This is a genomic window from Lunatimonas salinarum (genome assembly GCF_017811155.1).
Classification (GTDB): domain Bacteria; phylum Bacteroidota; class Bacteroidia; order Cytophagales; family Cyclobacteriaceae; genus Lunatimonas; species Lunatimonas salinarum.
Genome location: NZ_JACVCV010000019.1, coordinates 1 through 57,671, shown reverse-complemented (window position 1 = coordinate 57,671; position 57,671 = coordinate 1). Strand labels below are relative to the sequence as shown.

46 protein-coding genes are annotated in these 57,671 nt (G+C 46.8%); 17 read left to right on the top strand and 29 right to left on the bottom strand.

Features of this window, described 5'->3' with window-relative positions; all coding sequences use genetic code 11:
• Window positions 1–181 precede the first annotated feature (181 nt).
• Complete coding sequence (locus tag IAQ59_RS18690) at window positions 182–3,217, bottom strand: SbcC/MukB-like Walker B domain-containing protein (protein ID WP_209332370.1); 3,036 nt, start codon at window positions 3,215–3,217, stop codon at window positions 182–184.
• Window positions 3,214–4,443: a metallophosphoesterase family protein gene (locus IAQ59_RS18685; protein WP_209332369.1), complete on the bottom strand. Its 1,230-nt coding sequence runs from the start codon at window positions 4,441–4,443 to the stop codon at window positions 3,214–3,216. The genes IAQ59_RS18690 and IAQ59_RS18685 overlap by 4 nt, the downstream gene beginning before the upstream one ends.
• 106 nt (window positions 4,444–4,549) lie before the next feature.
• Between IAQ59_RS18685 and IAQ59_RS18680 the strand changes: the two genes are divergently transcribed.
• From IAQ59_RS18680 to IAQ59_RS18670, 3 genes are all read left to right on the top strand, one after another.
• On the top strand, window positions 4,550–5,056 hold the full coding sequence (locus tag IAQ59_RS18680) for a septal ring lytic transglycosylase RlpA family protein (protein ID WP_209332368.1): 507 nt from the start codon (window positions 4,550–4,552) through the stop codon (window positions 5,054–5,056).
• 191 nt (window positions 5,057–5,247) lie between these two features.
• On the top strand, window positions 5,248–6,333 hold the full coding sequence (locus tag IAQ59_RS18675; RefSeq protein WP_209332367.1) for an efflux RND transporter periplasmic adaptor subunit: 1,086 nt from the start codon (window positions 5,248–5,250) through the stop codon (window positions 6,331–6,333).
• Window positions 6,333–9,389, top strand: coding sequence for an efflux RND transporter permease subunit (locus IAQ59_RS18670; RefSeq protein ID WP_209332366.1), 3,057 nt, complete (start codon window positions 6,333–6,335; stop codon window positions 9,387–9,389). Before IAQ59_RS18675 ends, IAQ59_RS18670 begins: the two co-directional genes overlap by 1 nt.
• 36 nt (window positions 9,390–9,425) lie before the next feature.
• Here the strand turns inward: IAQ59_RS18670 and murA are convergent, their stop codons facing one another.
• From murA to IAQ59_RS18650, 4 genes are all read right to left on the bottom strand, one after another.
• The gene (gene murA, locus IAQ59_RS18665; protein WP_209332365.1) at window positions 9,426–10,733 is read right to left on the bottom strand and encodes a UDP-N-acetylglucosamine 1-carboxyvinyltransferase; all 1,308 of its coding nucleotides are present in this window, start codon (window positions 10,731–10,733) and stop codon (window positions 9,426–9,428) included.
• The gene (locus IAQ59_RS18660; protein WP_209332364.1) at window positions 10,733–11,410 is read right to left on the bottom strand and encodes a DUF4290 domain-containing protein; all 678 of its coding nucleotides are present in this window, start codon (window positions 11,408–11,410) and stop codon (window positions 10,733–10,735) included. The genes murA and IAQ59_RS18660 overlap by 1 nt, the downstream gene beginning before the upstream one ends.
• A 97-nt stretch (window positions 11,411–11,507) precedes the next feature.
• Window positions 11,508–13,757 carry an ATP-dependent helicase gene (locus IAQ59_RS18655; RefSeq protein ID WP_209332363.1) on the bottom strand — a complete coding sequence of 750 codons (2,250 nt, stop codon included), beginning with the start codon at window positions 13,755–13,757 and terminating at the stop codon, window positions 11,508–11,510.
• A gap of 44 nt (window positions 13,758–13,801) precedes the next feature.
• On the bottom strand, window positions 13,802–14,674 hold the full coding sequence (locus tag IAQ59_RS18650) for a lysophospholipid acyltransferase family protein (protein WP_209332362.1): 873 nt from the start codon (window positions 14,672–14,674) through the stop codon (window positions 13,802–13,804).
• Window positions 14,675–14,799: 125 nt separating this feature from the next.
• Here IAQ59_RS18650 and IAQ59_RS18645 point away from each other — a divergent pair, with 125 nt between their 5' ends.
• From IAQ59_RS18645 to nadD, 4 genes are read left to right on the top strand one after another with little or no spacing between them, the layout of a single operon-like run.
• Window positions 14,800–15,396 (top strand): sigma-70 family RNA polymerase sigma factor, encoded by a 597-nt coding sequence (locus IAQ59_RS18645; RefSeq protein WP_209332361.1) that lies wholly within the window; start codon window positions 14,800–14,802, stop codon window positions 15,394–15,396.
• A 26-nt stretch (window positions 15,397–15,422) separates the two neighbouring features.
• Window positions 15,423–15,692, top strand: a complete 270-nt coding sequence (locus IAQ59_RS18640; protein WP_209332360.1) for an anti-sigma factor — start codon at window positions 15,423–15,425, stop codon at window positions 15,690–15,692.
• 13 nt (window positions 15,693–15,705) lie between these two features.
• The gene (gmk, locus tag IAQ59_RS18635; protein WP_209332359.1) at window positions 15,706–16,281 is read left to right on the top strand and encodes a guanylate kinase; all 576 of its coding nucleotides are present in this window, start codon (window positions 15,706–15,708) and stop codon (window positions 16,279–16,281) included.
• Window positions 16,282–16,283: 2 nt separating this feature from the next.
• Window positions 16,284–16,850 (top strand): nicotinate (nicotinamide) nucleotide adenylyltransferase, encoded by a 567-nt coding sequence (gene nadD, locus IAQ59_RS18630; RefSeq protein ID WP_209332358.1) that lies wholly within the window; start codon window positions 16,284–16,286, stop codon window positions 16,848–16,850.
• On the opposite strand, the gene IAQ59_RS18625 is transcribed toward nadD, so the two are convergent.
• The 5 genes from IAQ59_RS18625 to IAQ59_RS18605 form a co-directional block, all read right to left on the bottom strand.
• Entirely contained in the window at window positions 16,847–18,208 is a 1,362-nt protein-coding gene (locus IAQ59_RS18625) for a vanadium-dependent haloperoxidase (protein WP_245189705.1), read from the bottom strand. The genes nadD and IAQ59_RS18625 overlap by 4 nt on opposite strands.
• Before the next feature lie 46 nt (window positions 18,209–18,254).
• Entirely contained in the window at window positions 18,255–19,670 is a 1,416-nt protein-coding gene (locus tag IAQ59_RS18620; RefSeq protein ID WP_245189704.1) for a vanadium-dependent haloperoxidase, read from the bottom strand.
• Window positions 19,671–19,738: 68 nt separating this feature from the next.
• On the bottom strand, window positions 19,739–23,107 hold the full coding sequence (locus tag IAQ59_RS18615; protein WP_425342621.1) for a VCBS repeat-containing protein: 3,369 nt from the start codon (window positions 23,105–23,107) through the stop codon (window positions 19,739–19,741).
• A 184-nt stretch (window positions 23,108–23,291) separates the two neighbouring features.
• The gene (locus tag IAQ59_RS18610; RefSeq protein ID WP_209332357.1) at window positions 23,292–24,740 is read right to left on the bottom strand and encodes a Gfo/Idh/MocA family protein; all 1,449 of its coding nucleotides are present in this window, start codon (window positions 24,738–24,740) and stop codon (window positions 23,292–23,294) included.
• A 227-nt stretch (window positions 24,741–24,967) separates the two neighbouring features.
• On the bottom strand, window positions 24,968–28,591 hold the full coding sequence (locus IAQ59_RS18605; RefSeq protein WP_209332356.1) for a PAS domain-containing hybrid sensor histidine kinase/response regulator: 3,624 nt from the start codon (window positions 28,589–28,591) through the stop codon (window positions 24,968–24,970).
• Between the two features lie 330 nt (window positions 28,592–28,921).
• On the opposite strand from IAQ59_RS18605, the gene IAQ59_RS18600 reads away from it, so the two are divergent.
• The 3 genes from IAQ59_RS18600 to IAQ59_RS18590 all read left to right on the top strand — a co-directional run bounded on the left by IAQ59_RS18600 (window position 28,922) and on the right by IAQ59_RS18590 (window position 32,323).
• Window positions 28,922–29,734 (top strand): endonuclease/exonuclease/phosphatase family protein, encoded by an 813-nt coding sequence (locus IAQ59_RS18600; protein WP_245189703.1) that lies wholly within the window; start codon window positions 28,922–28,924, stop codon window positions 29,732–29,734.
• Window positions 29,735–29,823: 89 nt separating this feature from the next.
• Window positions 29,824–30,915: a non-hydrolyzing UDP-N-acetylglucosamine 2-epimerase gene (gene wecB / locus IAQ59_RS18595; RefSeq protein ID WP_209332355.1), complete on the top strand. Its 1,092-nt coding sequence runs from the start codon at window positions 29,824–29,826 to the stop codon at window positions 30,913–30,915.
• A gap of 100 nt (window positions 30,916–31,015) precedes the next feature.
• The gene (locus tag IAQ59_RS18590; RefSeq protein WP_209332354.1) at window positions 31,016–32,323 is read left to right on the top strand and encodes a nucleotide sugar dehydrogenase; all 1,308 of its coding nucleotides are present in this window, start codon (window positions 31,016–31,018) and stop codon (window positions 32,321–32,323) included.
• Window positions 32,324–32,378: 55 nt separating this feature from the next.
• On the opposite strand, the gene IAQ59_RS18585 is transcribed toward IAQ59_RS18590, so the two are convergent.
• The gene (locus IAQ59_RS18585) at window positions 32,379–33,140 is read right to left on the bottom strand and encodes a DeoR/GlpR family DNA-binding transcription regulator (protein WP_209332353.1); all 762 of its coding nucleotides are present in this window, start codon (window positions 33,138–33,140) and stop codon (window positions 32,379–32,381) included.
• Between the two features lie 175 nt (window positions 33,141–33,315).
• Here IAQ59_RS18585 and IAQ59_RS18580 point away from each other — a divergent pair, with 175 nt between their 5' ends.
• From IAQ59_RS18580 to IAQ59_RS18565, 4 genes are all read left to right on the top strand, one after another.
• Window positions 33,316–34,884, top strand: coding sequence for a glycerol-3-phosphate dehydrogenase/oxidase (locus tag IAQ59_RS18580; RefSeq protein ID WP_209332352.1), 1,569 nt, complete (start codon window positions 33,316–33,318; stop codon window positions 34,882–34,884).
• 3 nt (window positions 34,885–34,887) lie between these two features.
• A complete protein-coding gene (gene glpK / locus IAQ59_RS18575; protein ID WP_209332351.1) occupies window positions 34,888–36,390 on the top strand; it encodes a glycerol kinase GlpK in 1,503 nt (500 codons plus the stop codon).
• Between the two features lie 3 nt (window positions 36,391–36,393).
• Window positions 36,394–37,140, top strand: a complete 747-nt coding sequence (locus IAQ59_RS18570; protein ID WP_209332350.1) for an MIP/aquaporin family protein — start codon at window positions 36,394–36,396, stop codon at window positions 37,138–37,140.
• A gap of 341 nt (window positions 37,141–37,481) precedes the next feature.
• Window positions 37,482–38,033, top strand: coding sequence for a pyridoxamine 5'-phosphate oxidase family protein (locus IAQ59_RS18565; protein ID WP_209332349.1), 552 nt, complete (start codon window positions 37,482–37,484; stop codon window positions 38,031–38,033).
• An 83-nt stretch (window positions 38,034–38,116) separates the two neighbouring features.
• On the opposite strand, the gene atpC is transcribed toward IAQ59_RS18565, so the two are convergent.
• The 3 genes from atpC to IAQ59_RS18550 all read right to left on the bottom strand — a co-directional run bounded on the left by atpC (window position 38,117) and on the right by IAQ59_RS18550 (window position 40,590).
• A complete protein-coding gene (gene atpC / locus IAQ59_RS18560) occupies window positions 38,117–38,362 on the bottom strand; it encodes an ATP synthase F1 subunit epsilon (protein WP_209332348.1) in 246 nt (81 codons plus the stop codon).
• 53 nt (window positions 38,363–38,415) lie between these two features.
• Window positions 38,416–39,918 (bottom strand): F0F1 ATP synthase subunit beta, encoded by a 1,503-nt coding sequence (atpD, locus tag IAQ59_RS18555; RefSeq protein ID WP_209332347.1) that lies wholly within the window; start codon window positions 39,916–39,918, stop codon window positions 38,416–38,418.
• Between the two features lie 159 nt (window positions 39,919–40,077).
• On the bottom strand, window positions 40,078–40,590 hold the full coding sequence (locus IAQ59_RS18550; RefSeq protein WP_209332346.1) for a C40 family peptidase: 513 nt from the start codon (window positions 40,588–40,590) through the stop codon (window positions 40,078–40,080).
• A gap of 237 nt (window positions 40,591–40,827) precedes the next feature.
• Here IAQ59_RS18550 and IAQ59_RS18545 point away from each other — a divergent pair, with 237 nt between their 5' ends.
• Entirely contained in the window at window positions 40,828–41,076 is a 249-nt protein-coding gene (locus IAQ59_RS18545; RefSeq protein ID WP_209332345.1) for a hypothetical protein, read from the top strand.
• A gap of 5 nt (window positions 41,077–41,081) precedes the next feature.
• On the opposite strand, the gene coaE is transcribed toward IAQ59_RS18545, so the two are convergent.
• The 7 genes from coaE to IAQ59_RS18510 all read right to left on the bottom strand — a co-directional run bounded on the left by coaE (window position 41,082) and on the right by IAQ59_RS18510 (window position 46,290).
• Window positions 41,082–41,690, bottom strand: a complete 609-nt coding sequence (coaE, locus tag IAQ59_RS18540; protein ID WP_209332344.1) for a dephospho-CoA kinase — start codon at window positions 41,688–41,690, stop codon at window positions 41,082–41,084.
• Window positions 41,683–42,648, bottom strand: a complete 966-nt coding sequence (locus IAQ59_RS18535) for a YbbR-like domain-containing protein (RefSeq protein ID WP_209332343.1) — start codon at window positions 42,646–42,648, stop codon at window positions 41,683–41,685. The genes coaE and IAQ59_RS18535 overlap by 8 nt, the downstream gene beginning before the upstream one ends.
• Window positions 42,649–42,658: 10 nt before the next feature.
• A complete protein-coding gene (yajC, locus tag IAQ59_RS18530; RefSeq protein ID WP_209332342.1) occupies window positions 42,659–42,976 on the bottom strand; it encodes a preprotein translocase subunit YajC in 318 nt (105 codons plus the stop codon).
• Between the two features lie 2 nt (window positions 42,977–42,978).
• On the bottom strand, window positions 42,979–43,524 hold the full coding sequence (locus IAQ59_RS18525) for a DUF1573 domain-containing protein (protein WP_209332341.1): 546 nt from the start codon (window positions 43,522–43,524) through the stop codon (window positions 42,979–42,981).
• Window positions 43,525–43,531: 7 nt separating this feature from the next.
• Window positions 43,532–43,837, bottom strand: a complete 306-nt coding sequence (locus IAQ59_RS18520; protein WP_209332340.1) for a YtxH domain-containing protein — start codon at window positions 43,835–43,837, stop codon at window positions 43,532–43,534.
• Window positions 43,838–43,844: 7 nt separating this feature from the next.
• Window positions 43,845–45,032 carry a transcription antitermination factor NusB gene (gene nusB, locus IAQ59_RS18515; RefSeq protein ID WP_209332339.1) on the bottom strand — a complete coding sequence of 396 codons (1,188 nt, stop codon included), beginning with the start codon at window positions 45,030–45,032 and terminating at the stop codon, window positions 43,845–43,847.
• 157 nt (window positions 45,033–45,189) lie between these two features.
• Window positions 45,190–46,290 (bottom strand): Glu/Leu/Phe/Val dehydrogenase dimerization domain-containing protein, encoded by a 1,101-nt coding sequence (locus IAQ59_RS18510; RefSeq protein ID WP_209332338.1) that lies wholly within the window; start codon window positions 46,288–46,290, stop codon window positions 45,190–45,192.
• 144 nt (window positions 46,291–46,434) lie between these two features.
• On the opposite strand from IAQ59_RS18510, the gene IAQ59_RS18505 reads away from it, so the two are divergent.
• Window positions 46,435–48,231 (top strand): ABC transporter ATP-binding protein, encoded by a 1,797-nt coding sequence (locus IAQ59_RS18505; protein ID WP_209332337.1) that lies wholly within the window; start codon window positions 46,435–46,437, stop codon window positions 48,229–48,231.
• 70 nt (window positions 48,232–48,301) lie between these two features.
• On the opposite strand, the gene IAQ59_RS18500 is transcribed toward IAQ59_RS18505, so the two are convergent.
• The 3 genes from IAQ59_RS18500 to IAQ59_RS18490 are packed head-to-tail and all read right to left on the bottom strand — an operon-like array spanning window position 48,302 to window position 54,267.
• Window positions 48,302–49,597 carry a PepSY-associated TM helix domain-containing protein gene (locus IAQ59_RS18500; RefSeq protein WP_209332336.1) on the bottom strand — a complete coding sequence of 432 codons (1,296 nt, stop codon included), beginning with the start codon at window positions 49,595–49,597 and terminating at the stop codon, window positions 48,302–48,304.
• Between the two features lie 59 nt (window positions 49,598–49,656).
• On the bottom strand, window positions 49,657–51,177 hold the full coding sequence (locus IAQ59_RS18495) for a SusD/RagB family nutrient-binding outer membrane lipoprotein (protein WP_209332335.1): 1,521 nt from the start codon (window positions 51,175–51,177) through the stop codon (window positions 49,657–49,659).
• 12 nt (window positions 51,178–51,189) lie between these two features.
• On the bottom strand, window positions 51,190–54,267 hold the full coding sequence (locus tag IAQ59_RS18490) for a SusC/RagA family TonB-linked outer membrane protein (protein WP_245189702.1): 3,078 nt from the start codon (window positions 54,265–54,267) through the stop codon (window positions 51,190–51,192).
• A gap of 175 nt (window positions 54,268–54,442) precedes the next feature.
• Here IAQ59_RS18490 and IAQ59_RS18485 point away from each other — a divergent pair, with 175 nt between their 5' ends.
• Window positions 54,443–55,369 (top strand): helix-turn-helix transcriptional regulator, encoded by a 927-nt coding sequence (locus tag IAQ59_RS18485; protein ID WP_209332334.1) that lies wholly within the window; start codon window positions 54,443–54,445, stop codon window positions 55,367–55,369.
• Between the two features lie 9 nt (window positions 55,370–55,378).
• Here IAQ59_RS18485 and IAQ59_RS18480 read toward each other — a convergent pair whose 3' ends face one another.
• The 4 genes from IAQ59_RS18480 to IAQ59_RS18465 all read right to left on the bottom strand — a co-directional run bounded on the left by IAQ59_RS18480 (window position 55,379) and on the right by IAQ59_RS18465 (window position 57,546).
• Window positions 55,379–55,663 (bottom strand): hypothetical protein, encoded by a 285-nt coding sequence (locus tag IAQ59_RS18480; RefSeq protein ID WP_209332333.1) that lies wholly within the window; start codon window positions 55,661–55,663, stop codon window positions 55,379–55,381.
• A 304-nt stretch (window positions 55,664–55,967) separates the two neighbouring features.
• Complete coding sequence (locus tag IAQ59_RS18475) at window positions 55,968–56,228, bottom strand: hypothetical protein (protein ID WP_209332332.1); 261 nt, start codon at window positions 56,226–56,228, stop codon at window positions 55,968–55,970.
• A 75-nt stretch (window positions 56,229–56,303) separates the two neighbouring features.
• A complete protein-coding gene (locus IAQ59_RS18470; protein ID WP_209332331.1) occupies window positions 56,304–56,966 on the bottom strand; it encodes a hypothetical protein in 663 nt (220 codons plus the stop codon).
• Between the two features lie 61 nt (window positions 56,967–57,027).
• Complete coding sequence (locus tag IAQ59_RS18465) at window positions 57,028–57,546, bottom strand: hypothetical protein (protein ID WP_209332330.1); 519 nt, start codon at window positions 57,544–57,546, stop codon at window positions 57,028–57,030.
• Window positions 57,547–57,671 lie beyond the last annotated feature (125 nt).

Sequence of the window (57,671 nt, the reverse complement as noted above, 5' to 3'; positions counted from 1 at the left end):
TTAAGAATATTTATACTTTCGGAATACCATGGAAACCGAAATTTTTCTCAGACCTCTCTTTTTCTCTAGTAAATATTTTCCAAGAGACACCTGCGTCCCAAGGAATATATAAAAGGTAAATAGTACCGACTATAGTGGAAAAATTGAATTCATCCAAAAAACCGCGAATCAGAAATTTTACCTAGCCATACGAATATGTCACCTGACTTCCATGTTCCTGGTCAAGGGTAATTTGTGCATACACCTCAATTTCCTGCTGAAGCTCTTCTACATGGCTGATAATGCCAACGATACGGTTCTCCAACCGAAGGGACTTGAGGGTTTCAAATACAATCCGAAGGGAGGTCTTGTCTAGTGCTCCAAATCCCTCGTCCAAGAAGAAGAAACTCTGATCGGCCCGATTGAGCGATTTTACTTTTTCGGCCAGTGCCAGGGCAAGGCAAAGGGAAGCCTGAAAAGTCTGCCCACCTGAAAGGGTCTTGAGAAGACGTTTTTTCCCCCCGTTCAGGTAGTCAATGACCCAAAACGTATTGGTTTCATCTATTTCAAGACTAAGACTGTTTTTGGTAAGTTTCCGAAAACGTAGATTGGCGGTATTACATAATTCTTTTAGGTAAATACTGCTTACGTATTTTACAAAGCCACTTCCCTTAAAGAGACTTTCAAGTTGCCTTAAATTACCTTCCCGTTTTTCCAAAGACATTAGTGACATGTCCAGTGTTTTTTTTGTCTCCATGTCACGTAGGCCGGAAGCCAGCTGCTGCTCCAAGATGGTGACCCGTTGCTGTAAACGGTCGGTTTTTGCCTTTGTGTAGACTACCTGCTCTCCCATCTTTTGGTAGGTTTCCGGCAAAAAGTCCAGGATGCCGGGGCGGGATTCGAGCTGCTCGATCCGGTCTTCTATGCGGATGAATTTATCATCAAAGCGTTGTATTTCAGCATCCAACGCATCTAGGTCCAATGACTTGCGAAAAAGATCAACCACCGTGTCGTGATCTGAGAATCCCTGCGCCTTCATTTCTGCGAGGTATTTTTCTTCGAGTTCAGCCAGCTTTTTGGTCGTTTCGGCCAGCTGTTCAGAAAATTGGGATAGACTGGCCTGGTTACGGGCTGCCTTTTCTTTCAGTTCCTGAAGATGTTTCCGCTTGCTGTCGTATCGATTTGCGGTTTCTTCTATATCTCTTTTTACCTTTTCAATGGCAGCCAATATCAAGCCACGGTCTTTTTCAAAATATGGTGCACAAAACGCGGGATCACTGATCTCGTCCCGTTTGCTCTCCAAGGCACTGCTGAGCGTAAGTGTCTTCTCATGGACAACATCCCGTTTTGCCTTCTTGGACTCCACCACTTCACGCAATTGCTCCAACTCATTCCTTTTGTCTCTTATCCTGCTATGGACTGTCTGCCACTCTTTATGTTGTTTGGAAGCTCGTTCGATTTTTTCAGCCAATTGGATAGCAGAAGATATGGCGTCAGGGATAAAGATTTGTTTCAGCGAGGCAAGTTGATCAACGGTGTTGTCCAGTGATTCTTCGGATTTCCCAACCTGTGCCTGAAGCTGCTCGCATTTGAAGAGCTCCTGCTGGTAGCGGTTTTCCAGCAGCCGTATTTCCTCCAGCCTTTCTTTTTCTTGGGTAATTTGGGTTGCAATGGTTAATAGATTTTTGCTTAGGTCGGATGGTTCCAACGGGTCGGGATGGTCGGCAGATCCACAAAGCGGACAGGGTTTGCCACCTTCCAGTAGGTGCACATGGACTGCCAAGCCGGATTTGTACTGAAACTCCTCCCGTTCCTTCTCCAGATGGAGGATACGATCTGCCTGCGAATTAAACCAATTGCTGACGTTATCGACGGACGAAGGCATTCGACCTATCAACTGGTCTAAGGATGCTTTGGTCTCCCGCCAGGCCTTTTTCAGGGATTCCAGTTCGTTACGATACTTGATTTCTTCCTTTTCCAACCGAAGCCACTCAGTGTGGCAAGTCTTCCACTGGGCCAATTGTCCGGGATCAACCAAGGGAATGGCCTCCTGACGTTTCTGCAAGCTTTCTACTTCCAAGAGGGCATTTTTTTTATCCGATTCGGCGGTTTCTATTTCGGGACGGAGTTGGTTGAGTTCATCCTGTGCCTTGTTTAAGGAGGTGTTCAGCTCCCGCAGCTGCAGCACTTTTTGGAGATCTCGGATTTTGGCCTCCCTATCGGATCGTTGGTCGGCGCGGGTCCTTAGCTCATCAACCTCCTTTCCGTACTCATCGATCTCCTGCTTATACTCTATTTCGTGTTTTTCGCAGCTAATGACCGAAACCCGGTATTTTTCTTTATCCAATTTTAGGGACTCGACGCCGTCTACAAGGGGCTTCAAGTACGTTTTTGCACGCCGGTATTCTTTTATCGAATGGCGTTTCTGGTCTATTTCAACTTTGGCTTGCTTAAGGTGAGTCAGTTCTTTTTTTAACGCCTTCAAGTCGTCAAAATCTTTGCTCAGTGCCTGCTGCTGCTGATAGATGGCCTCGAGCTGCTTTAGTTCATTTATTTCTTGCCTTAGAAGGCTCTTGGAATCGGCCAGGTCTTTTTTCAGAGCTTCCAGGGATGCCTCTGTCAGGTCTTGGAAAGTGCCAAGCTGGGTTTCGACACGAATCTTTTCTTCACGAACTGTTTTCAACAGGCTGCCGGTTCGGGGAGCCAGATCAAACCGCTCCAACCCAAATAGTTCTTTCATCATGTCAGCCCTTGGGCTGGGTGTAAGATCTATAAACTCGCGGAATTTTCCCTGGGGAATGATAACGGCTTGCTTGAAGTGTTCTTTTTTCATTCCAACCAAGGCCTCTGCCCGTAGTTCGGTGGGTGTGAGCTGATCACCGGACTTTTCATAAAATGTGTGTTCCGCGGGGCGTATCTCCTGAAAGTTTTTGCTGTTGCGTTTTACCGAGTACCGGGCCACATACGTATTGTCGTTTTTTGGGCCGGCCCTGAATTCAAAAACAATCAACAGTCCATCGCTTTGAAGGTTGACCATACTGTTTTTTTCTCCTCGGTCGGCAAGGCGATCTGTACTCCCGTAAAGTGCCAACAGCATGCCTTCCAGAATGGAGGATTTTCCACTGCCTACTGCACCGAATATGCCGAAAATTCCCGCTGCGGTGAGCGTCCGGAAGTCTACGGTTTGTTTTTCCTTGTAGGAATAAAGACCCTGTATCTCCAGTAAAATAGGTATCATGTTTCCGTGTTTTGACCGATAATTTCCTTGAATAGCCCCAGGGTTTCTGCGTTGGGCTCCTGACCTTTTTCACTGTGGTAGTACATATTAAACAGCGTCACCATGTCCTTTTCCAAATCTTCTACCTGTAATCCGGTGTTTTGGCCTTCACCGGCCGAACGGATCAAGGGTATTAGATTGACGATTCCATCGTGGGCACCTAGCAGCCCTTTGCGGGTAGCCGCGTCGATAGCGTAATCCGTTGCGTAGGTCAATTCCACAAAGGCATACGGATGGGCTTGTAGCCAAGCGACGGCTTTTTCCAGGTTTTCGAAGGTTTTGCGATGAAGCGGTCTTCCTTTCGTGAGGGGTATGGGTTGGTAAGAAACTGGCCTACCGGCGGCAGCTTCGATGATTACCACCTGCTTTTGTTGGTCGGCTTCGCTGAAGGAATAGGAAAGCGGTGAACTGGCATACACTACCGGGCAGGGAGTCTGAGACACTGCATGGAACCGGTGCAGGTGCCCAAGTGCAGCATACTGAATCTGTGGTGGCAACAGATGGGTGAAAAGTGCTTGTGTACCACCCACATGCAGAATGGGACGCTCACTTTCTGGCTCCGGTTCCGGTTTTGTTCCTTCGTTCATAAAGAAAAAGTGGCCTAAGAATAGATTGATCCCATTAGGATCGCAATAGGTATCCGCAAGATTCTTCCATTTTGCTGCCATCAGGTCCCGAAAAGAGGCTTCTCGTTCTCCTTCTCCCAAATAGGTTTTCAGCAGTACTTCATTGGCGTAGGGGGCTAAAATAATCCGTATGGGATTTGAAAAGCGGCCTCCGCTGATTTCGATAAACCCGGATTCAGAACGGGATATAAAAAGGCTTTCAGTCAATTCACCGGTAGGTATGACCGAATCGTGTTTGCTGTAAAAAAGGATGCCCAATTGTCGGGCAAGGGGATCCGGTGCTTCGATGAATTGGGTGCTATCGTGGTTGCCTGAGATTACAACAACTGGACGGGTACCGCTTTTTGAAAGCTTTCGGAGTGTCTTGTAAAAAAGATCCACGGCTTCATGGGTCGGGTTATAGGTGTCATAGACGTCCCCGGCCAACAAAACCATGTCCACATTTTCACGATCGGCGATTTCCACTATCTCCTCCAATACGTCTTTTTGCTCATCTATGCGAGAAAACTCCTGCAATCTTTTTCCAAGGTGCCAATCGGCAGTATGTAGGATTCTTGTCATAGGGGGATTATTCGGATAAATGACTAAATTTAGCCGGTTAATATGTGTCCTGCAAGGGTGAAGGTTAATTAATGATGTTGGCATTCGATTTGCTAAGACGGGAATTATGCGTTATTTATTGATTATAGGAATGCTCGTTTTCTCCGGACTAGTTCAGGTTCGGGGTCAATCGCCGTTTACGGCCCCTGACTCCCTGCTTACGATCCAACGGGGTGAAGCGAGTTTTTATGGTAGGTATTTCCATAAGCGGCCCACGGCGAGTGGTGAAATTTACGATATGTGGGACTACACCGCAGCTCATAAGCACTTACCGTTTGGTACCCTCCTAAAGGTGACTAATCTAAACAACGGGTATCAGGCGATTGTAAGGATCAACGATCGACTGCCAGCGTCTTCTAAGCGCGTGATTGACCTTTCCAGAAAGGTTGCTGAGCAATTAGGGATGGTTCAGGATGGGGTGGTACAGGTAGACCTTCAGGTACTCAGCCACCAATCCATTGCGGCACTCCGTGCCCATTACGACGGTAACCCGACCGACCTGCGTTTGCGATTATACTATGAGCCGGTTTTTTTGGCTAGAAATGACGAAGTCATTCTTCAATTAAAATTTTAATTAAAAAAATTGTTTTGGCCAAGTTGCCGATCGTTTGGGCGTATCTGAGTGGTCTTCTATTGGATAATTGTTAATTTTTATAAAAAAATGCACGTATTAGTTGGTGTGCATTTAAATTTTTAGTTACTTATAGGATCGAAGTCGAGAAGAGCGATTCTGAGTATGCACCTTCTCCTTAAACTGAATCCGTTATGCGAACACAACATGTTTTTTATTTACTCATTTTCCTGTCTGGTTTTTTGATTGCTTGTGCGGAGGAAAAGGAGAAGGGAGAGGAAATTCCTATGGAAACGTTCAGGGAAGAGGTACAGCCTACTTCTGTGCAAACAAGCCGTTCCCAGCGCAAGTCCTTTGATTACCTCATCAACGCTACCGGCAAGATCGAAGCGAGCAGTCAAGTAATGGTGATCGTTGAGCGACAGGGGTACTTGGTGGACTTGACGGTGTCCGAAGGCGACAGGGTGCAGGAAGGCCATGTACTGGCCATGCTTGATAATAGCGATAGCAAGTTTGCACTTGAAAAGGCCCAGGTGGAATTACGTTCGCGAATGGCGGCTTTTGAAAATGAAAAGTTGGGCTATCCGACGATTTACGATAACCCTGCGGTCACGGTGGAGACATTGGCCGAGTGGGACAGTCGTTTGAAAGCCTCCAGTGGTGTACTAACTGCAGAAATTTCCCTGCGCGAAGCTGAGATGGAGATAGAAAAGTCTACCATAAAGGCCCCCATCAGTGGGACAGTAGCTGATGTGCAGGTGAAAACGGGCAGTTTGGTAAATGCGGGGGATGAGGTATGCGAGATTATAAGCTTGGGCCAATTGGAAATGCGGGTTAAGGTGCTGGAGTCCGATATCAACTTTATCAGTAATGGTCAAACGGCTGAGATCTACCCGGTATCAGGTGGAGAGGAGGGTCTTCGCGGGCAAGTGATCGCGATCAATCCCAAAGTAGATGAAAACGGTCTGGTGCAGGTTACTATAAAGCTTCAGAATCAGGGTAAACTGCTTCCCGGGATGAATGCCAGGGCGATCATCCGTGCCCCTCAGAACGATAGTTTGGTGGTGCCTAAGCAAGCGGTGGTTTACCGATCGGGTAGACCGGTGGTATTTACCATCGAAAACAATCAAGCCATTTGGAATTATGTGGAGGTAGGGAAGGATAACGGCAAGGAGATGGAAATTCTGGATGGCCTTACGGCTGATGTAGAAGTTATTGTTAGCAACAACGTTCAATTGGCCCATCAGGCGCCCATACAAATTCTTAACGAAGCCATGTGATGGTTAGATTTTTACTAGCAAGACCCATAGCTGTAGGGATGACCTTTTTGGCACTGATGGTATTCAGTGTGATTGTGTTTCGTACGCTTCCCATCTCGCTGCTGCCACCCATAGATGTACCACAGATCGTGGTCAAAGTGAATTATCCAAATGCTTCACCTCAGGCCATCGAACAAAATATCCTCAGCAATATCCGTGAGGGGCTGATGACCCTCAATGGGCTGGAGCACATGGAAAGCAAGTCTGGTAGCGAAGTAGGCAATATCCGCCTAACCTTTGACTACAAAACGAAAATGGAGCTGGCCTATATTGATGTCAATGAGAAGATTGACCGCCTTATTAGTGGTCTCCCAGAGGATTTGCCCCGTCCGCAAGTGATTCGGATCAATACCAACGATATTCCCGTGGTAAGGGTACAGGTGCTTCCCAAAGAAGGAATCGACTACGCAGCGGTTTCATTGCTGGTGGAAAACGTGCTGAAGAAGCGCTTGGAGCAATTAGATGGCATTGCCTTGGTGGATATCAACGGCAAACAAGAACGTGTAATCACGGTGGAGCCTAACAGGGCAGCCTTGGCTAGTCTGGGTATGACGGAACAGCATGTGATCGATGCGATCAAAGCCGGAAACAGCGAGCTACCCGGAATCAGCGTGGAGGATGGGCAGTTTCGCTATTACCTTAGGCTCGCTACTCGGATAGACACGCCGGAAGATATCATGAGGCTGCCCGTGCGAAACGACGGCAGGTCTTCGGTTACACTCGGCAAAGTCGCGTCTGTGAGATATGAAATTGCGAAGCCGTTGGGTTTTCATGTATATAATGGTAGGGAGGGATTGGTAATCACGGTACACAAGCAGGCAGTCGCCAAGATGAACGAGCTTATGCCGCTCGTGCGGGACGCAGTGGACCAATTTAGGCTGGATTACCCGCAGGTGGAATTTGAGCTTACCCAAGATCAGTCTATGCTGCTAAATGCCGGAATTGATAATCTGCAGACGAGCCTTTTGTTTGGAGGCATCTTTGCGTTTGCGGTATTGTTTTTTTTCATGGGCAATTACCGGATGCCCATCATTATTGGGGTGAGTTTGCCCTCTTCATTGATAATCAGTTTTTTGGTTTTTTACTTTTTTGATATTTCCATTAACGTCATCTCATTAAGTGGTCTTGCGTTGGGACTAGGTATGCTGATAGACAATTCCATCATTGTGCTGGATAATATCAGCCGAAAGCGGCAGGATGGTTTGCCTCTTTTTGAGGCATGTGTCGTCGGGGTGAATGAGGTAATGTCTGCGTTGGTCAGTTCTGTTTTGACCACGCTTGCAGTGTTTGTACCCCTTGTGTTTTTGAGTGGGATTTCAGGTGCCCTGTTTTATGATCAAGCGGTATCGGTTGCCGCGATTTTGTCCGTGTCTCTTTTGGTGGCCTTTGTACTTCTTCCATTGATGTATAAGCTGCTTTTCTCGAAGCAACAGGGCAAGATGGTTTTGGAGGATAGCCGCCTATTTACGGGGATTCTTCGAGGATATAAGCGGCTTTACCGGGTGATTTTTGCGCATCGGGCAGTAAGCTTAGTCATATTGTTGGCACTTATTCCTGCACTGCTTTTTTTGGGGAGACTGCTTCCTGTCCAAGGTCTTCCGCCTATCGAGAAGTATGATGCCTTGCTGGAGGTGGATTGGAATGAACCTATAAATGCCAGTCAGAATCGTGATCGAATTGCCCAGGTAGTCGAAGCGTTGGAAGGAGCTTATATCCATGCCGAAAGCGAAGTAGGCCTTCGGCAGTTTTTACTGTTTGAGGGCGAAAGCTCTATTCAGCAGGCTTCTCTCTATTTGATGTTTCCGGATCAGAACCAGAAGGAACGGCAGGAAGTCTTTCTTTCCAGGTATTTTAAACAGCATTATCCTTTGGCCACAGTAGCCATTCAGGATGCGCCCAATGCTTTCGATCAGCTCTTTAATTCCGACCTGGCATACTATGAAGTCCGCTGGAAGGACCTGGCAAGCAAACGCCCGGTGGAGGAGCGGCAAATGGACCAATGGTTGGAGGAGTTGCCCCTACAGGCGTGGGAACTAGGGCCGGGCCTGCAGAAGGAGTCTGCCGTAATATTCCGTGTAAATCAGGAAAGACTGGCTTTGTATGGAATAGGTGTAGATCAATTGTTGCAGCAAATCCAAAAGCTGTTCGGCAATTACTTGATCACCGATATTAAGCGGTTTGGAGAGGTGACGCCCATTCGGCTGAAAGAAAATCCGGTAGACTTTCAGCAGGTTTTGCGCACACAGTATATACGAGGCCAAGACGACACGCCTTATTTGTTGGATAATTTTATAAAGGCCGATTACGATAGCCACTACAAGTTTGTGACCGCAGATCGAAATGGAATCTATCAATCGGTGTTGCTAACCGGTGAGGATCCTTCTCAGCAGGAAGCGACAATACGGCAATGGGGAATCGAGCGGGATTTGTCTGTAGATTTTGTAGGTCAGTATTTTCAGGACAGGGAAACACTGACACAATTGATAGGCATTCTATTGATTTCTGTACTGCTGCTATATTTTATCTTGGCTGCGCAGTTTGAAAGTTTTCTACAGCCATTGATCGTGATTTTGACGTTGCCGCTAGGAGTTGGTGGGGCCTTTTTTGTGCTATGGATCACTGGCACTTCCCTGAATGTCATGTCGGCGATTGGCTTGGTGGTGATGCTAGGGATCATGGTAAACGATGCAATCCTAAAGATTGATACGATCAATCGGCTCCGGGCACCATTTGTTGGGTTGCCTGAAAGCAGCACCAAGGAGGGTCTGGAGAAGGCACTTTACCAGGCAGGAGAAATCCGCCTTAAGCCTATTCTAATGACCTCTATTACCACTATTCTCGCACTCGTTCCTGTAGTCTTCAGTTCGGGTTTGGGCGCCGACTTACAGCGGCCGCTGGTATTCAGTGTGATTGGCGGCCTGACAATCGGAACCTTTACTGCCCTCTATTTCGTACCGTTGATGTATTGGTTTCTGATGGCTAATAAGCGCCCTGTACCGGTAGAAAGTTTGCAATAAGGAATTGGCTTTTATGGCACCTACTAGGTGTAACGATCAATCAATGCGCTGTATACTCGCACCTAAGGCGTTTAATCGCTGATCGATATATTGATACCCCCTGTCGATTTGTTCCACGTTATCGATGACGGAAGTGCCTTCTGCGGATAGTGCGGCAATCAGCAGGGCCACACCTGCCCGGATGTCTGGAGATGTCATTCGGATGCCCCGAAGCGGATATTTCCTGTCCAAGCCGATCACAGTGGCCCGGTGGGGATCACAAAGGATAATCTGGGCACCCATGTCAATCAGTTTGTCCACAAAGAAGAGACGGCTTTCAAACATCTTTTGATGAACCAAGACCGTGCCCTTAGATTGGGTAGCGGTTACCAGTACAATGCTGAGCAGATCCGGCGTGAATCCCGGCCAAATGGCATCTGCGATGGTCAGAATAGAACCGTCTATAAAGGTTTCAATTTCGTAGTGTTTCTGGGCGGGGATATGGATATCGTCTCCCTTGATCTCCAATTTGATTCCCATGCGTCGGAATATCTCTGGAATAATACCGAGCCGATCTACCTGCACATCTTTGATGGTGATTTCTGACTGAGTCATGGCGGCTAATCCGATAAACGAGCCGATCTCGATCATGTCTGGCAGCAGCGTGTGGGTAGTGCCTTTCAAAGTAGCTACCCCTTCTATTTCCAAGAGATTGGAACCCACTCCACTGATTTTGGCACCCATGCGGTTTAGCATGGCACACAATTGCTGTATGTAGGGTTCACAGGCTGCATTGTAGATGGTGGTCTTGCCCTTGGCCATTACCGCAGCCATCACTAGGTTAGCGGTTCCGGTAACCGATGCTTCATCTAAGAGCATGTAGCATCCTTGGAGTTCGCTGCCGTCTATGTGGTAAATTTCTTTCTTCTTGTCATAGTGGAAGGTGGCTCCAAGTTTTTGGAATCCGGTAAAATGGGTATCCATTCTCCTTCTTCCGATCTTGTCTCCTCCCGGCTTGGATATTTTGCCTTTCCCAAATCTGGCCAATAAGGGGCCCAATATCATCACCGATCCGCGAAGTGCAGACGCTTTATCCAAAAAGTCGGAAGTTTCTAGGTACTCCAGGTTAATGTTGGCGGCATTGAAGGTATAGGATTCCGGGCCATTTTTGGTGATTTTTACCCCCATGTCACCCAGCAGTTCAATCAACTTGTTGACATCCCGGATATTGGGTATTTTTTCGATGGTGATATCCTCGGGACTCAGCAACACGGCGCACAATACCTGTAAGGCTTCGTTTTTTGCTCCCTGCGGTATGATTTCTCCCCTAAGTTTTTGTCCCCCCTTTACGCGGAATGAAGCCATTAATTTCGTCTCTTTTTAGGGTTAGGGATGTTGTTTCGTCTTTTATTGTTGCCAGGGTACGTTTTTCGGCCTGGCACATTATTGTTGTCGCTGTCATTTACCGAAGGTACCTTGAAGTCCCGGCGTGTAGATGTTTCAAAAAGACCGTTCTCTTTTACCTTTTCAAGGTCAATGTGTAACTTTCCTTTAGACAGTACCTTGATATCATCAATGATGATCCCGTCATCAAAATTCTCTCGATTCCAAGTAGAATGAAAACTTCTCATCAGCTTGCCTATATAGATGATGGCTGCCTCCTGTTCTTCGTCGTCTTCGATTTGGATGGCGTTTTCGATCAGTTTTTCAATGTTCCGCCCGTAATGCTTGAATTTCACCTCACCTTCCGGATAGCCGACTATTTGTGGGCGCTTGCCCAGTAGCTCTTTAGGCGGCATGGGAAAAGGCGCATCAATGTCCAGTTCAAAATCCGACATGATATACAAGTCGTCCCAAAGCTTCTGATCGCTTTCTGATTTTAGTTGTGGATTGAGTTGCTTCATCAATTCCACTAACGCGTACGAATACTCCGTACGTTTCTCTTTGCTGGAAATGGTTTTGATAAATTCTACCAGCTTTTGGATATTTTTTCCGTATTCTTTCAAAATAACTGTGTTTTGCGTATTGTCCGAAAGTTGCATGGCTTTCCCGGTTTTGAATTCCTGAGGGAATTAAATTACTAAAAATTTTCTGTTTCAGGAAACCGGAGCTACTGCCACTCAAAATCTTACCCGAATGCTATTCTACTATCCGGAGCTTTGCAAAGCTAAGTAATAAAGTTTTATCACCAAAATTATCGAAATGGATTGAAGCTTTTCGGTTGGCCCCTTCGGTTTCTATTTTTAGTACTTTTCCAAAGCCAAACTTTGGGTGTTCCACTTTCATGCCTTCTCCCAAATTGTGGGTGTTTGAAGGTTTGAAATCGGGGCTTGGCGTATGTACTTTGGCAGTCACACCATCGCGTATTGCTGGGCGTTTCAGTCCGACAAAGCCATTGCTACCTTCCCTACCGGGAAATTGAAAACTCGCCGCCGAGCTGCCCAATTTTTTGTTCACCCTTATATAGGTGGGATCCAGTTCTTCCAAAAAGCGGCTTGGTTCGCAGCTAAGGAGCCTGCCATAGCGGTATCTCGTCATGGCGTGGCTAAGGTATAGCCGATCCATGGCCCTGGTGGTGGCGACATAAAACAGGCGCCTTTCTTCTTCCAAGTCCTCCCTGCTTTGCATCATCATCTGAGAGGGAAACAAGTCCTCCTCCAGACCCACCACAAAGACATACTTGAATTCCAAGCCTTTGGAAGCGTGTATGGTCATCAGGGTAACTACGTCCTGATTATTTTTATTTTGGTCTTCGTCTGTAAGCAGGGCGATTTCTTGAAGGAAGGCGCCGAGGCTTTTGTTTTCATTCTCCGGGCTGTCTACATATTCTTTGATCGCATTGAGTAGTTCCTGGACGTTTTCGTACCGGTTTAACCCTTCAATGGTCTTGTCTTCGTAAAGTTCCCGCAGGATACCGGACTGTTTCGCCACAGTGGAAGCCACCTCATAGGCGTCCTTACGCTCCATTTCCATGGCAAAACTTCGGATCATCACCGAAAAGTCGTCCAATGAGGAAGCAGATCTGCCGGTCAAGAAGCTGGAAGCATGGGTAATTACCTCCCAGATGGGGATATCGTGTTCGTAGGCAGCCACCAGGATTTTTTCTACCGAAGTGTCTCCAATACCGCGTTTCGGGTAATTCACGATCCGTTTGAAGGCCTCTTCATCTGAAGGGTTGACCACAAATCGTAGGTAAGCCATCAAGTCTTTGATCTCTTTACGCTGGTAAAACGAAAGCCCCCCAATGATTCGGTAGGCGATGTTCATTTTCCGTAGCGCCTCCTCCAGCGCCCTCGATTGGGAGTTGGTGCGGTAAAGAATGGCAAAGTCACTGTTTGAGAGCTGTAGTTTGTTTTTTTCCTCAAAAATGGTGGTCGCCACCAGCCTTCCTTCTTCGTTGTCTGAAGTGGCCTTGATGAGTTCTATTGGTGCTCCGGGATCGTTTGCGGTCCAAATATTTTTCTTTAGCTGCGCTTTATTTTTTGCAATGATGGAATTGGCCGTGTGGACGATGTTTTTGGTGGAGCGGTAGTTCTGTTCCAGCTTGACGGTTCGGAGGTCCGGGTAGTCTTTTTCGAAATTTAGGATGTTCTGAATGTCTGCCCCCCGAAAGGCATAAATACTCTGTGCATCATCGCCTACCACGCAGATGTTTTGGTGTACCGCGGCAAGTTTTTTGGTGATCAGGTATTGGGACAGGTTGGTGTCTTGAAATTCGTCTACCATGACATACCGAAAGCGCTGTTGATACTTGTTCAAAACATCCGGATGGTCGCGAAAAAGGACATTGGTGTTAAATAGCAGGTCATCAAAGTCCATGGCAGATGACTTGAAGAGCCTTTCTTGGTAGGTTTTGTAGATTTCCCCCATTTTGGGTTTGAGTGCCGCCTCGTCATCGGCCCTTACATAAGGGTCGTTTAGGTAGGATTGCCAGGATATCAAGCGGTTTTTGGCACCAGATATTCGGGATAAAACCGTGTTGGGTTTGTACACTTTGTCATCCAGTCTTTTTTCCTTCACGATGGTGCGGATGAGCGACTTGCTGTCCTCGGTGTCGTATATGGTAAAGTCGGAAGGGTAGCCCAGTTTGCCTGCTTCTACCCGCAGAATTTTTGCAAATACCGAGTGAAAGGTACCCATCCATGTGTTGCGGGCTTCTAGGCCGATCAGCTTTTCAATGCGCTGCTTCATTTCATTGGCAGCTTTATTGGTAAATGTCAGGGAGAGAATCTGAAAAGGATCTACCCCCATTTTATGAATAAGGTGCGCAATGCGGATAGTCAGTACGCGGGTTTTGCCTGAACCTGCACCCGCGATGATCATCAAGGGGCCTTCGGTACATTCCACGGCCTCCCGCTGCTGGGGGTTAAGACTAGACAAATAATCCATAGTTTTCTTCGTTTGCTCTTTCCGACACGATGGTCGGCCTATTCCTATTTCGGTTCAAAGGTACTATTTCCGCTGGACTTTTTCTCTTTCCACCGGTTGTGGGACCACAAGTAGAGGGCGGGTTCCTTTCGGATGTTGTCTTCAACGGCGGCTACATAGGCATCTGTGATACTGTGGGGAGGGTGATCGTCATAAGGGGGAGTAGCCAGTACCCTATACGAATAGGTGTAGTGGCCCCTTTTGGTTTTTCGGATTTCTCCGTAGATAACGGGCAGGTTGAATTTTTTCGCCATTTTTTCTCCCCCCTCAAAGAAGGCCGCTTCCCGGTTCATAAAGGTGGTCCAATAGCGGATTTCCGAAAACTGCGGTCTTTGGTCAGCAGCAAGTCCAATCATTCGAGGCAGGTTTTTATGGGCTATCAAGTGCTTCACAAAGGAGTTTCTTTCTACCAATGTGCCGCCATACCTGCTTCGGATAGTCCGCATAAGCTGTTCAAAAAGGGGACTGTTAACCTTGAGGTATACCGTTTCGCAGGCACTTTTCATCACACGGCTAAACGCAACCACGTGCCCTTCCCAATTGAAGAAATGAGCCTGCATCCCGATGACAACCTGCTGATTGTGTACCCGATCCACGACGATTTCGGGGTTGATGAGGCGGTACCTTTTGATGACCTCGCTGTCTGATATACGCAATAACTTGATGGTTTCGGCGAAAGAATCGGTCAGGTTTCTAAAAAAAATCTTTTCTATTTCCTTTCTTTGTGTTTCGGATTTTTCCGGAAATGCAAAGGCCAGGTTTTCGCGAACAACCTTCTTTCGGTATCCCACCACATAGTAGGCAATCAGAAAAAAGAAGTCGCTGATGAGGTATAAGACGCCAATGGGCAGAAGAGAGAGGGCTTTGAAAAAGAGCATGGGTGTTTATGAACGCTTAGAGGGACAGTTTTTTGATCCCTCCTAGTCAGCAAAATAACGAAAATCGCCCGACTTTCTTCCCAAATATTAGTTATAAATTACGTCAATTCGTAATTTTAATCCCTATGTCAGAGGTACAACGAAAAAAATATTCCGATAAAGATAAGAACAGCATTTTTGACAGGGAGTTTATGCCGCACATAGACTCTATGTACAATTTTGCCTACAGGTTAACCTTTGATGAGGACGATGCTAAGGATTTGGTGCAGGACACCTACCTGAAAGCCTACCGGTTCATCAATTCCTTTGAGCGGGGAACCAACGCAAAAGCATGGCTGTTCCGAATTCTCAAAAATAGTTTTATCAACGAATACCGGAAGAAAAGTAAACAGCCTGCCAAGGTAGATTATCAGGAAGTTGAAACTTATTATAACTCGGATAACGTTGATTACAATATGACATCCGACTTACGGGTGGATGCGGTAAAGGACATGCTTGGAGATGAGATTTCCAACGCACTTAACAGTCTGGCGGTCGATTTCAGGACGGTTATCATCTTGTGTGACCTGGAAGGGTTTACCTATGAGGAGATGGCCAAGATCCTTGATATACCGATCGGAACCGTACGATCCAGGCTACACCGGGCTAGAAATCTGCTCAAAGATAAGCTTAGAGATTACGCACAGCATATGGGCTATGACACGGAAGGAGAGGAAGAATAATAGATGTAAAGAACCTAAATTTACCAATGGATAATTTTACCCCGTCTAATCAACGTAAACTGAATTGCAGTGATGCGAGCAAGTGCTTTAAGCTTTTGGAGAGTATTTTGGATGGTGAAGCAGCGCTGGAAGACAAGCATGTCCTGGATGAGAAGTTGGCAAAATGCCAGCCTTGTTTCGAACACTTTCACTTGGAAAAGGCCATCAGGGACGTTTTAAAAACCAAATGCACCAAACACGCGGTACCTACGGAACTTGTCGATAGCATTCGCCAAAAAATCCAAGAGATAAAATAATTGTAAGCGATGTATGTCAACAGGTAAGGCCATCATTTTCTCAGCTCCTTCAGGGTCTGGCAAGACCACTATTGTAAGACACCTCATTAAAAAATTCCCTAATTTAGGTTTTTCCATCTCTGCATGCACCCGAGACAAACGGGGCCGGTCAGAGCAAAACGGCAAGGATTATTACTTTTTGACACCTGAGGCCTTCAAACAAAAAATTGATCAGGATGAATTTATCGAATGGGAGGAAGTGTATGAAGGCAATTTCTATGGTACGCTAAAAGAAGAAATACAGCGAATTTGGGATGCTGGTAAGCACGTGATTTTTGACGTGGACGTGAAGGGTGGGCTCAATCTAAAAAAATACTTTGGCGATCGGGGTCTTGCCATTTTTGTAAAAGTCCCAAACATCGAAGATTTGGCCAATAGACTACGGGACAGGGGCACCGAAACGGAAGAAAGTCTATCCAGGCGTATATACAAGGCCAAGTTTGAAATGGGGTTTCAGGACAAGTTTGACATTATTCTGGTAAACGAAGAGTTGGACCGCTCCTTTGCCGAAGCCGAGAAGTTAGTAGGTGATTTTATCAACCAAAAGTAGTTTTGAAAATAGGATTGTTTTTTGGCTCCTTTAATCCCATTCATATTGGGCACCTGATCATCGCCGATATCATGCAAGATCAGACTGATTTGGAAGAAGTGTGGTTTGTGGTGAGCCCCCAAAATCCGATGAAATCAAGCAAGTCGCTGCTTCATGAATTCGACCGCCTTCGGATGGTGGAATTGGCGACGGCGGATAATTTTAGATTCAAAGTGCTGGATGTGGAGTTTCATATGCCAAAGCCCAGCTACACCATCGATACCCTAGCGGTACTGTCTGACAAATACCCCCAACATGAGTTTAAGCTGGTCGTAGGAAGTGATAACTTAACCCATTTTCACAAATGGAAAAACAGCGAACAGCTATTGGAATACTACGGGCTTTATGTTTACCCCAGGCCGGGTAAAATGAAAACCCTCGATCACCCCCATATTCAGTTTATTGATTCACCATTAATTGATATTTCGGCCACTTTCATTCGGGACACCTTACGCAAAGGAGGCAGCGTGCGTTACTTGCTCCATCCCCATGTTTCGGATTATATACGGGACAAAAAGCTGTACTACTAATCCGTCAAACGGCTGTTTGCCACTTGGCGGGTACTGATTTTTTGCGAAAGATATTCGGCAATCCTCTCTCCTTGTTTGACCCCTTCCTCAATAGCAGGTATGTAGTGAATACCACCGTAAAACCTACTTATGGCCGCTTCATCTGCTGCTTGGTTGAAGGATTGAAACGCCCTTGTGCCTAGCCCATAATTGACCTCGGTGGTGTCAATGAATGCAAAAGGCTCGCCAAGTAACCCCGTCAATGCCCTGGAGGCTGCTGTCGAAATGACACTGTGTCCACTCGTGTACTCGGGGAAGGGAGGAGTCTGTAACAGGGGAACCCAGTCTTCGTCCATATACCGGTTGATATAGGTTTCCGGCCTTATCAATACACTACGGTACTTTTCGTCCCAACAGGATATAAACCCATCAAATACATATATGGAGGTCAGCGCAAGTACTTCTGCCGTATCTTTCCAGTCTAATTTGGCGTTTTTGGCCGCTATACCGGCTATGCCGATCCAATGTCCTCCCGGAGTAATTTTTTTTTCGGCATACATCACGTGTCCTTTCACGTTCATCTTATAAGGGTTGCAATCCCAAAAATAGGCAATTTCACGTTGTTCAGGGGTGAGGGAGTTGCCCGCTTCCATAACCTCTTTGGCCTCTTTGAAGAACTGGCTGTCAGGGGTATGGCCAAATGCCGTCGCTTTGCGTGGGATAAACTGGTCAGCCGAATCCAACACAAAAGGGCGTATTTTATTCCAATTTGGCTCTATCCCTTCGATATATGCGGGTGGGGTTGGCTTCCAGGAGTAGTCGTCATCTCGAACGGTATATTTCTCAAATGAACGGCTTTGGTGGTAGTTATCCTTAGAAGCATAATCCAACACGTGGTTGGCCATAGATTCTCCCAAAGTGACAGATTCCTGTATGATTGACTGGGAGGCGCCCAGCTTTCTTACCTCCTCCAGCAGCCGGTCTTTTTCGGTGGAAATCAAGTGTTCTGAAAATACCAGCTTGGAGGCCACTTGGTAATAGGCGATCAGCGCGGCAAGGGGCAGATAGGCATTTTCAGATACCTCAAATTTTTTTGGTTCAAAGCCGTTTAGTTGACCCATCAGGGACCTGTGGGTGCTGCTATCGGCTAGCACGGCGATCTCGAAAGCCGCAATCGACGGATAGGCATAAATTCTGCTCGCCACCGGGGGAGAAAATATGTCGTGTACCATTGCGTCGGTCAGGGTACCTCCTGCCTCGATGAGTCTTTGGTTGGTGGTTAAAAAGCCCCTGTATTCCTGCTTCTGCTCACAGCCTACAAAGATCATAGCAGACAGAAACGTTACCCATATTCCAATGTTAATTCTTCCTAATTGCATGATAAATCTAAGTATGCTCGTTTGGCTCGGAGGGTTTTTTTAAACATCATTTGGAAAGGGGGTTAGCGATACCATTTTCGGTCATTTGGGCGATGATCCATTCACCGACTTTTTTCCCCTGTTCCTGCCCTACTTCAATGGCATCTATATAATGGATGCCTCCGTAAAGCCTGGAGATGCTGGCCTCATTGGCAGCTTCATAGAAAGAGTTGAAATCCCTCCTTCCCAAGTGATACTTTTCTTCCACCGTGTCGGTATAGGCAAATCCATCTCCAAAAAAGTGCGTGAGAATCTCTGCGGAGGTGGTGGAAATGGTAGAATGCCCACTCAAATATTCCGGAAAGGGAGGTGTTTGCAGAAGTGGCGTATAGGTAGGGTCTAAGTATTTTCGAATAGCTGTTTCCGGCCGTATCCGGTTGCTTCGGTACTTTTCATCCCAGCAACTCAAAAATCCATCCATCAGGCCAACGGACACTACGGCGGTGATTTCCATGGCTTTGTTGAAGCCAACTCCTGCCTGCCTACAGGCAATGTCGGTAATCCCTATCCAATGTCCACCGGGAGAAATTTGCTTTAATCCGACCATCAAATGTCCGGTTTCTTCCAGCGCAAAAGGGTTGCAGTCCCAAAAGGCTGCGATCGTTCGAGCCTCTGTAGTTAAGTCCACCTCATACACCTGCCGCATCAATCGAAAAAAATCGGAATGGGGATTTTCCGAAAAGCTAACTGGCGGTATGGGTTTGAATTGATCTGCTTTCACTAAAGAAAATGGTCTGATCGTATTAAAATAAGGTTCTACCGGAGCAAAATATCCTGGGGGGGTGGGGTACCACGAACCAGGCACCTCGCTGGGTGTGTACCTCGGGTAGTTGCTGATCTCCGCATAGCGATCAGACTTGGCATATGCTAGGATATGCTGGGCGATGCGTTTCGCGTAGGCCTCTGAATCGGATAAGGCGCTTTTTTCAATTCCCAATGCGCTACAGGAATCCAGAAAAGACTGCTTTAATTTCAGCAATTCAGACCCCGACGGTTGCATCGCCGATGCGACCTCAATCATGGCTAGCGCTGCACTTACCTGCGTATGTTGGTTAGGCAGGTCGTTTTGCGCAGGGATGTCCGGGTAATCGTTCAACACCTTTGCCATGGATTGGAAAAGGGTATCTTCTTGGCTGACCACTTCGTAGCCGGCCAAGGCGGCATAGGCATAAAACCTCGCTGCAAGTGGCGGGTTGGTAATGTCGTTGACCATTAAGTCGGTCATTGATTCAGTGATCCACCCGATCATCCCGGCAGGTAGCGAAATGGTCGGTTTTTCCCTTTGCCCGGTGCATGCGAAGGCAAGTAAGAGTATGCAGACACCCAATAGGATGGGTTGCCGCCCAAAAGGTGAACGAGCAGACGGTTTAACCAGAGCAGGTCTATAAGAATGAATTGAGACAGGACTGGAAAGGCGTTTCATAAGTTAGTCTAAGGTTCTATTGATTTGTCACGTCTGTCTGAGTTGAGGGCGGGTAGCGCACAGGCACGTCATTCATTCCCGGATTTAATGGTTGGAGGTGTAGCCATTTCGTACGCGATGATTCCTTTTTGATTAATGCCAAAAAGGACCAAATCGTTCACCATAAGCATACTTCTGATATCGCCTATGATCCGAAGCCCACTACTTAGCTGTGGAAGATACCTGAAATTGCCGGTTCCATCTCCTTTAAGCAAGGTTCCATAGTTGGCATCGTATTTTCCGAACCGCAACCTGGCCTTTTCGATATTACCGCCTAATAGGATATCCGGGTGGCCATCCCTATCGAAGTCGCTGACCAAGATTGAAAAAACCGGTGAAAATTGTGCTTCAATGGGTAATGGCTGCATTTTCAGCGTGCCGTCGGGCTGGGATAAAAAGAGCGAGGTTTTGAGGTTGGTGGCTTTTGCATAGCCTGCATCTTTTAGTTCATCTTTTGTAAAAATATCCGTTAATGTGGCGTCCGCATAGGCAGCGTAGTTGGTAAATCGTGTCCGCATCATGGATAGCTGATCGAGAAGTTCATCACGGGTGAGGTAGGGATAGCTTTTGCCTTGGATGTAAAAGGAAAGAATGGGGTCTACTGCACCATTATTATCAAAATCCTTGTAATGAAGCTCTGCGGGTTCTTCCAAAGATGCCCGCGCCTGACTATTTAGGCCTTGATTTCCAACAAGTATGTCTGGTTTTCCATCTCCGTTGAGATCTCCTACCCAAAGGGTGTTCCACCATCCCTCATGGGGGTATTCCATCCATGCTTCTCCGGTTTCGACCAATGCATTCCCGGACTTGCCAAATATACGAATGGGCATCCATTCTCCTACCACGATAAGCTCTTCGGCTCCATCACCATTCAAGTCCGCCCATGCAGCATCGCTCACCAGTCCGGCTTTTTTTAGGTCAGGAGACCATTGGTCTGTTTGTACCGAATACTTGCCTGTGCCGTCATTGATCAATAGGTAGGACTCCGGAATTTCAGGGTACCTACCGGGAATCACCCTGCCACCCACAAAGAGGTCCGGTAGCCCGTTCCCAGTCAGATCTGTTGCCGCAACGGTTCCCGTACTAGTAAACATTTCTGGGAGTAGATCTCCGCCTATATTGAAGTTGCCTTTTCCATCGTTCAAGTAGATTCGGTCCTGTAGCTTTGGGTCTTTGGGCATGAAATTACCATATCCGCCACTTCCCACATATAAATCGATGAAGCCGTCTCCATTCACGTCCGCAAAGAGGGCTTGCGAATCGGTATGATCCATATCTTCAGCGAATGCTGTGATATTGCCTTCTCGGAAGGTTCCCTGAGGGGACTGCAGATAGAGCTTTGAAGCAAAACCCGCATCGGCACCTACAAAAACGTCCTCAAGTCCATCTCCGTTTACGTCTGCTTTTGCCATCACCGGCCCTACAAACGACAAAGGATTTACCAAGAGTGGCTGACGCTTAAAATCGTTGAGCGTATACCTTGGTTGGATGTTGTCGAAGGGCACTTTGCTGGGTTTAAGGATAGGTTTGGGAATTGTACGTGAGATAGACAGTTGCTTCCCTTCTGATTCCCGCAGGGTCAAGGTTTGATCTGCAGTTAGTTGGGGGAGTGTTTGTGCCTTTCCGCTGGGCCAATAGATATGGACCGAGTCCACCTTGGTTACCCTGCCTAAACCTATATGCAAAATGGGAGACACGCTTGACTGGTATCCCCGGGTGGGCATTTGCTCCAGCAACAGCTTCGTACCGTTATGATAGACAGTGACTTTGGCTCCCACTCCCTGGGTATTTTTGTTTTCCCCTTCCAACATGAGTTTTAGGTAGTGGTTTGATCGCTGCGTGTCGGTTTCATTTCTATAGACAAATGCCGGAAGGGACACATTGTTCACGATGAGATCTAAGTCGCCGTCGTTGTCAAGATCTGCATAGGCGGCCCCGTTGCTATTGGCTACTTGGGCCAGTCCCCAAGAAGAGGTCTGGTTTTCAAACGTTAGCCCCCCGGTATTTTGAAATAGGTAATTGATCACGTTGGAGGAAGGCATGGAATACACCAGTTCCAGTACATTCTCCCGTCTGAGGCCTTGGTATTTTTTAATGTAATCGGCCATGTATTTCAGGAAGTCCTGATTGGTATAGTCTCTGTGGTAACCATTGGTGATGTAGAGGTCTTTCCATCCGTCATTGTCAAAATCGGCAAAAAGTGCAGACCAGCTCCAATCGGTATTGGAGATTCCTGAAAGCTGGCCAATTTCACTAAAGGTGCCGTTGCCATGGTTGAGATGCAGCATGTTCCGCATGTATTGGTGGTGAAAACCCACCCGCAGGTTAAACTCAAACTTTTCATAGTTATCAGGTGCCATCAGCAATTTTTGTCGCCGATTGTCTTCAGGCAGCATATCCAGTGTGAAGATATCCACCAGGCCGTCATTATTGATGTCGGCAATATCGCTGCCCATGGAGAAGTTGGAAATATGTCCCATGCTTTCTCCAAGCTGGTCTTTGAAGGTTCCGTTGCCCTGATTGATATATAGGTAATCGGGTACCGTGTAATCATTGCTGACATAAATGTCCAAATACCCGTCACCGTTTATATCCGATACCCCGGCACCCAGTCCATAGGAGAGGGCGGAGTTAAAAATGCCGGCCATTTCGGTAGTTTCCGTGAACCTTCCGTTGTCGTTCCGAAATAGCTGTGGCCCTGCTTGGTCGGGATGCTTCAAAATTTCTACCGTGTTTGATTCGTCCAGAATGGGAAGAGACTTTGGGTTATGGTTCAGCAGGAAGAGGTCTAAATCTCCGTCGTTGTCCATGTCAAAGAAAACGCCTTGGGTAGACGTGGCTTCGCTGTCTATCCCAAAATGTTCGGCTTCTTCCGAAAAGATTGGGATCCCCATTTCGTCAGGGCCTTGGTTGATAAAAAGTTGGTTGCGTCTTTTCTCCGGAGGTAGGGATCCAGAATAGCAAACATAGATATCCAGCATTCCGTCACCGTTCACATCGGCCATGGTAACGCCTGTTGCCCAAGGGCCAGGCCTACCCGCCACATTTGCTTTCGCAGTGATGTCTTCGAATTGCATAGCCCCTTTGTTCAGGTAGAGCTTATTGGGTACCATGTTTCCGGTAAAATAGATATCTTCCAGCCCATCGCCATTTAGGTCGCCAACGGCCACCCCTCCGCCGTTGTAGAAATACTCGTACATCAGGATATTGGTATTCAGCGCTTCTGTGAGGGTATTCTCAAAGGTAATTCCGGTGGTTTCTGCAGAAAGTAGGGTGAATAGCGGTGGTGTATCAGGTACTGGTTTTTCGCCGGTTTGTTCTGGAGAACTGCAGGAGAAGGTAAGGGCGATCAATACAAGAGAGGGAAGGTTTCGGCAACTCAACGGGGTCATTTTCATTTATTTGGATTACAAATATAGTAAATTCGGTAAGAACCCGAGCAGTTGTTTGAACGGAAGGTGGTTTGGCTTGGGCAAGGCAGTTGGAGTGGGACTGTCGCGGTAATGTAGTGCAATAAAAATGCCTCTGCAAGGAGATCACAGAGGCATTTGATTTAATTGAAGTTACCGCAGAGCTCACTCATTATCCAAGGCTCCACCCTTCGCGGTACTCTCTGGCAACGAACTGATTGGCATTGTCGTAATTAGTTACTTTCATATTGGCAGAATCCCACAGTAATTTTTTGCGGCCGAGGTAGCGTTCGTCGCTTCGTCGTGCTTCGGGATTGTCGCGTAGCATCCAGCTTCGGATGGCCACATTGCCGATCAGTATGCTTTCGGTAAATGGTCCTGCGTATTCAAATGGAGAGCTCGTTTCTGCATTGCCGTACCCTGCCAGGCAGGCATTTACCCAGTTTAGGTAGTGGTCCTGATCCGGTACCCGCTTTATGGTTTCTGGAATACTGAGGATTTCATTGTCCTTTAATGGCAGTAATCGAGGGTTGGCACCGTAACAATCCGCCATCAGCTTACCTTTGGTTCCGATGAAGAGAACCCCTCCATCCGAGTTGCCAAAGGACTCACCGGGGAGTAGTTCCTCTGGTTTTTCCGGGAGGATTCCTCCATCGTACCAGCTTACTTTGATATCTCCTTTGGCATCTTTGCGAGGATAATTCAGGTGAATAGAGGTCGAAAATGGTGTCCAGTCTGGGTTATGGTCTTGCTCGCGCAGGGTAAACATCCAAGTACCCGCCACGCTGCATTCTACCGAATTCGGGAAGTCAATAGGTAAAATGCGAAAGACTGGATCCATGATGTGGCAAGCCATGTCGCCAAGTGCCCCGGTTCCATAGGGCCACCAACCCCGCCAATTCCAAGGCAAGTAAGCTTCATTGTAAGGGACTTTTGGTGCCGGACCTAACCACAGGTCAAAATCCAACTCCTTGGGTATTTTGAAGGTTTTGTCGGTGGGAACTGCCTGAGGCCATACGGGGCGATTTGTCCAACACTGTACTTTTTCTACGGTTCCGATGATGCCGGAATCATATATTTCTTTCATCCGCCGGACGCCATCACCGGAGCCTCCTTGGTTACCCATTTGAGTGACCACTTTGTATTTTTTTGCGGCCTCTGCCAATACCCGCGCTTCAAGTATACTATGGGTTAATGGCTTTTGAGTATAGACGTGTTTTCCCATTTGCATGGCGGCAATGGTCGCAACCGCATGTGTATGGTCCGGTGTAGAGATCGAACAGGCGTCAATGGTATCTTTTTCTTTGGAAAGCATCTCCCTGAAATCCTTGTAAAAAGTAGCCTTCGGGAAGTTTTTCTTGGATTCGGCAGTCATCCGGTCATCCACGTCGCAAAGTGAAACAATATTTACGTTTGGGCTTTTGGCAAAGGAGGTAAGGTCACTCCTGCCCTTTCCGCCTACGCCGATCCCGGCAATGTTTAATTTGTCACTCGGTGCGATGTATCCGGCACCTAACACATGCCTGGGCACGATAAAAAAGGAAGATACTGCCGCCATGGATGTTTTTTTGAGGAAATCTCTCCTCGAATCGTCGTTTTTTGGGCTGTTGTTCTGTTGCATATAGTTCTAATTTAACGGGTTTGTATGGCTCTAAAGCGCGGTCTGAATGCTTCTTTCTACTCCTTTGTATTTGCCAACTGTTGGGCTAAAAACAACCTATTTGGACGTTTTTAGCGTCAATTTTGAATCGTTGACAGCAAGGTGTGACCTTTGTATTCTCCACGCTGCTTTAATATACCGTCTTCGAACCGGATACGACCATTTGAAAATTAAAAAATACCCGGAAATTAAACTTGCTGCTGAATACGATCACGAATAAAGTTGATCAACAGGTCCTGAACGATTGGTTTTGTGAGGTAATCGTTCATACCGGCTTCTAAACAGCGCTCTTTCTCTCCCATCACTGTTCCGGCCGTGAGGGCCAAAATGGGGACCGACGTCCCATTTTGGAGATTACGGATGGCCCTCGAAGTTTCATAGCCGTTCATAATCGGCATTTGAACATCCATTAGAATCAGGTCTGGCGTCTGTTCTGTGACGTACTCGTAGGCCTCCAAGCCATTGACTTTTTCGATTACTTCGATATTTGGGCTGATTCGCTGGAGGATTGCCTTGGTCAACTTCATGTTGACGGGGTTGTCTTCAGCCACTAGTACAGAAAACGGCTTCGATCCGAGGAATTCGGGTTGTTCAGCCATAGGTGCCGACCCACTTCGTGGGAATTCTCCACGGATTTTTCGGATGGCCTCATCTATTTGGTCAAGTTTGACCGGTTTGACTAGCTTTTGGTGGATCTTTAGTGTGTTAAGTCTCTCGTTGTCAAGGTTTTCCTCGCTGGAACTTGATAGCAATACAATGGGTATTTCTCTTTTATCAAATAAACTATTCTGTCGGATTTTTTCGGCGGTTTCTATCCCACTTAAAAAAGGCATGCGGTAATCCATGAGGATCAAGTCAATGTCTGCTTCATTTTCAAGTAGGTGAAGGCACTTGAGCCCGTTTTCTGCGAGGCTTACCTTCACCCCTTTTTCTTGTAACATTTCATGCATGAGCGATCGATTCGTGGCGTTGTCGTCTACTACCAGAATGTGTTTAACCGCTTCAATTGGCTGGGAAGCAGCTTTTTCTCCTTCCTCCACGGACAATGCCAAGTCAAAGTAGAATGTACTTCCCCTGCCCAGTGTACTTTCCAGCTCCAATTTGGAACCCATAAGTTCCAATAGCTTGTTTGAAATGGCCAATCCCAGCCCTGTGCCACCAAATTTTCGTGTAGTACTGGCATCTTCTTGCGAAAAGGCTTCGAAAATCTTTTCCCTTTTATCTTGGGCAATGCCAATGCCGGTATCCCTAACGGAAAATCGATAGAGCCGGGTGTGTTTGGCCACTGCATCCAGTTCAAGTACTTTCAATTCAACTTCGCCTTTCTGAGTAAATTTGACCGCATTGGTCAGAAGGTTTACCAAGATTTGCCTCAAGCGAACATCGTCTACAAAAATATACCGAGGAAGGCTTCTCGATACATTAACCAGCAACTCGAGCCCTTTGGCATGTGCCTGGTATTTCGTGATCTCCGCGACTTGTTCGCCTAAGTGAAACAAGTCTGTCCTAGCAATAGACAGCTCCATCTTTCCTGCTTCTATTTTGGAAAAGTCAAGGATATCGTTGATGAGATCTAGTAGGGAATGGGCCGAATGATGTACCGTTTGCATGTATTGCAGCTGGGTGTCGGAGAGCGGCGTTTTCATCAGTAGGTCCGTAAATCCAATCACTCCATTTAGCGGTGTCCGGATTTCATGGCTCATATTGGCAAGAAATGCAGATTTTGCCTGATTGGCGTTTTCAGCGGATTCCTTTGCCTCCTGAAGTTGCTCGGCTTGTTTTTTCTGCTCTGAAATATCCTGAACCACGGAAAGGACCACCCATCGGTTTTGGTTGTTTAGGTATCGTATACCATTCATCAGCACGGGAGTACTTTTGCCGTCTTTCGTTAAAAATGATTGTTCCAAGGGACCATATTCTCCGACCTTTTCCAAAGCGCTTCTCCAGGCGGTTTCAAACTGCTTAAAATCCGACGAGACAAGCTGCTCAAAAGTGAGTTGTAGAAAAGCAGGCTTGTCGTAAGCGGTAGCGAGCAGTAGGGCATGGTTCACTTCTAGAAATTGGCCCGTTTCATAATCACTGAGAACAATTCCCACCGGGGATAGATCAAACAGAAGCCTGAATTTCTCCAGATTTGACTTCAGCTCAAATTCCAATTCTTTGCGGTCTCTAATATCTTGATGTGTTCCGTACATCAATAGCGGCCTGCCCATATCCGTCCACGATCCGATCTTACCGCGGTCCATCACCCACACCCAGTGACCGCTTCGGTGTTTTAGCCTGATTTCACATTGGTAATAATCCGATTTTCCGTTAAAATGTGCTTCAAGTAGGTCCTTGCATTTCTCGTAATCCTCGGGATGACAAAGCTGGTCAAAAGAGGGTATTTCTCCTTTCTGCAGCTCCTCGCCGGAATATCCGAGGATTTTTCCCCATCGTTCGTTGTAAATACGTGTACCACTTTGGATGTTCCACTCCCAGGTTCCGGCGTGAGTACCCTTAATGATGGAGTCCAGCCTTTGGGATTTTTCGGAAAGGAGCAATCCTGCTTCCTTACGGGGCGTAATATCGGTAGTGATGCCCACCAGTCCGTCAATTTCTCCAGCTGCATTTTCCAGCGGGATTTTTGAGATCAGGCAGTATCGGATAGAACCGTCTGGCTTCACTAATTTCACTTCTTTGTTGATGATTTTACCTCCATCCTCCATCACCCACCGATCTTCTTCGAAGGCGGTGTCAGCAATTTCCGCCGGGTAAAGCTCTTGGTCGGTTTTGCCTACCACCTCGCTACTTTCCGAAAATCCGAGGAATTCCAATTCCGCACGGTTTACCAAGACCTTTTGATGTTGCAGGTTTTTGGTGTAGATACTGCTGGGGATATTGTCGATGATGGTCCGAAGCAGGTTTCCCTGCCTCGACTTCTTATGTTGGATATCTTCTATGATGCAATAGACGTCGCAGTTTTCGTCTGGAAAGTTCAGGCAGGCAAAGCTGAGCTCATACCACCTACTTTGGCTTCCTGTAGCAAAAAAATACTGCTCGGTAATTCGGGTTCGGCTTACCTTTGCCCGTTGGATCTGATTTTCTATACGCGACAGATTCCCTTCTAAAAAGGGAATATCCGCCGCACATCTTCCAACAAAATAAGTAGGATTGATTGGAAAGACTGCCTTGCTTTCGCAGAGGTAGGAAACAACCCTATTTTCGCTATTCAAAAGAAGTACCAAGTTTCCGGAGCGGCATAACAGTGCTCCTAGATGCCGTTTCAGTTCGGCCAATGCTTTTTCCGAATAGTGTACTTGCCGTGTTTTGCCGGCTACCCGGTCTTGAAGGAGCTTTTTGGTGTCTTTTGCAAGCAGCTCAATCATTCGTTTCTGGGAGGCAGAAAGCGCCTTTGGGTTCGTATCCAATAGGCTTATTGTTCCTATTGGGTTTCCGAGGTCGCCTTTTAGGAGGAACTGATTGACTACGTGTATGTCCTTGTTGCCGATGAGATCATTTAATCTGTCTTTTACCCCATTTAGCCAATCTTCTTGTTCGTTCGTGTGCTGATTTCCCAGAGCGGTGCACTGACAGAAGATTCCTATGTGCTCAATAGCAGTCTCCGACCAATCTTGGTTCGAAAACACATACACGTATCCCTCATCAATGGACGTGATTACGCCGGCTATCGCATTTTGAGCAAGTGTCAATCGCTCTGCCATCTCGTATAACGATCGGTTCAACGAGGTGTCTGTTCGAGGTATTCTGATGGAAGACAGCAGGCTACCCGATTCAAGCAGAGAAGTATGGAGCACTGGTGGTTGGATCATTTTTCCGATGTTAGGTGACCGGTCTTTGCCGATTTAATTTTATGAGAAATTTATAAAACATCCTAATATTTTGGAAGTTTGTTTCGGGAATGTAAACTTTAATTTTAAAAAATTTTTAAATACCGTTTTTTATTGTTTAAGATTCAAAATCCTGTATTCGAACGAAACCGGGATTTTATGGGATATTTTATCTTTTGGGAGACAAATTACTTTATTCGGCACACTTGCGTTTGTTTATTCGTTAGCAGCAACGGCTTCGTAGGAAAAAAGCCAAGCAGTTTATACCTTTGTGGCAGGTAGTTGACCGTTCTAGCAGGTATGGGTAATTTTATGAAAGTCAATTCGTTTGGGGGATTATTTTTTCGGGTAATCATCGTAGGACTCACTACTATTTGGACGCTGTGGGCGAACACCATGCATGCGCAGGAGGTTGCTGTACTTTCCTATAACATACATCATTGTAACCCTCCCTCAAAGCCAGGCAAAATAGAAGTAGAAGCGATTGCGCAAGTGATCCTTGACAGCGGTGCGGATCTCGTGGCATTGCAGGAAGTGGACGTCTACACGGTACGGTCCGGCACCGCGCTGCATCAGGCGAAGAAGCTCGGGGAACTCACCGGTATGCATTGGTTTTTTTACAAATCCATAGATCACGCAGGTGGTGAATACGGAAATGCATTGTTATCTAGGTTTCCGATTATCGATCGAGGAGGGTTTTCTTTGCCTAATGATCCGGATACTGAACCCCGCACAGCCATTTTTATAGACGTAAAGCTTCCGGGAGGCCAAGAAATTACATTTGCCGGGACCCATTTGGAATTTAAGCGGGAAGCCGTGACACTTCGTCAGGCGGAAGCGTTGGTGTCTTTTTTTGATGAAAGGCCGCCAAAGCCGATTATTCTTGCAGGAGACTTCAATGCCGAAGCGTCGAAAAGTCCGATTGGCTATTTAGATCGACACTTTAGCAGGTCTTGCAAGGAAGGATGTTCGCCTACGAGTCCTCAAATAAATCCAAACAAGGAAATTGATTTTATTATGGTGAAGCCACCCCGGGCTTTTCAGATAGCTTCCCATCGGGTGATAGAGGAGACCTATGCGTCGGATCATTTGCCTGTTCTGGTTAATTTACAGGTAAATAAGTAGCAGATTTTGTTTTGTTTTCTTATTACAACGAGCATATTTGCATAATGAAATTTTCTAAATTCTTTATTTGGTATTAATCGCTTTATTTTATGCTGGTAGATTTGATAGCGGGTGCGCGTCCTAATTTCATGAAGATTTCTCCGATCATTGATGCAGTCATTGCGGCTAAAAATGACGGGAAAGACATTGATTTTCGATTGATCCACACGGGTCAGCATTACGACAAGAATATGTCGGATAGTTTTTTTGAGCAGCTGGGTATTCCGCAGCCGGATGTAAATCTTGGGGCAGGGGGAGGCACGCAGGCTGAACAGACTGCCGCAATCATGGTGGGCTATGAAAAGCTTTTGCTCGAAAGCCGAAAACCTGATATTTGCTTGGTGGTGGGTGACGTCACCTCGACGATGGCTTGTGCGATCACCGCACAAAAGCTGCATGTAAAGGTAGCCCATGTTGAGGCTGGAATTCGCTCCGGTGATTGGACTATGCCGGAAGAGATCAATAGGCTGGTGACAGACAGCATTACAAATTACTTTTTTACTACCTCTGAGGTGGCTAATACCAACCTAAGGAATTCGGGCATCGGAGACGAGCGCATATTTTTTGTGGGCAATACCATGATCGACACTTTGATAAAGCACCGTCCGAGGTTCCAAAAGCCTGACGTTTGGGATGCCTTGTCGTTGGAAGATAGAGGGTATCTGGTGATGACACTTCATAGACCTGCTAACGTAGATCAAGAGGAAAAATTGAAGTACCTGATCGATGAAATTGTCGCAAATACAGAAGGTTTGCCGTTAATTTTTCCGGTACACCCTCGAACGAAAGCCATGCTAAACCGCATCGGGATTTCTCACGAAAGGTTGCATATGATCGAGCCGCTGGGTTATTTGGAGTTTAATTTTCTCGTGGAGCGGTCTAAGGCGGTCGTTACTGATTCGGGCGGAATTACTGAAGAAACTACGGTAATGGGTGTCCCCTGCATGACGCTTCGGGACAATACCGAAAGGCCGGAAACCATCACCTTGGGAACAAACGAACTACTCGGTACAGACCCCCAGGCCATCGCTCCTGCGATGAAAAAGCTCTTCGGAGGCAGTTGGAAAAGGGGAAGCATCCCGGAACTTTGGGATGGTCATACTGCCAAGCGCATTATTGAAATCCTCTTACAGAAGGCGTGACGCTGCATCATATAGCAGCGATAGCAGGTTTAATAATTGCCAAAGGGCTTTTCATACGTTAAAGTTGTTTGATAACATATTTTCATTGCGATAAAAAAAGATGAGTGCACCATTAAAACCATTTTCTGATTCTACAATCGCCGTAATTGGGTTGGGATATGTAGGGCTTCCGCTTGCGGTTGAATTTGCCAAAAAGTTTCCGGTTATCGGATTTGATATTTCATCCAAGCGGGTGCGGGAGTTGAACGAAGGGAAGGATTTCACCCTTGAGGTGGAGGATGATGATTTGCAGCGAGTGATAGTGTCTGAGTTGGGTGGAAAAGGCGGACTTTTCTGTACGGATCAGAGTGAGCATCTGAAGCAGGCCAATATTTTTGTGGTAACGGTTCCTACCCCTACAGACCGGCATAATCGTCCCGTTCTTACTCCGATGATCAAAGCCTCAGAGACCGTAGCCCACGCACTAAAAAAAGGCGATGTGGTCATCTATGAGTCTACTGTTTATCCTGGGGTGACCGAGGATGAATGCGTTCCTGTGCTTGAGAAAGTTTCAGGTATGAAATTTAACGAGGATTTTTACGTGGGGTATTCACCGGAACGCATCAACCCCGGAGATAAAGAACATACGGTTGCAAAAATTTTGAAAGTGACCTCAGGGAGTACCCCCGAAGCGGCCGAATATGTAGACTCGTTGTATAAAGCGGTGATAACTGCGGGCACCCATCTCGCTCCTTCGATCAAGGTGGCCGAGGCAGCAAAGGTCATCGAGAACTCCCAGAGGGATATCAATATTGCGTTTGTGAATGAGTTGTCCAAAATATTCAGCCTGATGGGCATCGATACCCAAGAGGTGCTTATCGCCGCAGGGACAAAATGGAATTTTCTTCCGTTCCGGCCGGGTTTGGTAGGAGGGCATTGTATCGGTGTTGACCCCTATTACTTAGCTCAAAAGGCTCAGGAAGTGGGCTACCATCCGGAAATAATTCTGGCGGGCCGTCGCTTGAACGATAGTATGGGCAAGCACGTCGCTACAGAAGTCATCAAGTTGATGATGCGCAAAGACCTCAAAGTAATTGACTCGAAAGTGCTTATCCTCGGGTTTACCTTCAAGGAGGATTGCCCGGACGTGCGAAATACCCGGGTGATTGACATTTACCACGAACTTAAAACCTTTGACATGGAGGTTGATGTGTATGACCCTTGGGCAAACAAAGAAGAGGTGGCACATGAATATGGTATATCGATCCTGAATGGTGGAGAGACACCTAATTTGGCAGACTATTCTGCCATTGTGTTGGCAGTTGCGCACAAGGAATTTAAAGCTTGGCCGATCGGTAAATCGGATACGCAGGTGGTTTTTGATGTAAAATCCGTGTTGGCCAAAGAGTTGGTAGACGCGCGTTTGTAGCGTTCTGTTCTTTATGGTGCCTGCATTTGAGGCATCGATGTAATCCGGCTAGCGATTAGGCGATGATTACTTCGATGCCTTTTTCTTCCATTTTTTCTATGTAATGCGACGATAGGCCATCGTCGGTTATAACGACATCTACGTCTTCGAGATTGGCGATTTTGCCAAATCCTTTTTTACCAAATTTACTCGAGTCTGCCAGAATCACCGTCTTTTGCACGGCATGTATCATCAGCGTGTTCAGATGGGCTTCCATCATGTTGGTGGTCGTGAGTCCAAACTCCAGGTCTACTCCATCCACGCTTAGAAACAGGGTACTGCATGCAAATTGGCGGATCATTTCCTCGGCATAGTGCCCCACCACGGAGCTGCTACTCTTGCGGACAACCCCACCCAATTGAACCAGTTCGACATTCGGATTTTGCAGTAGAGCCATGGTGACATTCATGGCGCCAGTAAGAATGGTGAGGTGTAACTCCTTCGGAATAGCTTGGGCAAAGGCAACCACCGTGGTGCCTGACCCGATGATAACTGCGTCGTTGTTCTGTAGGAAACCAATCGCCTTTTTGGCAATGGTCAGTTTCTGACTGACGTGAACCAGTTTCTTTTCGTCAACAGGACGGTCGTTTACGTAGGGTGCCACCGGGGTTGCACTGCCGTGCGTACGAAAAAGCAAGCCTTTGTCTTCTAAAATTTTCAGGTCTTTTCGGATAGTGACCATCGTGACGTTCAGCTTTTTGCTGAGTTCTGCCACACTCACATAGCCTGCACTTTGCAGGTTTTCTAAAATGAACTTGTGTCTTTCCGCTATGGTCATGTCAGTAATGGAATTGGATTCATTGGAAGTTTTCCTTAGAAAGGAAATCTTGGCGACGAATATATGCTTAATATTAAGGAAATGTCAATGGAAAAGAAAGTAAATGGTCTTAATTTAGTTTCCTTTTCTTTCCCTTTGTATCTTTTTGTATTACTTTTGAGTAAATGTATGGGTAATGGATAGAAATGCAAATTTAAAGAAGCTTGAGAATAAGGAAAGAGTGTGGGATTTGGCGGTAATAGGAGGCGGTGCCTCCGGATTAGGTGTTGCGTTGGATGCGCTTTCCAGAGGGCTCAGTGTCGCATTGTTTGAACGGGCGGATTTTGCGCAGGGGACTTCCAGTCGTAGTACCAAACTGGTGCATGGTGGAGTCCGATACTTGGCTCAGGGCGAGGTAGGTTTGGTGTTTGAAGCATTAAAAGAGCGTGGAAGACTGCTGCATAATGCGCCACACTTGACCGAAAATCAGCCGTTTATCATACCTATTTATACTTTTTTTGATCGCTGGAAGTATTCTATCGGGTTGAAAATTTACGATTGGATGGCCGGTAGGTTGCGGTTGGGCAAAAGCCGATTTATTTCTAGGGAGATGACCTTGGAACGTTTGCCACAGATAAAATCGGAAGGCCTGCTGGGAGGAATCGTCTACCACGATGGGCAGTTTGACGATGCGAGGCTGGCGCTTGCGATTGCCCAGAGTTGTGATGCCATGGGAGGCTGCGTACTCAATCATATGCCCGTCTCAGATGTGCTGAAGAATTGCGAAGGGAAAGTGGAAGGGGTCTCTGTCAAGGATACCTTAGGCGGCAAAAAATACCGGGTAAGGGCAAGGGCGGTGGTAAACGCAACCGGTGTGTTTGCAGATAAGATATTACGGATGGATCAACCCGATATCGGTAAAACCATACAACCAAGTCAGGGGATTCACTTGGTGATGGACCGGACTTTTTTGGGTGGTCAGGATGCGTTGATGATCCCTGCCACCTCTGATGGGAGGGTGCTGTTTGCCGTACCTTGGCAGGATAAGTTGGTGGTGGGCACAACGGACACTCTCCGGGAAAAGGCCAAGATGGAGCCAAGGCCGTTGGCGAGCGAAATCTCGTTTATTTTGGATACAGCACGTCAGTACCTAAAGAATCCTCCCACAAGAGCGGATGTACTTTCTGTATTTGCCGGATTGCGGCCATTGGCTGCACCCAAAGAGGGAAGTATGAAGACCAAGGAGATTTCCCGCAGCCACAAGATCATCGTATCCGATTCTGGGCTGATTACCCTTACCGGGGGGAAATGGACAACTTTTCGGAAAATGGGAGAAGATACGGTTGAAGCGGTAGGGAAAGTAATCAGAGTAAAGTTGAAGGCCAGTAAATCGATGGATGTGAGGCTGCACGGATATAGTGAATCATTGGAATCCGGCCATTGGCGAAGCTACGGTTCAGCGGGGGCTAGGTTGCGGAAAATGGTAGAAGGTGATCCCTCACTGAGCAAATGCTTGCATGAAAGGTATCCCTATACCGAGGCAGAGGTGGTTTGGGCCGTTCGTGAGGAAATGGCCATGAAAGTGGAGGATGTATTGTCCCGTAGGATGCGGGTTTTGATTTTGGACGCCAAGGCAGCCATTGCCATGGCGCCAAGAGTTGCGGAATTGATGGCGGCAGAATTGGGAAAAGACGTGGACTGGATTACTGCTCAATTGGAAGATTTTAATAAATTAGCAAATAAATATGTAATCGATAGCCTCTAATTCATGACAAACCAAACCCAATTTATCCTCGCTCTAGACCAAGGTACCACTAGCTCTAGGGCCATACTTTTCGATGCTGCCGGACGTTCCGTGGCGGTGGCACAGAAGGATTTCGAACAGCATTTTCCCAAGCCCGGATGGGTGGAGCACGATCCCGCCGAGATATGGACTTCCCAGGCAAGTGTGGCCACGGAAGCCATCACAAAGGCCGGCATTACAGCTGCTCAGCTGGCCGGTATAGGGATCACCAATCAACGGGAGACCACTATCCTGTGGGACAGGAATTCCGGAAGACCGCTTTACAACGCCATCGTATGGCAGGACAGAAGGACTTCTTCCTATTGCAACCAACTAAAGGATCAGGGTCATGGAGAGTTGATAAGCAGAAAAACAGGCCTAATCATCGATGCCTATTTCTCTGCTACCAAGATCAAGTGGGTCTTGGATAACGTCGAGGGCGTCAGAGAAAAGGCCAACCGGGGAGAGGTCTGTTTCGGTACGGTGGATACGTGGTTGATTTGGAAGCTAAGCAGTGGAAAGGAGCACCTGACCGATTTTACCAATGCCAGTAGAACGATGATTTTTAACATCCACGAACTCAAGTGGGACGAAGAGCTGTTGGAGCTGTTTGATATTCCCGCTTCTATATTGCCGGAGGTGAAGCCGAGTAGTGGCCAATTCTGTACTACGGCTGGGGACGTGTTTTCTGAAAAGATACCAATCGCAGGGATTGCGGGGGATCAGCAAGCGGCTTTGTTTGGACAGCTTTGCTTGAAGCCCGGAATGGCAAAGACGACCTACGGTACAGGCTGCTTCTTGGTCATGAATACGGGAGAGAAGCCGGTTCAGTCCACGAATAAACTGCTTACAACCATCGCATGGGGCCTTGACGGAAAGGTGACTTATGCCTTAGAGGGCAGTGTTTTTATTGGAGGTGCGGCCATTCAGTGGCTTAGGGATGGGGTAGAGGTCATTCGTCAAGCAGCGGATAGCCAAATGCTTGCGGAAAGTTTGGAGGATAACGAGGGTGTTTACTTTGTGCCTGCATTGACGGGTTTGGGAGCACCATACTGGGATCAAGGAGCCCGAGGAGCCTTTTTTGGGATAACCCGAGGAACTACCCGTGCACACATGGCAAGGGCTGCGCTAGAGGCCATTGCGTATCAAGTGTACGATGTGCTAAAGGCGATGGAAAGGGATGCAGGAGAGGAGACGAAGGAGATGCGGGTGGACGGTGGCGCTACAGCAAATGATTTTTTGATGCAGTTTCAGGCCGACCTTATTCGATGTGAGATTAAGCGGCCTCAAATGTTGGAGACCACGGCATTGGGGGCGGCTTACCTGGCTGGATTAGCAGTAGGTTTTTGGAAGAGCGTGGAGGATCTTCGGGAATTGTGGGACGCCGATGCAAGTTTTGAGCCGAAAATGGATCAGGCAAAGGTGGCAAAAAACCTGCATTTTTGGCATAAAGCCATTGATAGAACCTTAAACTGGATGGAGGATTAAGCTATGACGACATTTGTTGCTGAATTTGTAGGAACCTCCCTGTTGATAGCCATGGGCTCCGGGGTCGTTGCCAATGTGGTCTTGAATAAGACCAAGGGTTTTGATTCCGGGTGGATCGTGATCACCACGGCTTGGGCATTAGGCGTTTTTATTGGAGTGGTAGTTGCTGGCCCCTACAGTGGCGCGCATCTTAATCCTGCTGTTTCAATAGGTTTAGCTGTTGCGGGGGACTTCGAGTGGAGCCAGGTTCCGCATTATATTTTAGCGCAGGTATTGGGTGCCATGTTTGGTTCGGGGATTGCCTGGTTGGTATACAAGGATCATTTTGATGCCACCCCTGATCCGGGATTAAAGTTTGCTCCCTTTGGTACGGTACCTGCGATCAGGAATTACGGTTCAAATTTGGTTTCTGAAATGGTTGGTACATCGGTGCTGATTATTGTGATTTTATATTCAACGGATCCCGTTATTAACGATGGGAATAATACCCCTATAGGTCTTGGGTCTTTGGGTGCGCTGCCTGTGGCCTTTTTGGTTTGGGTGATCGGCCTATCGCTGGGGGGTACCACCGGATATGCCATCAATCCTGCTCGTGACTTGGGGCCACGCATCATGCATGCCATTCTGCCTATCAAAGGTAAGGGCGGCAGCGATTGGGCCTACAGTTGGGTTCCCATCGTGGGGCCCATATTAGGTGCGTCCATTGCGGCAGGGATTTATATGTTGTTGGGAGTGTGGGGGATGGTTTAGTCAATGGATTGGCTACCGGCTTTGTGTTTCTTGTAGACCTTTTAGGGGTACTAGTTTATGCGTAGTTTATTCAGGAAGCTTGTCATCTGTTTACTCGGCATGGAAGAAATGAATTACCCAGGAGGGTATGTATATGGGGACTGCGGCAAGGATTATGTACAACTACTAACCAAGGCGCGGCTAGCCATCGTCTTAGGGGTTGGTATCATGTTTTTTGATAAGCGAATCTCTCGGATTTTCGCCCCACGGTTGTCATTGGCGCCTTGTTTTCCATGGCCTGCACCTTCAGTGTTTTTTATGGTTAACCTGTCTTTTCATTTTCCGGTAAACAGATAATTGATATGGGAAAGCAATTTGCATCACTTACCCCTGATATAAAGGGCTTTATCGAAAGGCAAAAGATCTTTTTTGTCGGCACGGCAGCGGCTGAGGGAAGAGTCAACGTTTCCCCAAAAGGGATGGATACGCTGCGGGTTTTGGACGATAAACGGGTTGTCTGGCTCAATCTTACCGGAAGCGGCAATGAGACGGCCGCGCATTTGCGCCAACTCCCTAGGATGACGATCCTATTTTGTGCCTTTGAAGGGAAGCCGATGATTTTGAGGCTCTATGGAACGGCCAAAATCTTTCATCCTCGCGACACGCAGTTTGGGGAGTTGGTGGGGCTGTTCCCGGCTATTTCAGGTGCCAGACAGGTGGTGGAACTAGCTATAGAGCTCGTGCAGACTTCCTGTGGGTTCGCGGTTCCATTGATGGATTTTAAAGAAGAACGTCCTACACTTGCTGCATGGGCTGATAAGCAGGGGACGGAAGGGATAGAAGCCTATTGGTCGGAGAAAAACACCAAAAGTTTAGACGGTTTAGAAACCGGCATTTTTGGGGAAATTACTTAATCAATTTTGTTAGGCTCTAATATGAAAAAAGGGCGGCCAATCCATTGGCCGCCCTTTTTGGCAGTAGGAAGAGGAAGGGCAGGTTATACCAATACCTTCTCTGCCAACACGATGATTTTGTTGTCGTTTACTTCGACCACGCCTCCGTGTACCTGCAGGGTCTGTTTTCCATCTGAGGTGGAAAAGGAAACAGATCCTGTGGCCAATGCCGATACGATAGGTGCGTGGTTTTTTAATACCTGAAACGATCCATCCGCTCCGGGAAAGGAAGCTTCTGAAACTTCTCCTTCGAATATTTTTTTATCGGGAGTAATGATTTCTAGGTGCATAGCATATTGTTAAAATGGGGTGTCGTTAAAGACACCCCATATGGGCATCTTATTTATTTTACTTCTGCCATCATTTTCTCACCTTTGGCGATTGCATCTTCGATGCTTCCCACTAGGTTAAAGGCAGCCTCAGGAAGGTGGTCCAATTCACCGTCCATGATCATGTTAAAGCCTTTGATGGTATCTTTGATATCAACCAATACACCTTTCAGTCCGGTAAATTGCTCGGCTACGTGGAAAGGCTGTGAAAGAAAACGCTGCACTCTTCTAGCTCTGTGCACAACGAGTTTGTCATCTTCGGACAATTCTTCCATACCCAAGATGGCGATGATATCCTGGAGTTCTTTGTACCGCTGAAGGATCTCCTTTACTCTGGTAGCACAGTTATAATGCTCGTCTCCCAAGATACTTGGTTCCAAGATTCGCGAAGTAGAGTCAAGTGGATCCACTGCTGGATAGATTCCCAACTCGGCTATTTTTCGGGAAAGTACGGTGGTGGCATCCAAGTGGGCGAAGGTAGTAGCCGGTGCTGGGTCAGTCAAGTCATCCGCTGGTACGTAAACAGCCTGCACAGAGGTAATGGATCCGTTCTTGGTAGAGGTGATCCGCTCTTGCATGGCACCCATTTCGGTGGCCAAGGTAGGCTGGTAACCCACCGCAGATGGCATTCTACCCAATAGGGCGGATACTTCGGAACCTGCTTGTGTAAATCGGAAGATATTATCTATAAAGAACAGGATGTCTTTTCCTGCGCCTTCTCCTTCACCATCACGGTAGTACTCCGCCAGGGTCAAGCCTGTTAGGGCTACTCGGGCACGGGCTCCTGGAGGCTCGTTCATCTGACCGAAAACGAAGGTTGCTTTCGAGTCTTCCAATTTTTTCACATCTACTTTGGAAAGATCCCATCCACCCTGTTCCTCAAGGGAATGGATGAAGTCATCGCCGTAAGTAACGATGCCAGACTCGATCATTTCCCGAAGCAGGTCATTTCCTTCCCTGGTTCGCTCACCTACTCCGGCAAATACAGACAGGCCCGAGTAAGCTTTGGCGATGTTGTTAATCAATTCTTGAATCAACACGGTTTTGCCTACTCCGGCTCCACCGAAAAGTCCGATTTTTCCACCTTTGGCGTATGGTTCGATCAGGTCGATTACTTTGATACCGGTATATAGCACCTCTGTGGAGGTAGATAGGTCTTCAAATTTTGGAGCGGAGCGGTGTATAGGAAGGCGTTTGCCACTCGTGGGCTGAGGTAATCCGTCGATTGCTTCTCCTATCACATTGAACAACCTGCCCTTGATACCTTCACCGGTAGGAACAGAAATGGGAGCACCTAGATCGGTTACGACCATGCCTCTAACCATACCTTCCGTAGAATCCATGGAGATGGTTCTCACACGGTCTTCACCGAGGTGCTGCTGCACTTCCAAAACAACTCTTACACCGTTTTCTTTAGTAATCTCAAGTGCGTCAAGGATGTTTGGCAAACTGCCTCCTTCAAAGGAAACATCTACCACAGGCCCAATGACTTGAGTTATCTTACCAGTATTCGCCATTTTAATATTTTAAGATGAAAAGGATCTGAACTTTTTTATTCGGATGCAAAATTAGTTAATAAAGATTAATACCAAAGGATGTTTTAAAAATTAATCCACTTTACCTCAATTTTTTATAGGTAATTTCAAAAGCTTCGATAAGGCATTAAACTCATGCTGTCACTGGGCGGTAAGGGTGCTTAAAAAAACCCTTCTGGCCCGAATAAATCTCCCCGACCAATAATTCGAAAATACGTTGTCTTCAGTGACCCCCAAGGAGGTGGAGGCGTGTATAAACTGGACATTTCCACGTCCTGTTTGGGTCACTATACCGGCGTGGGTGACCTTTCTACGTCGGTTGCCCGTGGCAAAAAACACCACGTCACCCTTGGCCAGTTTTCCTTTAGGGACATTTTTGCCGATCTTACTTTGGTCTTCGGTGGTTCGGGGTAGGTTGACCCCAACACTTCGGAAAGATAGGTACACCAAAGCAGAGCAGTCCATCCCAGAACGCGTGGCACCACCGTATCGGTAGGGAGTGCCCCGGTACGTTTTTGCCGTATCGATTACCTGCTGAATATTTTGTGAGCGGATTTTTTTGGATGCAGTGCATGAAGACAGGAGGCCCGCAAATGAGCCAATAATCAGGATACGTAAAAAAAACGGCCCAAGGCGGTGTATTCGTAGCAGCATAGCGTTCTTTGGTGTTTTCAAGCCAATAATAGTTGATAGCAATTCGTTAACAAAATCCACCCTGTTTTTAACGAATAAATTATGTCGGTGTTGCTGGTGGGGGGCTACCATGGATGGGTGGCTTGACTTTGAAAAAAATGATTAATTTAGCAGGGCAAAGGCAAGCGAATTTCCGGTTTAATCGTTATTTCCCGAACGGCTGAGAGGCATAATGAGTCCATCTTAGAGGCAATAAACATGAGCAAAGAAGACTTTAGAAAGCTTTCATTGAATAAGAAAATTCAAAAACTCTACACAGAGGGTACTTTTGTGGTAGCTATTCGCTATTACGCCTATAAGGTGAATCTTTACCTGTTGGGGAGGGACTATGTGGAGGTGTTCTACAATCACAAGCACGACCGCATCGATAAGATTGAATTCTTAAACCACCGCCACTCGCGGATGAAATTTTACCTGGATCAGATTTCGTTGGAAAATATCGCCTAACCCCTCTAGCGAACCGGATCGGTCAGCTGCCGGTGAATCTTCAAAACTTGAGGGATCACCATTTTCTTGTCTGAATTATCGATCACAAAGTCAGCGCCTTCTTTTTTACGTTCTTCGGGCCACTGTCTATCAATGATTGCTTTTACCTCTGAGGCGGACCGTTGAGGATCCCGAAGCAGGACTCGAAAGATCCGTAAGCTTTCCGGGGCGGTGACCGTGATGATCCGGTCCAGTTCTTTATATGAACCGGATTCGAACAATAACGCGGCCTCTTTCAGTACGTAGGGTGTTTGCTGTGCCTGTGCCCATGTCTGAAAGTCCCTTCCCACGGCAGGGTGCACTAATCCATTGATGAGCTGATTATTCGCTGCTTCGGCAAAGACCTTTGAAGCCAGGTAGCTTCTGTTTAGGCTGCCGTCTGTAAGGTAGGATTCCTGACCAAATGCTTTTATGATTGCTTGGCGGAGAGGTTCGTGGTTTACCATGAGCCATTTCGCCCGGTCGTCGGCTTGGTATACAGGCACTCCGAGGAGGTTGAAAATTTTTGCCACCAAGGTTTTGCCGGCACCTATTCCCCCGGTGATACCAACCAGTAATTTTTTGGGCTCACTCATAAATCAACTTGAAAGTAGGGGGGTCAAAGATAACCTGTTCAAGATAGGAAGGTGTTGTGTTTAACATCACAGAAACGGTGCTGTCCTCCCGATTGCGGCTGTTGTAGCTGATGATGGCTTTTAAATCCAACTTTTCGAAGTCGCTAACCTTCCTTTCATCGATGAGGTAGGACATCGCTACGGAATTGGTTTCCGGTTCCACTTTTACGTTAGCAGGAAAAAATGCCTTCTGAAGTTCAATATTCTTTTTGATGCCAATGAATTCTACTACCTCAAAGGAGATCATGACAGACTCTTCATCGAGGGTGAGGAAATCCCGTAGGTGTCTGGGTACTGAAAGGGGGATTAGCTTTAGAAAGTTCTGGTTGATATTTTGTTCGCCTAGATCCACTTTCCATTTCCCCCCAAGTTCTTGAATCTTGCTAACAGGCCCCCGCACCGTTATCTGCGTGGGGTCCACCGATATGGGCGAGGCAAACCGGAAATTTTCGGATAACAAATTTTCCGTGGTATCCGGTTCTACGGTGATTTTTCTGGAAATGATTTTGTCTATCTTAAAGCGAATGGTGTCTTGAAGGATGCCGACTAGCCGTGTGGGTGTAAGTGTTTCTGCAAGTTCCCGTTCCAGATTTCTGGATAGGACAAAATTGGTTTTGGATGGGTCTTCGAGGTTTATGACGAATGGGTTAGATTGAAAATTGAAATATTTACGCAGTAGATCCCACCCATTTCCGTTGATTTCGATGGAAATTTGATCGGGAAGCGGTTCTACGGGCATAAACTCCGATTGATCAAATGCAAAGGAAACAGGCTGCTTCACTATTGTGGTGTAGTCGTCCTTGTTCAGGGCATTCAAAAGCCAAAAAGTGGTAGCCGTGACTACGCACAATACCACCACTTTTAAGTTTGAGGACACCTCCGGTTTTAGTTTGCCGATGAATTTTTGAATCTTGCCCAACGTAGATCCCTTATTTTGCCTCTTTGATCTTTTTGGTATAGTCTAGCGAGAGTGCCGATTTTTCTACTTTGATCTTCAAACCCTTATCCAGTTCAATCAACACGGTATCCCCTTCTACCGCATATACTTTGCCATGGATTCCACCAACGGTCACCACCTGATCGCCTTTTTTCACTTCGTTGATGAAAAGGTTGGTGTCCTTTTGCTTCTTTTGCTGGGGTCTGATCATAAAGAAATACATGATCAAGATGATACTACCAAATAGGAACACTTGTCCCATGATTCCGCCACCGGCTCCGCCGGCCTGCAATAAAATAACGTTTAGCATGTTTATCGTTTAACTGGTCCCAAACTTGGTTTAGCGGCAGAAGCAGTCCGCTGATTAACAGTGCCTTTTAGTCTTAGGCGGGTGACATTTGGTGTGGTATTGGCCTGAATCGTCACTGTGGGGCTTTGCACGCCGCTTTTTCCTGCTGAGTTGAACACCACTTTCACGAAGCCTTCATCTCCCGGCTTGATGGGTGTTTTGGTCCAGTCGGGGCTGGTACAGCCGCAAGATGCCTGGATATTGGATATTACCAACGGTGCTTGACCGTTGTTTTTGAATGAGAATACGTGTTCGATTACTTCACCTTCCGAGATGGTTCCGAAATCATACTCCATGGCCTCAAATTCAAAGGCTCCTACGGTGCTCGGGTCTGCAGGCTGCACGTTTTGCGCAGTAGTAGGCGTGACTACCCTATTTTGTTCGAGTTGGGTGATTTTTTCTTCCAAGGCCTTAATCCGATCGGCTTCTTCCGTGCTCTTGCTATTGCATCCGGACACAGCCAATGCGCCTGCCAGCAAAACGGCAGCTAGATAACTGGTTCTAGTCATGATATAATTAATTATTGTTTTCCTGATTTATTTGATCGATTAATTTATTGACATCGTTGAGCAGGTTTTCCGCCTTCGTCTTGGCCTCGGATATCACTTTGTTTCCCTCAGATTTGGCTTCGTTTGAGGTCAATGTTTTTCCTTCCACCAATTCGGTGATAAGCTTCTCCAATTCGTCTTTGTATTTGGCCAATTGGTAGCTTAGCTTGTCCCTGGTATTGTTGCCAGCATCCGGTGCAAACAGTATTCCCAATGTTGCCCCGATTCCCGCCCCTAGTAGGAAAGCGAAAAATGAATTTCCTTTATTGCTCATGAGTATTTTATTTATTGTCTAACAAACCCCTACCGCTTTTACGTATTTTCCCCTCATCGGTTAATTCTTTAGACAAAACATCCAATAGGCCGTTTACAAATTGTTTGCTTTTTGGCGTGCTATAGGTTTTGGATATGTCTATGAATTCATTGATGCTTACCTTTACAGGTATACTGGGGAAGTTCACCATTTCGGTGAGGGCCATGGTAATAATGATTTTATCCGTAAGTGCGATTCGATCAATATCCCAATTTTTTGCCTTTTGGGCAATCATCTCACTGTAGTCTTTTTCGGATTCTACAGTCAAGTTAAAGATATTCTGAAAGAATTCCTTGTCTTCATCCCAATTAATCGCCAAGTCGGGCAATATCTCGGTGGAATCTTTTTGATCAAGGTCTATATTTTTCAGCACTTTTAGTGCCAAACTTCGCACTACGGCTTTATTCTCTGTCCAATTTAGATCCAGTTCTTGGAATAGACTTAGAATGGCGTCGTTTTTCATCACGACCTTTTTGAGCAACGTCTCCACAATGAAACGGTCGTCTTCCAACGTGGGGTCGGACAGGTTCATGTACGCCACATAGTCCTCCTGATTCCTTACGTAATCCCTGAACCATTGTTTGATCTCTTCATTCCAGTCCTCTATATTGACATGATGTCGGATAAATTCACTTTGGATAGGGGAGTCTTTTTCGAGGTACAGAAGAATCCTGTTTTTTGCGAGGTTGCCCTCGCCAGGCACAATTACGGATATCCGTTCTTGGGAAAGTTTTTTACGTTTTTCAAGCTCCTTTTCCACATGTTTCCGGAACCCCAAAAGTATGCCGATAGCATACAAATACAGGCCCGGGATCCGCTCGGCAGCCGTCACCATGTTGTTTCTCAAAAACGATAGATCCGCCTCGCAAAGCTTGTGGTATTGCTTAAGCGCCTGTAACGCAACATTTTTGATTTTTACACTGAGATTACCGTCATCTACTAGGGTACGTGCGTCTTGGCTACGTGTAAAAAGCGCTATGCAGGTTTCTGCATCTTGTTTTAACTGTGCTTTGTCCTGTACCTCCATACTGTTGAGGTCAGGCTGGAAAGATTCCCGGATAAGGTCTATGGACAAGTTGAAGTTCGAAGCTTTGCACTGATGATAGGCATACAACGATTGGAAAGCCTTTACTCTGAGAATTCTTCTGTTTAGCATTACCGGATGTTAAAGAACGCAAATTTAAACTATTTTCGGATAGAAATCCGCCAATTTCGAATTATTCCCAAACTTGGCGGATGCCGCGGCTGATTTAGCATGCCGCAATAAATGGGGCAATAGGGGCGTGGGCAGCTTTATTGGCTCCTGCCCCTCATCAATAGGCTAACTTTATGCTTGCAATTTGGTTGATTCGCTTATTTGCGATTTCCATGGCCACCTCCTGTGTGGGAAGGTTTTTCTCATTTGCTTCGCTCAGTACCGCAGTGGTCATGTCGTAGATGCTCTCTGTCTGCCTCATCGCGATCTCACGTTTGTAATTGCCCAGGTATTCGGTATATACATTGATCAATCCGCCGGCATTGATCAGGAAATCCGGGGCATAGAGAATCCCGCGGTCTTTTAGCAGATGGCCATGACGGCCTTCTTCCTCCAGCTGATTATTCGCCGCCCCGGCTACGATGTCACAGGTTAAGCGGGGGATGGTTTGATCGTTTAGCGTGGCCCCTAGGGCACAGGGCGCATAGATGTCCATGGGGAAGTCATATACATCGGAGGGTTGAATGATCTGCGCACCGGTAGTTTTGGCGGCGGAAAGTAGTTTTTCTTCAAAGATATCAGTTAGAAATACAATAGCACCTTCTTTGATCAGGTGCTTCACCAAATGGCTCCCCACCTGCCCTGCTCCTTGTATCAGGATTCGCTTGCCTTCTAGGGTGTCTTTCCCATACGCAAACCCAACAGCAGCCTTCATTCCCAAATAGGTGCCGAATGCGGTGATCGGGGAAGGGTCACCCCCGCCGCCCTTGATTTCAGGTTTGCCTGTGACATAGGGAGTCTCCATGGCAATGTACTCGATGTCTGCCGTGGTAAAATTGACGTCCTCCGCAGTGATGTACCTACCCCCCAAGCTATGGATAAATCTCCCAAATCTCCTCAGGAAGGCTTCTGTCTTCATTTTTGGCTTTCCGATAATCACGGCCTTTCCTCCACCAATGTTCAATCCGGAAATCGCCGCTTTGAAGGTCATGCCCCTTGACAGCCGCAACACGTCAGTGATGGCGGCCGATTCGTCGGAATAGTGCCAGAGACGGGTGCCTCCTAGGGCCGGACCCAATATGGTGTTGTGTATGGCGATTAGTGCTTTTAGTCCCGTGGGTTCATCGTGGCAAAATACCAATTGTTCATGGCCCATCTGCAGGATCTGTCCATAAACACTACCGTCTTTTGTGTGTTCCACTGTTTTAATTTCCGACATCTGAACTTTGGTTTTGTGTTTGTGTTATATTTGGGTCAGCATTGGTTAAAATCAGTTACAAAATTAAATATTTTTTAACTGTATATAAAGTAATGCTATTGATATATTGTGAAAGAATGTGTTTGATTTCTAGATTTTTGTTTCGTGAAGCCTCTTTGGAGATTAAATAAGTACCTGGTAAAATATAAGTGGTACCTCCTTTTGGGAGTTGTTTTTACGGTGATATCCAATGTTTTTGTGATTATTCCCGCACAGTTGGTGCGTATCTCCATCGACTATGTGGTGGAAAGTTTCAGCTACTACCAGCTTTTTGACCAAAGCCTCTTAGCTGAGGAGTCCCGGAGGATATTTTTGAAATTTATAGTCGTATTTGGCAGTTTGATGCTCGGCATGGCGCTTTTGCGCGGATTTTTCCTTTTTCTTATTCGGCAGACCATCATTGCGATGTCCAGGCTGGTAGAATACGATCTTAAAAACGAGATATTCGAGAAATACCAATCGCTTCCATTGTCGTTTTACCGACTGAACAGCACCGGAGACCTGATGGCGCGTATCACAGAGGATGTTAGCCGTGTGAGAATGTATGTGGGTCCGGCGCTGATGTACGGGATCAATCTGATAGTGCTATTTCCCATGGTAATTGCCTATATGCTTACGGTCAATGTACCGCTGACCGTATATTCCCTCCTGCCGCTTCCAGTACTGTCCATCAGCATCTATGTGGTCAACAACCTGATCAACGAGCGCTCAGAAAAGATTCAGCGCAGCCTTTCCAATCTTAGTACATTTGTACAGGAGGCTTTTTCAGGCATTCGGGTCATCAAGGCGTTTGTGCGGGAAGCCGACAGTGCCAACGATTTTCAGAAAGCCAGCGAAGAATATAAGCAAAAATCCATTCGACTGACCAAGGTAGAGTCTCTGTTTTATCCGCTTATATTAGGACTTATAGGACTCAGTACGATTATAACTGTCTATGTGGGGGGAAAGCAGGTAATCGCGGGCGCGATAGGCTATGGAGTTATTGCGGAATTTATTTTGTACGTGAACATGCTCACGTGGCCGGTGACTTCGTTGGGCTGGGTTACCAGCATCGTGCAGCGGGCCGCTGCCTCCCAGACCCGCATCAATGAGTTTCTGGACGAACACAACCCTATCGTAAGTACTGAGGGACTGAATAGGGACATTGTCGGAAGGATAGAGCTGGACAATGTGTCCTTTGACTACCCGGACTCCGGCATCAAAGCATTGGAAAAGGTCAGTTTTGAAATCAAAGAGGGTCAGTCCCTGGCAATCATTGGTACGACGGGTTCTGGAAAATCTACCATTGCCAACCTGCTTATGCGGATGTACGATGCAAGCTCGGGACAAATTCGGGTAGATGGCGTCGATATTCGCGCCTACGATATTTCCTCCCTAAGGAAGCAAATAGGCTACGTACCACAAGACGTGTTCCTGTTTAGCGATACCATCGCCAACAATATCGGTTTTGGTTTAGAGCAGGATCTCGTAACCTCGCACCTCGTGGAAAAGGCGGCAAAGGATGCGGATGTTTATGAAAATATCACGGGTTTCCCGCAAGGTTTCAAAACCCGACTGGGAGAGCGCGGCATCACGCTTTCCGGCGGGCAAAAGCAACGGGTAAGCATCGCCCGTGCCATCGCCAAGGAGCCGAAGATCCTGCTTCTGGACGATTGCCTTTCGGCTGTGGACACGAAGACCGAAAATGCGATCTTAAACTCCTTGAGCACCATCATGAAGGGAAGGACCTCCATCATCATATCGCACCGGGTGTCTTCCGCCAAGCTGGCAGATGCCATCGTGGTGTTGGATGACGGGCGTGTGGTGGAATACGGAACCCACGAAGAGTTGCTACTCAAAAAAGGGGTGTACGCGGAGCTTTACGAAAAACAGACCCAGTCCGTACAGGAAGGGGAGGAATAAAAACAAAGGGGGGCTGCCAGTTAACGACAGCCCCGTAGGAAAAGTAGTTCAAAAAATGTCAGCGTACTCGTCAATGGACTCCGGCTGCCTCACGCCATGTTGGTTGGCTATCTGGAGCGGTTTCGGAATCGCCTTTTTTGGGGCTCCGTGTTTTTCTCATCGGTTTTTTCTTTTTCATTTTATTGATCCAAATCAGCGTGCCGGTAATAGGCAAGCTTGTGGCGATCAGGCAGGAGAGAAAATAGATGATCTTGCTAAATCCTCCATAGACGTCACCCATATGCAATGCTTTGATGGATGAGGATACGCGTTCGTTGAACGGCTTTTTTGAAAATAGATCCAGTGTTTTCAGACTGGCATCGCTGATTTGAAGGGTAACCCGGTCTGCAGCAGCAGGGGCGAAGAATCCTACTTTGGACTTCATCAGACTGATATCGTTGTCTCCTGGTTTGGGGTAGGTGATCCTGTAGTTTCCTGCATAAGGCAGGTGCTTGTCTACTTCGGCGAGGTAGGTATCCAAGGATAAGAGGGGTAATACTTGACTATCCAAAGGACGAACATCGCCTTTACCGCCCGGACGTCCACCTGAAGAGGCCTCCTGATAGGTTCCGAGGGATTTTTGCAGACCCTCTCGGTACCAGGGAAATGACCAGAAAGGGCCGGTGACTCCCATAATAAATAGAACGATTGCGCTGTAGAAGGCGAGGGTGTTGTGCAGGTCGTGATTGGTTCGCTTCCAACTACCGCCAAATTTAACCTTAAGTCCCTGTTTCCAGTTTTTTACCCTTCGGGGAACCCAAATGACGATTCCTGTCAATACACCGAGCGTAAACAGGATAGTCGCCGCACCGGTGATATAGCTTCCCAGTTTCCGGTTGGGGAGCTCGCCAATCAGCGGTTTTTCTATCCGGTCGAGCATCAGCCAACGATGTAGGCTAAACATCGTACGCAGCCACTCATTAGCCGGGTTGGGATCCTTGGATGTTCCCAGGATCTCCGCCGTGTAGGGGTTGACAAAGTAGGTGGTTCCCCCTCGGCTATTCTCGTTTTGTTCCCGTATGGAAAGTTGCAGTGTTCGTTTGGGATCGTGGGGAACCTGAACGGCCGTGAGCTCACCGGGAAGTTGCGCGGCAACCTTTTCCAAGACTGCGTCCAAAGGTAGTTTGGCCATAGCGGCGGGAGCCTTAACGTGGTATAAATGAGGTGCCCCCATTTCACGTAGTTCGTTGTGGTACACATAGATGGTGCCCGTGAAGCAAACGACAAGCAGTACCAAGCCGCTTATCAGCCCCAGCCACAAATGTACATCGTTGAAAAATTTCCGGGTTTTTGGCCAAATGCCCTGGTTGGTTTGTTTCGAATTCATCGCTTTGTAATTTTTATCAGTGGTCTTTTATATTTCAGCTACTTTGGGGTTCCGTCGAGTTACGGCATCCACCATACCTTGTCTCTGAGGGTGAAATCACTGCCTTGAGCGAGTACCTGATCATAGTTGGTACCCCGTTCTGTCTCTGGATACATCAGTCGTAGCGGACGTCCCTCCACACCGGAGGAAATCGTTGCCGGAAACCCGGGCAAACCCAGCCGCCGGTGGTCGTTCCAAGCTTCTATGCTGCTGATGCTGTTTAGGGAGAGCCACTTTTGCAGGATTAGGTACTCCAGTTTATTATCAGTGCCTTCAAAACGCGCTGCTTCTTGGAGTAGATAGGTCGATTTTTCGGCCGTATTTACCTTCATGTAATCCAAGGATGATGCAATCGCTTCCTGTAATAGACCACTGAGATCGCCGCTTATCCAACCTCTTAATACAGCCTCTGCCTGTAGGAATAAGCTTTCCGAGTCGGATAGGAGCATGCTGCTTTGGTTAAAGCTATGCAATATGCCGGTGGGGCTGCCTCCGTTTTCGGCAGGGCCACGGAATGCGGAAGTATTGATTCTTGCATAGGCAGGATTTCCCGCATCGGGATTTCCAAACAGGACACCCCGGTAGTGCCCATTTACGTCCATATACAATTTTTGTAATCGAGGGTCATTCAGTGCTTCGTATTGGCTGATTAGGTAGGTGGTGGGTCGGATATGCTGGTGGTTGCTCGTAAAGGCGCCCTGTGCATCGCGGTAATAGCTGACCCAAAACGGGTTCAGTTTGCCCGGCGTATTCAGGTAGCCGGGGTTTACGTCGGCTGATTCTCCCAATTGCAGAAATCCGCTGCCCTCTTGCTGAATGATTTGTATTTCGGATTGGATGTAATTTGGGTCACTTTTTTCGCTTTGCCGGATCAGTGCACGGAGCTTTACCGTGTTACCAAATTTTGCCCAGAGGTTTTTTTGACCTCCAAAAAGCACATCGCCGTGGTTTTGGGAAGGGATTATTGTAGAGCTTTTGACATCCTGTATTCCTTCGGAGATCAAATCGACGGCTTTTTGGTACACCTGCTCACCCGGTTCATAGGTAGGAGTGAGAAATTCATTGCCTCTTCCTGCCTCGTCAAAGGGAATGTTGTTGTAAAAATCCACCAGTCTCAGAAACAGCCATCCTTGCATGATTTTGGATGAGCCTAGGTAGAATAGATCACCTTCTGCTTCGGCTTCTTCCTGAATGAGTCTGAAGTAAAGGATGTTATTATACCCGTTTTCCCAAATGGGAATCCCATCCCGTTGGTCCCGAATGTCCAGCCCATTGTAGGTTTTTAGGTCAAAAAATAGGTTGGCACCCTCGTTGTTCGTGCCCCAGTAGCCTCCCCAAAATCCACCGATTTGGTTGATTGGGCCCACCTCCTCATTCACGGTTGCTACCAGGGCAGCCGGTAGTTTGGCACTCAAGGGTAGGTTGGCGGAAATGGGGGCGTTGGGGTTTTCGTTCACGTCCAAGAACGCCTCGCATCCCATGTTCAGCACGATAAGGAAAAAGAATACGGATATTTTAGCGTTTAGCCTGATATTTTTCATTGGTGAGCGGAATTAGAATGTAACGTTTGCGGTGAACCCGTAATTTCTCATGGGGGGTATCTGCCGAAAGCTGTAGTAGCCGTCGGTGGCGTTATACAAATATTCGGGATCTCCGATGTTGTTGCTGCTATGGGTGATGATGAACAGGTTGGTGGCAACTACCCCCACCGAAGCTGACCGGACGAAGGATCCCTCCGAAAACCATCTGGCAGGCAGCTGATAGCTGATGTTCAATTCCCTAAGTTTGAAGAAATCGGCTTTGGCGGCCGTATTGCTTTGCACGGCTCCTTGAGCGGCCCAGAATTCCTTTCCGCCTCCCGACGTCAGCAGGCTCTCATTGGGAATGTAGGTGCCCTGATCGGTCTCGATGACGGAATTTGGCCAGACGAAAGGTTCTCGACCGTAAGCAGCGGTAATCGGATGGGTGCCGGCGGTATACATGGGGGGAATGGTTTCCGAGTAGAAGTAAGCGCCCATTCGCCAGTCAAACTGCAGTCCCAAAGAAAAACCCCTGTATTCCAATAAGGAGTTGATCCCTATCATATGGGGAGGGACCATGGGGCCCAGCAATACGTTTTCTTCTGCCACTTTGGGATCTCCTGTCTGTGCATCTACGATCACACGGCCTTGCTCGTCCCGGGCGTAGTCACTTACCCAGAGAGAAGGGAATTGCTCTCCTACAAAGGCGTAGGACTGACGGAAGTTTTGTCGAAAAGCGGCTCCTCCATAGAGTTCTCGTACCACATTGTTGGTATAGGTGTAGTTAAATCCAAGGTTCCATTTGGCCTCTAAGGTTCGTATCAAGTCACCGTTCAAGCTGAGTTCGATAATGTTATTGGTCATGCGTCCGGAGTTTACGAGCATGGCGTTGTAGCCCGTAGCCCGGGAAACACTGGCGTTTGAGATTTGGCCGTCTGAGTCAGCATACACATAGGCGGCTTCCAGGTATACCCGGTGATTGAAAAGTCCCACCTGCATGCCGGCCTCGTAAGAGGTAACAAACTCGGGTCGAATGGCTGGATTGGGGTTCGTCAGACTAGGGAGAAACCCGATGGTGCCGCCGAATGGGAATCCGTTTGCCTGGGAATAGGGGTTGTTGAGTTGATAGGGGTTTAGGGTTACGTTGCCGGTCTTGTTCCAAGAAGCATACAGCTTGGCGTAAGAAAGCTGCCGGAGTTGCCGCAAAAACGGGAGGGCTTCGGATGCAATGAATGAGCTGCTGATGCCGGGGTAGAAGTAGGAGCGGTTTTCCCTGCTTAGTGTCGAGTTCCAGTCGTTTCTACCAGTAATCGTTACAAACAGGTGGTCGCGGTAGCCCGTCATCCATTCACCGTAGACCGCAAGCGAACGTTGTTCCATGATTGTGGAGCTGCCGGATAGTTCCCCCGCCCGACTGCCAGGGTTGATGATGTCCCGGTAGAGCAGGTTGTTGGAGGAGATATTCTGTACGTTGCTATGATCCATACGGATATTCTGGCCAAGTAGCAGGCGGCTTTTCACAGCTCCAAGCTCTTTTCTGATGCTTAGGATAAAATCCCCATTGAATCGGTGAAAATTCGAGCTCTGATCGTTGACGGATCCAGGGGTATTTCGTGTGCCGGGAGCTTCGAATTTGTTGGTGAAACTTCTGCTGTTTTCGGTGTTTCCGTAGTAGCCCGCCCGGTACATGACCTCTATCCAGTTCGCAATCCGGTAGTTTAGTTCAATTTTTCCGTTTAGAATCTGTTGGTTCTTTTGATTACGCAGGTTGTCTATCAGGAAGTAGGGGCTTCTCAGCCAGCTACCATTGGGGATGAAATAGTTCAGGGGATTGCCGGGGTTGTTTGGGTGTTCCCAATTGCGGACGAGGTCGTAGTTGAAGTTGGCTGGCATGCGATAGCTGCCTATCCAAGGGCCGTCCGGTGTCACATCGCTCTTATTTCGGATAAAGTTGATCGTATAGGAAGTGTTCAGCTTTGAGAATTGGCGGCTGCCGTTAAAACGCAGATTGATGCGGTTATTTTCATCCTTTGGCATGATCCCTTTTTGGTTGACGAGTTGTGCAGACAGAAAATAGGTACTTATCTCATCTCCGCCAGAAAAGGAAATATCATTCTGTACGTTTACACCGGTTTGAAACAGGTCCAGCCGATTGTCACGGGCCGGGGCAGCATAGTTTACCATGGTTTGGGTACCATCTGGTAGGGGTAGGCCAAACGGCCGTTCGCTGCCGTCAAACCTTGGTCCCCAGGACTCGTACTCCGTTGGGCTGTACACGCCGTTTTGTCCCTGTCCATAGAGGTGCTGCGCTTTGGGCAAAAAGTAAACGTTGGAAAATGTCGTGGTATTGGAAATCCTTACCTCTCCCTGTCCGGCCCTTCCCTGTTTGGTCGTGATCATTATGGCTCCATTGACGCCTTCTGAGCCGTAAAGTGCCGCGGCATTGGCTCCTTTCAATACCGTGACGCTTTCTATATCGTTCGGATTGAGTCGATTGATGTTTGGGATGGGAATCCCGTCCACCACGTAGATGGGCTCGTTGTTCGATCGTCCATCTATGCCAGTACCTCGCTGCAGGGAACGCGTGCCACGCAGCACGATCGTGGCTGCCGGGTCTACCTTGCTGTCGTATTGGTTGATCCGTAATCCGGCCACTTTGGATGCCAATCCAAATAGCGGGTTTACCGTGCGGCCTTGGTTGAGATTATCTGAATCTATCACCTGAGCGGAGGAACCCAATTCTTTCGAAGATCGGGAAAATCCCAAGGCCCCGGTTACCTGCACCTCGGCGAGTTGGTTGATATCCTCTTCCAATAGAAGCTGCACGAGGCGTTCGTCGGCGGGAGCGGTAAAGATAGTTTCCTTATAGCCTAAGAATCGGACGATCAGTGTATCTCCCGCATTGGCGTACATACGAAAGTTTCCTTCGGCGTCTGTAACAGAAGTGGTAGGGTTAGATTTCCATTGGATGGTGGCTCCGGGAAGTGCCTCCCGTGAATAGGCGTCTTTTACTTGACCGTTCACGTGAACACGCTGCGCTGCCAAAGGATCCGCCCAAATGAAAAGCCAGGTTGTGCATACAAGGTGAAAAAGAATGGATTTGTTTGTCATAGTATTATGGGGTATTCGTGCGTGGAATTAATTATTATTTAGACTTAATCTAAAAATGGTTAACTTTACGGATGCAAAACTAACGGGAGGATGGAAATGAAAATGACGGCAGGAGAAATGAAAATGACGAAAAAGGAAATTTATCCATCAATCCAAGTAGGCTAAGAGGAATACTATGCTTCGTTTAGTAGATGAGATAGCTGACTTTGGTGATGCCAAGCCGAACTCAGATAAAGAATCGCAATTTTTTACCCATACGGTGTACCGTTCTGAGGGGGTATCCTATGCCTTTTTTACTGGTGATGGGAGCAGGTACCATCAGATGGATGTATTGACAGGGAAGGGTCATTACCAGCTGTGGGTTGTGCTGAAGGGAGGGCTGTCGGTGCATTTTCCCCGCGCTGCTTCGGGCCTGCCTATTTTGGAAGATCGAGGCGTGCTGTTACAGTCTGGAGAGAAGAGTACCGTAGCGTCCTTGCCTGGCAGCTCTGTAGATGCCATGGTATTGTCCCTTTCTTTTGGGCTGTTGGAAAAGGTGTCCCGAGGATTAGAGGGCTTTCAGGGTTGGGAGTCCCTAGCAGGAGAGCAGGAAGGCTACTGTATTTACCTGGAGTCCAAGTTAGGGGAAGTGATGCAGCAGATTATCCGCAATCTGGCATTTAATGAATACGAGGGCTGCTTTAAACGGCATTTGGTAGAAATGAAGGTGCTTGAGCTTGTTGTTTTGATGCTAATGCAGCAACGTGAGCAGGGAGTAGATGTCGTGGTAGAGGCCCAGGCTACGGACGAGAAGATACTTCGGCAGATGCATCAGGTGAGGGATATCTTGTTGCACCAACTTGCGGATCCTCCCAGTCTGCGGAAACTGGCCTTGGAGGTCGGCACCAATGAATCCCACCTAAAGCGTCACTTCAAGGAAGCGTTTCATCAGACGGTGTATGGGTTTGTTCAGGATAAGCGCATGGAAAAGGCCTTGGAACTGCTAAAGGACAAGGACCTAAGAATCGTGGATATCGCCGAACAGCTTGGGTATAAGCATGCCACCCATTTTTCGGCGGCGTTTAAAAAGTACTTTGGGGGCCATCCGAAGGATTATCGGTGAGGGAGGCGCTCAGTCGATCTTATCTTCCGTAATATCAATCCCGTTAATATTCATCAGGCTGGAAATGGTTTCGTCCATTTCTTTGCATAGCGCGATCAGGCGTTGGATATTGGTGTCGTCGATGTCTTCGAAGTGCGCATACTGAAACTCGAATACCTCCCCGATTTCAAACGCATCGTCGATTTCCTTTAGATGGGTTTCCATCGCAAAACTGACCAAACAGCCAAACACCTGTACCCTTGCTTCCCAAAGCTCGTTTATGCAGTCAATGAGTTGTTCTCTGTAGGTTTTCATGGTAGTTCTCGAGGTTATGACCGTCAATTTTGAGTGTGATTGGTTCCATACTGCGGTGGTGTTCGAACAGGAATGGTGATTCCGATCTTAAATACCTTCTCGTATTCTTTGATTGGGTCTTTCATTAGATCAGTGATTGAATCAATTCCTGAATTCAAATCCGGATAAATGATCACACAATCCATTAACATTTCAGAAGAGACATCTTCATTTCCTGCAATAGCTCCATTAATTGAGTTTCTTCACCAATCGAGAAAACTTCAAACTGAAATTTCGGGGTTACCTTGAGTGGGTTCTTAAACTCTTAGAGAATCTTCTCGACCAGCTTAACAGTCTCTTCAAAAGGTTCTGCAATAGGAACACCTCCTTTCGACTGATGAGAAATGGCATTTCGGAGATTTCCCAATTGGAAAAGATCATCTTTATAACTCCGAACAATGGAATTCCTTGGAATGAGGTCTTTTATCCGTTGTGAGAAAGGAGCATGCTCCGTCTGATTTAATGCTTTGGCAAATAGCTTATCCAATTCATTGTAGTGGTCGAGGAATATCTGAGCGTTGGTCACTTTTAAAAATAATAATCATATTAAAGAAATATAAACATCAATCAATTTATAACATGGATTTAACTCCTACATTGATCAACAAGAAAAAATTGTATTTTTATAATACTTGGTTGGTATTTTTATATAATCTGGAACTTCTTTATTTGAATTCACTGAAATTATGTCAGAAATAACTTGCTGAAACAAAACCTTTTGATAGGAACTTCCTTTATATTTCATCGAGGAACCCTGATAATCAAAAATATTCAGCTCCATATGCCAGTAATTAAGTTTTACAGGATCATGAATAAGCCGAGACAATGCTTTTAATTCATATTTCCCATCACTTAAATTAGGTTTTTCAACGTGCTGAAAAAACTTATCAACTTCACGTCTTATGTCTTTGTTGGATTGTTGTAAAAAATACGGTATTTCTTGCCCGTCAACTCCGTTGGCATTTATGTATACAAGGCAATAGTTTTTCAAGATCTCAAAATCTTTTAAATGATCTAAAAGCGAAATATACTTCCTGTTATTCCATTTTTTTATACCCTCATTAAGAATTCTAAATTTTGAATGTTCTGGCATAAAACGTCCTCCCAAAATATTTAATGACAAAAACGGAATATCCTTAGGTGTTAAGGCGTCATTCCTGAGCAGCCCCAATTCATTGAAAGTATCCTCCTCCGATTTGTCAGAACGCCGGATAATGTAAACAGTTTGTTTATCCAATAAGGATTGAATATTGATTAAAGGCACGTAGTTAAGTTTCGGAAGAATTGAAGCCGGATAATAACAATTACGAAACCTTTTGTAAAAATTATAGAGAAAGATATCCTTTAAAATTTTTGGTAAATGTTTCAAGATTCGTAACATCGGAAGAAATTAATTTACGATTTATAAAAAAGGAATATATTACTTGATCTTTTGACATACCTAAATCCTCAAAATTACTACTCTTAGAAATCATTAGAAGTTTATCATTAGAAAACGAAAGAGTAAATTTCATTGAATCATCAGAGTTTATCTCAACAGCACATTTTTCAAAAGGGAGTTTATAAAGTCTTTTGCTAACAGAAGAAAACATGCTTTCAATATCTTTGGATAATGGATAATTTTTACTCCTCAATCTATTTATTTCTCTCTTATAAGAACCAAATAGCAAACTCATACTATTTATTTCAGAATCTGTGAGAGCATTCTCATTATTGCCTAAATACGAATTACCCAACAAGGTAATATTATTAATTTTTTCCTCGATTACTGGTGGTTTTTTTAAATTAGGATTAGAAAAATATGGATTAAAAGCAGGAATATCCCAGTACTCATTTTTCCTCATAGTTAACTTGTAAGGAGAATCAATTTCAGTAACAATCTCGACAGCATGTCGTGCATAGGGATTATTCTGCTGGTCTAGCCCCCTATTAATCGGACTTTATTTTTTTTGATATTGCATTATAATGC

Excerpts from the sequence above, each read along its gene's own strand:
- IAQ59_RS18690 (WP_209332370.1), bottom strand. The coding sequence starts at position 3,217 with ATGATACCTATTTTACTGGAGATACAGGGTCTTTATTCCTACAAGGAA.
- IAQ59_RS18685 (WP_209332369.1), bottom strand. The coding sequence starts at position 4,443 with ATGACAAGAATCCTACATACTGCCGATTGGCACCTTGGAAAAAGATTG.
- IAQ59_RS18680 (WP_209332368.1), top strand. The coding sequence starts at position 4,550 with ATGCGTTATTTATTGATTATAGGAATGCTCGTTTTCTCCGGACTAGTT.
- IAQ59_RS18675 (WP_209332367.1), top strand. The coding sequence starts at position 5,248 with ATGCGAACACAACATGTTTTTTATTTACTCATTTTCCTGTCTGGTTTT.
- IAQ59_RS18670 (WP_209332366.1), top strand. The coding sequence starts at position 6,333 with ATGGTTAGATTTTTACTAGCAAGACCCATAGCTGTAGGGATGACCTTT.
- murA (WP_209332365.1), bottom strand. The coding sequence starts at position 10,733 with ATGGCTTCATTCCGCGTAAAGGGGGGACAAAAACTTAGGGGAGAAATC.
- IAQ59_RS18660 (WP_209332364.1), bottom strand. The coding sequence starts at position 11,410 with ATGCAACTTTCGGACAATACGCAAAACACAGTTATTTTGAAAGAATAC.
- IAQ59_RS18655 (WP_209332363.1), bottom strand. The coding sequence starts at position 13,757 with ATGGATTATTTGTCTAGTCTTAACCCCCAGCAGCGGGAGGCCGTGGAA.
- IAQ59_RS18650 (WP_209332362.1), bottom strand. The coding sequence starts at position 14,674 with ATGCTCTTTTTCAAAGCCCTCTCTCTTCTGCCCATTGGCGTCTTATAC.
- IAQ59_RS18645 (WP_209332361.1), top strand. The coding sequence starts at position 14,800 with ATGTCAGAGGTACAACGAAAAAAATATTCCGATAAAGATAAGAACAGC.
- IAQ59_RS18640 (WP_209332360.1), top strand. The coding sequence starts at position 15,423 with ATGGATAATTTTACCCCGTCTAATCAACGTAAACTGAATTGCAGTGAT.
- gmk (WP_209332359.1), top strand. The coding sequence starts at position 15,706 with ATGTCAACAGGTAAGGCCATCATTTTCTCAGCTCCTTCAGGGTCTGGC.
- IAQ59_RS18625 (WP_245189705.1), bottom strand. The coding sequence starts at position 18,208 with ATGCAATTAGGAAGAATTAACATTGGAATATGGGTAACGTTTCTGTCT.
- IAQ59_RS18620 (WP_245189704.1), bottom strand. The coding sequence starts at position 19,670 with ATGAAACGCCTTTCCAGTCCTGTCTCAATTCATTCTTATAGACCTGCT.
- IAQ59_RS18615 (WP_425342621.1), bottom strand. The coding sequence starts at position 23,107 with ATGAAAATGACCCCGTTGAGTTGCCGAAACCTTCCCTCTCTTGTATTG.
- IAQ59_RS18610 (WP_209332357.1), bottom strand. The coding sequence starts at position 24,740 with ATGCAACAGAACAACAGCCCAAAAAACGACGATTCGAGGAGAGATTTC.
- IAQ59_RS18605 (WP_209332356.1), bottom strand. The coding sequence starts at position 28,591 with ATGATCCAACCACCAGTGCTCCATACTTCTCTGCTTGAATCGGGTAGC.
- IAQ59_RS18600 (WP_245189703.1), top strand. The coding sequence starts at position 28,922 with ATGAAAGTCAATTCGTTTGGGGGATTATTTTTTCGGGTAATCATCGTA.
- wecB (WP_209332355.1), top strand. The coding sequence starts at position 29,824 with ATGCTGGTAGATTTGATAGCGGGTGCGCGTCCTAATTTCATGAAGATT.
- IAQ59_RS18590 (WP_209332354.1), top strand. The coding sequence starts at position 31,016 with ATGAGTGCACCATTAAAACCATTTTCTGATTCTACAATCGCCGTAATT.
- IAQ59_RS18585 (WP_209332353.1), bottom strand. The coding sequence starts at position 33,140 with ATGACCATAGCGGAAAGACACAAGTTCATTTTAGAAAACCTGCAAAGT.
- IAQ59_RS18580 (WP_209332352.1), top strand. The coding sequence starts at position 33,316 with ATGGATAGAAATGCAAATTTAAAGAAGCTTGAGAATAAGGAAAGAGTG.
- glpK (WP_209332351.1), top strand. The coding sequence starts at position 34,888 with ATGACAAACCAAACCCAATTTATCCTCGCTCTAGACCAAGGTACCACT.
- IAQ59_RS18570 (WP_209332350.1), top strand. The coding sequence starts at position 36,394 with ATGACGACATTTGTTGCTGAATTTGTAGGAACCTCCCTGTTGATAGCC.
- IAQ59_RS18565 (WP_209332349.1), top strand. The coding sequence starts at position 37,482 with ATGGGAAAGCAATTTGCATCACTTACCCCTGATATAAAGGGCTTTATC.
- atpC (WP_209332348.1), bottom strand. The coding sequence starts at position 38,362 with ATGCACCTAGAAATCATTACTCCCGATAAAAAAATATTCGAAGGAGAA.
- atpD (WP_209332347.1), bottom strand. The coding sequence starts at position 39,918 with ATGGCGAATACTGGTAAGATAACTCAAGTCATTGGGCCTGTGGTAGAT.
- IAQ59_RS18550 (WP_209332346.1), bottom strand. The coding sequence starts at position 40,590 with ATGCTGCTACGAATACACCGCCTTGGGCCGTTTTTTTTACGTATCCTG.
- IAQ59_RS18545 (WP_209332345.1), top strand. The coding sequence starts at position 40,828 with ATGAGCAAAGAAGACTTTAGAAAGCTTTCATTGAATAAGAAAATTCAA.
- coaE (WP_209332344.1), bottom strand. The coding sequence starts at position 41,690 with ATGAGTGAGCCCAAAAAATTACTGGTTGGTATCACCGGGGGAATAGGT.
- yajC (WP_209332342.1), bottom strand. The coding sequence starts at position 42,976 with ATGCTAAACGTTATTTTATTGCAGGCCGGCGGAGCCGGTGGCGGAATC.
- IAQ59_RS18525 (WP_209332341.1), bottom strand. The coding sequence starts at position 43,524 with ATGACTAGAACCAGTTATCTAGCTGCCGTTTTGCTGGCAGGCGCATTG.
- IAQ59_RS18520 (WP_209332340.1), bottom strand. The coding sequence starts at position 43,837 with ATGAGCAATAAAGGAAATTCATTTTTCGCTTTCCTACTAGGGGCGGGA.
- nusB (WP_209332339.1), bottom strand. The coding sequence starts at position 45,032 with ATGCTAAACAGAAGAATTCTCAGAGTAAAGGCTTTCCAATCGTTGTAT.
- IAQ59_RS18510 (WP_209332338.1), bottom strand. The coding sequence starts at position 46,290 with ATGTCGGAAATTAAAACAGTGGAACACACAAAAGACGGTAGTGTTTAT.
- IAQ59_RS18500 (WP_209332336.1), bottom strand. The coding sequence starts at position 49,597 with ATGAATTCGAAACAAACCAACCAGGGCATTTGGCCAAAAACCCGGAAA.
- IAQ59_RS18495 (WP_209332335.1), bottom strand. The coding sequence starts at position 51,177 with ATGAAAAATATCAGGCTAAACGCTAAAATATCCGTATTCTTTTTCCTT.
- IAQ59_RS18490 (WP_245189702.1), bottom strand. The coding sequence starts at position 54,267 with ATGACAAACAAATCCATTCTTTTTCACCTTGTATGCACAACCTGGCTT.
- IAQ59_RS18485 (WP_209332334.1), top strand. The coding sequence starts at position 54,443 with ATGCTTCGTTTAGTAGATGAGATAGCTGACTTTGGTGATGCCAAGCCG.
- IAQ59_RS18480 (WP_209332333.1), bottom strand. The coding sequence starts at position 55,663 with ATGAAAACCTACAGAGAACAACTCATTGACTGCATAAACGAGCTTTGG.
- IAQ59_RS18465 (WP_209332330.1), bottom strand. The coding sequence starts at position 57,546 with ATGAGGAAAAATGAGTACTGGGATATTCCTGCTTTTAATCCATATTTT.